Raw genomic sequence first — 56789 nt, 5'->3', positions numbered from 1 at the left:
CGTGAGGAGCACCGCGCCGTCGCCGGCGCGGCCGACGACCGCGTAGAGGTCGCGCTCCCCCACATCGGCGTGGACGACCTGGAGCCCGGACGCGAGCGCCTCGGAGCGGAAGGGTCCGACGGTCGCCGAGGGCACGGTGCCGAGATCCGCGGTGAGCCTCTCCTGCAGCACCGTCCGCGCGTCGCCGTCTGCTGCATCGATGCGCACCGAGAGTCCGCCGTCGGGGGTGCGCACGACCAGCCCGTCGCCGCCGCCCGTCACCACCCATCCCTGCGGCACGACGATCTCCACCCCTCCGATCGCGTGCGCCCGCACGCCGTCGGCGACCATCGCATCGCGCTCCGCGAGCGCCGACGGTACGACGGTGACCCCCACGACGACCAGGAAGGCGAACACTCCGGCGGCCGCGACCCACGCGATCACCCGGTCCCACGGGGGACGCGGAAAGGGCGCGCGCCGCTGTTCCGTCATGAGCCCCGCCTCTCGGTGACCGGACGATTCTACGTCGCGGGAGAGGCGGCGCCCGGTGCGGCGCGAGGGTGTGGACGGATGCCGGTCACCGGCATCCGTCGCCGGTCAGTCCGTGAGCGGCTCGAGCACGAACACCGCGATCTGACGGTCGGTCTTCTTCTGGTATTCGGCGTAGTCGGGCCAGACCGCGAGCGCGCGCTCCCACCAGGTCGTGCGCTCGTCTCCGGCGAGTTCGCGGGCGGTGAAATCGCCCCGGAAGCCGACGTCGGCGAGCTCGACGTGCGGGTGACGACGCATGTTCTCGGCCCACCGGGGCTCGTCGGGCGCGCCGCCCTTCGACGCGACGACGAGGTAGCTGCCGTCGTGCTCGACGCGCATGAGCGCCGTCTTGCGCAGGCCGCCGCTCTTCGCGCCGACGGTCGTCAGCACGATGACGGGCTTGCCCCGCAGCGTGTTCGCTTCGGCGCCGTTGGTCTCCTCGAAGCGCTCGGCCTGCGTGCGGGCCCACTCGGACGTGCTCGGCTTGTACTCACCATTCAGCGGCATCTGTCCAGCGTAGCGTCGCGGGTCTAGCATGTGGCTCGGGGGGAGCCGCGCTACCGGGGGTCGGGCGATGGCCATCACGTTGAAGGTGCAGGTCGGCGAGAAGGAGTACCCGAAGGGCCGTGTGACCAAGCCCTCCGGCGTGCTCGAACTGCGCGTGCACGGCGTCGACAACACGACCGCCGCGTCGCTGCTGGATCTGCGGCCGGAAGACGTCGAGCGCGTCGCCGGCGACAAGCTCGGGAGCTTCTGGAGGCCGACCCCGGCAGCACTCTCGGCGCTGCGGCAAGGTCAGCGCGGCTACGTTCCGCCCGGAATCGTCCGCGAGGCCTATTCGTGGGGCGGGATGGTGCGCACGACGCCCGATCTCGGCAGGGCGGGCGCCGCCGGCGTGGTCGCCGCCACGGTGGCCCGCGTGCTGTACGCGCTCATCCTGCCGTTCAGCATCGGCAATGCGGTGCAGTGGTCACGGCGGCTGAGCTCTCCGTCCGACGCGCTCCGCACCCGCGTCTGGGCCGCGATCACCGCCGGCGCGGGACGACTGTTCGGCATGCTCCTCACGCTGCTGTTCACCGCCACGGCGATCACCGTGGCTCTCGATGTGCTCGCCGCGCAGTGCGGCGCTGAAGCGACCCTCTGCACCCCCGTCGCGGGCATCCTGGAGCCGCTGGGCGCGTGGACCACGGGACAGCGGTTCGCGCTGTTCGCGCTCGCGCCCGTCCTGGCCGTCGTGGGGCTGTGGCTGCTGTCGGCGATCGCCGGGGTGCGGTACGACGTGCTGCCCGGCATGGAGTGGCACTCGGAGGAGGCATCCGGCGCCGGAGCGGACGATGCTCCGAGCGGGCGCGGCCTCTGGCGGCGGGGTGCCCGCATCGGCGGGGAGCTCCCGCCCCCGGATGCCCCGACCGCCGTCCTCGCGCACCCCGGCTTCTGGGCGAACCGGATCGTCGGCGACCTCGCGCGCGTTCATCTGGCGGCCGCCATCCTGCTCACCACGGCGGTGACGGCGCTCAACGGCGCGATGCGCTGGTACACCGAGTGCACGGGGATCGGCGGCTGGGAGACCTGCGTCGGCGACGGCGCGGCGGACGCCGGCTACCAGCGGCTCGTCGCGGTGGCGATCATCGCGGGATGTCTCCTGGCGGCGAGCGTGGTGCTCGCGTGCGTCATCCCGACCATGGCGATCGAGCCGCACGAGCGCGACCGCGCGAACTGGCACGCCATCGCGACCGCCGCACTCCTCGTGGCCGCCGTCCTCACGTTCGCCGTGCTGCTGTGGCTGCTGGTGTTCCTCGGCGACGTCGGTGCGCGTCCTCCCGAGCGTCTCTACGGCGGCGGGATGATGGTGCTCGTCGTCGTGACCGCCGCCGCCGCGATCGCGTTCTCCGGGATGTTCTGGCGCCCGTTCCGCGGACGCCGGCACGTCGGCTGGAACGGCTGCGGACCTGCCCTGTTCATGACCCTGTCCCTCGTGGTGGCCGTCGCCACGAGCGCCATCGTCGTGGTGACCGCGGGAGACTGGCTCAACGGCTCCCGGGGCGCGGCGGCGCTCGTGCGGGGTGACACGACGACGACGGATGCCGCGGCCGAGACCGCCTGGGCGACGGAGGTCACGTGCACGCTCGACGCCCCCGCCGACGGGCTCTCGCCGGGCGAGGCAGTCGCTGTCGACTGCACCGCGGCCGAGCCTGCGGCCGGCACGCTGCACGCGCTCACCGTGCCAAGCGCCTACGTCGCGCTGGGCAGCCTGTTCGTCGTCGGGCTCCTCGTGGGCGTCGTGCTCGCCCTCGCGGCCGCGGCGCGCCGGCGCGATGTGACGGCACGCGCCCTCACGTGGCACGCGCCGGCCTCACCCGAGGCGCGCATCGTCGACGTCGACGACGGGGTGCTTCCCGTCTCTCGCACCGGGCTCTACCGGCGCATCGCAGCGGGGCGTGCCACGGCCGCACGTCTGCACATCGTGGAGCCGCTCACCGGGATGATCTCGATCATGGTCGGGATCGCCGGCGTCACGGGGCTCGTATGGGTCTGGCGGGCCTACGCCGCGCAGCAGCCGCTGTGGGACGTGGTTCCCAGCGGACTCGATCCCGCAGTGGTCACCGTCTTCCTCGCCGTCGCGATGCCGGTGCTCGCCTGGATCGGCATCCTCATCACGGGTGTGCTCGCCGCGGGCGCCGTCGGCGGCGGTCAGAGGCCGCTCGGCACGGCGTGGGACATCGCGTGCTACCTGCCGCGGACGGGGCATCCGTTCGGCCCTCCCACGTACGCCGAGCGCGCGGTCCCGGAGATCGCCGGCCGGGTGTTCGCGTGGCTCCGCGAAGACGAGAGCCGCCGCATCGTCGTCTCGGCGCACAGCATGGGGGGCGTGCTGGCCGTGTCGGCGATGGGCCTCCTCGCCAGCAGTCCGCAGACCCGCGGACTGCTGCCCCGGGTGCGCCTCCTGACGTTCGGCGTGCAGCTGCGGGCGTTCTTCGGACGCATGCTGCCCGAGCTGCTCGGTCCCGCGGTGCTCGGAACGGAGCCGTGCCTGGCCCCGCGCGCACTCGCCTCCGATCCGTGGGCGGCGGATCTCGCCGCGCAGACGCCGAGGCATTCCTCCGACGCGCCGGCGCCGCGCACGGGGCGGCTGCGCGGCACGCTCCTCACCGGCGGCGGCGTGAAGTGGCTGAGCCTGTGGCGGCTCACCGACTACCTCGGATTCCCCGCCGCGAGCACGAGCACACATCTCTCCGATGGGCGGGCGAACACCGTCGACCGCTTCGCCGAAGAGCTCGATCTCAGCGGCTACATGGTCGAGGTCGGCACGCACGGCGCGTACTACCGCACCCCTGCCTACGAGACCGCCGTGGAGGACCTGCTCGCGCCGTGACACCGGGCTCCCCCGGGCGTGCACGGCGTCCGCGGGCGGGAACGACGAAGGGGGCGGATGCCGCAGCATCCGCCCCCTTCTCGAGCCTCGGTCAGAGACCGGCGATGATCTCGCGCATCAGGTCGGCCGTCTCGGACGGCGTCTTGCCGACCTTGACGCCGGCGGCCTCGAGGGCCTCCTTCTTGGCCTGCGCTGTTCCCGCCGAGCCAGAGACGATGGCGCCGGCGTGGCCCATGGTCTTGCCCTCGGGAGCGGTGAAGCCGGCCACGTAGCCCACGACGGGCTTGGTGACGTTGGCCTTGATGTAGTCGGCCGCGCGCTCTTCGGCGTCGCCGCCGATCTCGCCGATCATGACGATCGCCTTGGTCTCGGGGTCGGCTTCGAACGCGGCCAGCGCGTCGATGTGCGTCGTGCCGATGACGGGGTCGCCGCCGATGCCGATCGCGGTCGAGAAGCCGATCTCGCGGAGCTCGTACATCATCTGGTAGGTCAGGGTGCCCGACTTCGACACGAGGCCGATCGGTCCCTTGCCGGCGATGTTCGCCGGCGTGATGCCGACGAGCGCCTCGCCGGGCGTGATGATGCCGGGGCAGTTCGGTCCGATGATGCGGGTCGTGTTGCCCTTGGACTGCGCGTAGGCCCACGCCTCGGCGGTGTCGCCGACGGGCACGCCCTCGGTGATCACGACGAGCAGCGGGATCTCGGCGTCGATGGCCTCGACCATCGCGTCCTTGGTGAAGGCCGGGGGCACGAACGCGATCGACACGTCGGCGCCCGTCTTCTCGATGGCCTCGGCGACCGAGGCGAAGACGGGGAGCTCGACGGGGTTGCCGGCTGCGTCGGTGTGCAGCACGGTGGTGCCGGCCTTGCGCGCGTTGACGCCGCCGACGACCTGCGTGCCCGCCTTGAGCATCAGCGCGGTGTGCTTCGTGCCCTCGCCGCCCGTGATGCCCTGGACGATGACCTTGGAGTCCTTGTCAAGAAAGATCGACATGTTCTGAGTCCTTATGCGTTCGCGAGCTCGGCGGCCTTGTCGGCGCCCTCATCCATGGAGACGGCCAGGGTGACGAGGGGGTGGTTCGCGTCGCGGAGGATCGCGCGCCCCTCTTCGACCTTGTTGCCGTCGAGGCGCACGACGAGCGGCTTGGTCGCCGTGGCGCCCAGCTCGGCGAGTGCGCCGACGATCCCCTTGGCGACGGCGTCGCACGCCGTGATCCCGCCGAAGACGTTGACGAAGACCGACTTGACCTGCGGGTCGCCGAGGATGACGTCCAGGCCTGCGGCCATGACCTCGGCGGAGGCGCCGCCTCCGATGTCGAGGAAGTTGGCGGGCTTGACGCCGCCGTGGTTCTCGCCCGCGTAGGCGACGACGTCGAGCGTCGACATCACGAGGCCCGCGCCGTTTCCGATGACGCCCACCTCTCCGTCGAGCTTGACGTAGTTGAGGTCGTTGGCCTTGGCCTTGGCCTCGAGCGGGTCTGCGGCGTCCTTGTCTTCCAGGAGCGCGTGACCCGGGTGGCGGAAGTCGGCGTTCTCGTCGAGCGAGACCTTGCCGTCGAGGGCGATGATGTCGCCCTCCTCCGAGAGGATCAGGGGGTTGACCTCGACGAGCGTGGCGTCCTCGCCCGTGTAGACGTTGTAGAGCTTGACGAACACGTCGCTCACCTTGTCGACGAGGTCGGCATCGAAGCCGGCCGCCTGGGCGATCTCGACGGCCTTCGCCTTGTCGATGCCCGTGCCGGGGTTCACCTCGACGCGCGCGAGGGCCTCGGGGCGCTCGACGGCGAGCTCTTCGATCTCCATGCCGCCCTCGACGCTCGCGAGCGACAGGTAGGAGCGGTTGGCGCGGTCGAGCAGCACCGAGAAGTAGTACTCCTTGTCGATGCGGGCGCCCTGCGCGACCATGACGCGCTTGACGACGTGGCCCTTGATGTCGAGGCCGAAGATCGCCTTCGAGAGCTCGTACGCCTCATCGGGGGTCTTGGCGACCTTGACGCCGCCGGCCTTGCCGCGGCCTCCGGCCTTGACCTGGGCCTTGACCACGACGACGCCGCCGATCTTCTCGGCAGCCGCGCGCACCTCCTCCGGCGTGTCTGCGACGATGCCGGCAAGAACCGGGACGTCGTACTTCTCGAACAGATCGCGTGCCTGGTACTCGTACAGATCCACGTTGCATTCCTTCGCTGGTGCGACGGGTGGGCGGGGACGACTCGGGATACCCGATGTCTTGACGTCGAGAGAATTTCGACCGTCGTCCAGCCTACTACCGGTACCTGAGCGGTCATGACCGGGTCCGTGCGACCGCTCACGGAAGCCGTGGACGAGCACGCGCGCGCGACTAGGCTCTCGGCCATGAGCGATGCACCCTCCGCCTCGGCCGCGCGCAGCGCCGTCGTGGCCGCCGCGATCGATCTCTTCGCGGAGCACGGCTTCGACCAGACCTCGGTCGAGCAGATCGCCCAGGCCGCCGGCGTCTCGCGCTCCACGTTCTTCCGCCAGTTCGGCGGCAAGGAGGATGTCGTCTTCGCCGATCACGAGCTGCTGCTCGACCAGCTGCGCTCGTATCTCGGCAAGACGCACGCGAACCCGTGGGTGGCGGTGTGCGAGGCATCCGTCCGGGTCTTCACGCACTTCACGAAGGATGCCGAGCTCGCCCGCCGCCGCTATCTCGTCGTTCGCGATGTCCCGGCGCTGCGCGATCGCGAGATCGTCACGGTCTTCCGCTACGAGCGCCTCTTCGACGAATACCTGCGCCAAGCGCTCCCGGGGCTCGATCCGCTCGACGCCGTGGGGTTCTCCGCGCTCGTGACCGCGGTGCACAACCACGTGCTGCGCCGTCTGCTGCGGGGGCCGCGCAAGGTGCCCGTCTCGGAGCTGCGCACCGCACTCGACGGCGCCATGCGCCGGTTCGGCGTGCATCCCGACGGGTCCGACGCCGCTCCCGATGACCTGGCGGTCGCGGTGTTCCCGCGACGGATGCCGATCGCCGAGGTCGCACGCCGCCTGGAGGCCGAGCTCGGCTGAGTGATCGCTCTGAAACTGAGTACCTCCATTGGTGAAACTCAGTGTCGCGGCGTAGCGTGTATCCATGCCCGAGACATCCGTGCCCGCACCCCTGCCCGGCGAGACCGTGGCCTCCTACGACGTGAAGGCGCGCCTCGGCACCGACTACTACGAGGTCTTCTCCGACATCCCCGCCGCCGACCGGGCGCACTGGGAGCGGGCGCAGGCCTTCGTCGACGAAGTGCAGGACCGGATGATCGACGCCTGGGACGCCGGCGAGTACCCGCTCGACATCGCCCGACTCCTGGGTGAGCGCGACCTCGTCTCCGACGGCATCGTGCACCCCGACCTCACGCGTCTCTCGCCGCTGGCGGCGGGACTGGTGAACATGGAGATCTCGCGCGGCGACGGCTCGCTCGGCACCGTGCTGGCCGTGCAGGGCGGCCTGGCCCTGCGCACGCTGGCGCTGTTCGGCAGCCCCGAGCAGCAGGCGCGGTGGCTCGTGCCGATCGCCCGCGGGCAGGTCTTCGGCTCGTTCGCGCTCACCGAGCCCGACCACGGCTCGGACTCCGTGTCGCTCGAGACGAGCGCCCGCCGCGACCCGTCGACCCTCTCGGGGTCGGAGGGTGGCGAGTGGGTCATCCGCGGCACGAAGAAGTGGATCGGCAACGGGGCCTCCGGCGGCGTCACGTTCGTGTGGGCGCGCGTCGACGACGAGGGCAGCCCGGAGCACGGCGACGTGCGCTGCTTCCTCGTCGAGCAGGACCGCCCCGGGTACACCGGCACGCCCATCCGCGGCAAGGGGTCGCTCCGCGGCATCCACCAGGCGCACATCGCGCTCGACGACGTGCGGGTGCCTCTGGACGCCGTGCTGCCCGGCACCCACACCTTCCGGGATGCCTCGACCGTGCTCTACGCGACCCGTTCGGGCGTCGCGTGGTCGGCGCTCGGGCACGCGACCGCCTGCTACGAGGCCGCCCTGTCGTACGCGCAGCAGCGCGTGCAGTTCGGACGCCCGCTCGCGAAGTTCCAGATGGTGCAGGAGCGGCTGGCGAACATGCTCGAAGACCTCACCGCGATGCAGCTCTACTGCCGCTGGATGGCCGACCTCGAGACGGCGGAGCAGCTGCGTCCCACCCAGGCATCGCTCGCGAAGTACCACAACACCCGCGCCGCACGCCGGATCGCGTCGACCGCCCGAGACATGCTCGGCGGCAACGGCATCCTGCTCGAGAACGGGGTCATGCAGCACATGGCCGACATCGAGGCGATCCACACGTACGAGGGCACCGAGAGCGTGCAGGCCCTCCTCATCGGCCGCGACATCACCGGGATGAGCGCGTTCGTCTGACCCCGGCGGCGCCCGACGTATCTCCGGGCGTCCTCCCTCCTCTCTGACGGAGGACGGGAGGCCCGCATGGACGCAGGCACCACACGCAGGCTCGGCCGCTCGGCGTGGTTCTGGATCCGGCGCTACGCGCCCGCGGAGATCGCCTGCCTCGTCACGATGCTCCTCGCGAGCATCGCCGCGGCATCCGCCACCGACTCCCCTCCGCTTCTCGCGGCGGCCGCCATCGGAGGCGCGACCGTGGGTTTCTACGGCGTGCTCGTCACGCAGGTCATGCACGAGCAGCTGCGGCTGTTGTCGGGCGAGCCGAACTGGTGGCGGCGCGCGGCCGTGCGGACGCTGCCGCTCCTGGTGGCGGAGTTCGGCGTCGCCGAGATCCTCGACACGTTCTTCCTGCGCCCCGCGCTCATGATGGCCGGCGTCGTGCTGATCGGCGACGCAGTGTGGGGACTGCTGGCCGGCAAGGTCGTCGCCGACGTGCTCTTCTACGTGATCTCGGCCGTGTGCTTCCGCGTGACCGAGCGCACGGGCGTGCGGATTCCCCGACTCCGGCTCACCCTCCGAGCGACGCCCGCGCCGACCCTGCGCGAGTCCGCGCCGGCTCAGTCGCTCGCGTAGGCGGCGAGGAACTCCGCCGACGGCTCGATCGGCTGGATGACGTCGAGCAGCACGCCGCCGGGGGCGGCCGCGATGAAGTGGCGCTGCCCGAACTCCTCGTCGCGCAGCGCCTGCACGATGCGGACGCGCTCGTCCGCCGCGAGTCGCTCGTGCACCGCGTCGACGTCGTCGACCTCGAGGTTGAGCAGCATGCCGCCCTGGATCGGGCGCCGGTAGCCGTCGGGGATCGTCTCGTGGTCGGAGGCGAGGATCGCCAGTTCGAATGCGCCCAGGCGCAGGCTGACGTACCAGTCGCTCTCGAACACGGGCTCGAAGCCGACCACTTCTCGGTAGAAGAACGCCGCCGCCGCGACGTCGTCCGACATGAGCACGGGGTAGAAGCTCGTCACGGTCATGTCCCCTGCCTACCAGGAGGCGTCGGCATCCGGCAGATCCGGTCGAAGGTGGAGGACGACACGCGGGGAGAAGGTCGCCATCGTCCTCGACACCACCGCTTCTCCTCCGGTTCTCGACCGGCGGGCCGAGAGACCACGCCCTCCCGTATGTCGATGGTGCGCGGCAGGATGGACGCATGTACGAGATCCCCGCGCCGATGCTGGCGAAGTCCGTCCCGTCCGTGCCGGCGCAGGACGCCGCGGCCGGGCCGTTCTCGTACGAGCCGAAGTGGGATGGCTTCCGCGCGCTGGTCTCCTGGGACGGCGAGACCGTCGAGATCGGCAGTCGCGGCGCCAAGCCGCTGACGCGGTACTTCCCCGAGCTCGTCGAGGCCTTCGCGCGACTCCTGCCAGAGCCGTGCCTCGTCGACGGGGAGATCGTCGTGCCCACCGAGCGTCCCGGCGGCCAGCGCCTCGACTGGGAGGCCCTGACGCAGCGCATCCATCCCGCGGCATCCCGCGTGGCGAAGCTGTCGGCGGAGACGCCGGCGATGTTCATCGCCTTCGACCTCCTCGCCCGCGGCGAGCGCGACCTGCAGGCCGAGCCGTTCTCGGCTCGCCGCGCCCAGCTCGTCGAGCTGTTCGGCCCGCTCCCCCATCCGCTGCACGTCACGCGCACGACCGACGAGCAGGCCGTGGCCGAGCGCTGGCTGGAGGAGTTCGAGGGCGCAGGCCTCGACGGCGTGATCGCGAAGCCGCTCGCCCAGCCGTACGCGCCGAACAAGCGCACGATGTTCAAGATCAAGCACGCGCGCACCGCCGACGTCGTCGCGCTCGGCTACCGGGTGCACAAGTCGGGCCAGGGCGTCGGCTCGCTCCTGGTGGGCCTGTACTCCGACGACGGGCAGCTCATGAACGTCGGCGGCGTGGCGGCATGGAGCAACGCCCGTCGCCTCGAGCTCGTCGACGAGCTCGCACCCCTCGTCGAGCGCGACGACGACGGCGAGGCCCTCACTCAGCAGGGCGAGAAGTCCCGGTTCACCCCGACCCGGTCCGACTCGTCGTTCGTGCGGCTCCGCCCGGAGAAGGTGCTCGAGGTGCGCTACGACCAGCTCGAGGGGTGGCGCTTCCGTCACACCGTGCAGTTCGAGCGGTGGCGGCCCGACCGCGATCCCCGCTCGTGCACGTACGACCAGCTCGAGACCGTGTCGGCCTACGACCTCGGCGACGTGCTCGACTGAAAAGGTCAAGCCCCCGCGCAAGACCTGCCGGGTCGTCTACCGTCGGGGGATGAGCATCTTCCGTTCCGGCCCCAAAGAGGTGCGCATCGACCCGGCGAACGCCGTGTCGACGCGGATCGACACGTCGAGGCCCCCGTGGAGCCTGTGGTCCGACGGCCTCGGCAAGGTCAGCATCCGTTCGCTGCAGATCATGATCGTCGTCGCCATCACGGCCGGGGTGATCTGGGGCAACCAGCAGATCACCGTCGTGACGATCCCGCTCCTGCTCGCCCTCATCTTCGCGAGCGCCTTCGCGCCGGTCATGACGTGGATGCGCCGGCGCGGCGTCCCCTCGATCGTCGCGACGCTCGCGACGCTGCTGTCGATCGTCGTCCTGCTCGGCGGCGCCGGCTGGCTCATCGTCTGGGCCGTGCGCGACCAGTGGGATGAGCTGTACGCGCAGGCCGAGAGCGGCTTCCAGGAGCTCCTGGCCTGGGTGCAGACCCTGCCGATCGCGCCCGATCAGGCCCAGCTCGACGAGTGGACCGAGACCGTCATCGGGTTCGTCACGAGCGCGCAGTTCGGCTCCGGTGCGCTCGCCGGCGTCGGCGCCGTGGCGAACTTCGTGACCGGCTTCGTGCTGCTGGTCGTCATCCTCTTCTTCTTCCTCAAGGACGGCCCGCAGCTGTGGGAGTTCCTCCTGCGCCCCTTCCGAGGTGAGAACTACGCGCGGGCGCGCCGTGTGGGCGACAAGACCGTCACGACGCTCGGATCGTACGTGCGCGGAACGGCGGGCGTCGCCCTCGTGGACGCCGTCGGCATCATGATCGGTCTGCTGATCCTGCAGGTGCCGCTCTGGTTCCCGCTCGGGGTGCTCGTGTTCCTGCTCGCGTTCATCCCGATCGTCGGCGCGACCGTCGCAGGGTTCGTCGCCGCGCTCGTCGCGCTCGTCGCGAACGGCTGGGTGAACGCGCTGTTCGTGGTCGGCGTCGTCGTGCTCGTCAATCAGCTCGAGGGCAACTTCCTCCAGCCGTTCCTGATGGGGCGCTCGATGAAGCTGCACTCGTTCGTCATCCTGATCGCCCTGACGATCGGCACCGTGCTCGGCGGGATCGTCGGCGCCGTGCTGGCCGTGCCGCTCACGGCCGTGGTGTGGGGCGCCATCCAGGTGTGGGACGGACCGGACCGCCCCGCGCGCTGGGCGCGTCGCAAGCGCGTCGAGGCGACCTGACCGCGGGCGCGGAACGAACCCGCACCGGCACCGGTCTCCGGTGGCCCGACGTGCGGGTTTCGCCCTGCTCGACGGTGCCGGGGAGTCCATTCTCCGGATCCGGATCCCGTCGTCGTGGACTCGACGCTACGCCCGGGAGGGGCGGGAGCGGAAGCGGCTTCGCCGTGAATAACAGGATGCCTCGATCTCGGCATCCTGTGGTCTGAAAACACGGACGGATTCCTCGCGCCGGCGGGGCCGCAGTGCCAGGATCAAGGCATGGCCGCTCACGACGACACCCCCGACGCGGGGGCCGGCGAGCCGACCGAGACCGCGGAGCTGCGACTCGAACCGATCCGGTTCATGGCACGGGTCGACGCGGTGCTGCGGTTCGGCGAGCTCATGCTCGGCGCCGGCGCCTCGTCGGCGCGCGTGCGCGACTCGATGGAGCGCATCGCCCATGCTCTCGGGCTCGATCACCTGGAGTGCCGCGTGGGCATGACCGACATCGTCATGTCGGCCCACCGCGGTGCGATCTACCGCACGCGCGTCGCCGAGGTCGGCCACATCGCCGTCGACGCAGGACGCATCACCGAGCTCCGCCGTCTCGTGCACGACGTCGCCGACGGTGTCTCGGTGCTGGTGCTGCAGCGCGAGCTCGACCGGATCGAGGGGATGCCCCCGCGCTACCCGATCGCGCTCCGCGTCGCGGCTGCGGCGCTCGCGTGCGCCGCGTTCGCCCTGCTCAACAACGGCGGGTGGGCCGAGGCCGTCGCGGTCGCCCTCGCCGTCGCGGTCGGGCAGTGGGTGCGCATCCTCCTGGTGCGGGCGCGGGTCAACGAGTTCCTGCTCGTGTTCGTGGCCGCCGTCGTCGCACTGCTGGGCTACCTCGCCGTGATGGCGGCGCTGGATGCCGCGGGGCTCGAGACCGGCGACCACGATGCCGCGATCACGAGCGCCGTGCTCTTCCTCGTGCCCGGCTTCCCGCTCGTCACCGGCGCCATGGACCTGGCGCGCCGCGACCTGCACGCCGGGATCGCCCGCATCGTCTATGCGTCGCTCGTGCTGCTCGCCACGGGAACGGCCGTGTGGGCGGTCGCGGCGGCCTTCCGCTTCAGCCCGATCGCCACCGCCCCCGTGCTGGTCGACGAACCCCTCCTGTCGGCCCTCCGCCTCGTCGCCGGGTTCGTGGGCGTGCTCGGCTTCGCGATCCTGTTCTCCACCCCCTGGCGCATCGCGCTCACGGCATCCGTCATCGGCGCGATCGCCAACGTCGCTCGGCTCGCCCTCATCGACCACGACGTCTCCCCCGCGGTCGCCGCCGCCGCGGCGGGGCTCGCCGTCGGCATCGCCGCGTTCGTCGTCTCGCGGTGGGTGCGGTCGCCGCGCGTCGCGCTCACCGTGCCCGGCGTGATCATCATGGTGCCGGGGGCCGCCGCCTATCGCAGCATCGTCGCGACGATCGACGGCGACACCGTCGCCGCCGTGCAGAACGGGGTGCAGGCGGTCTTCGTCGTCGTCGCCCTCACGATCGGGCTGACCGTCGCCCGCATCCTCACCGAGCGCGAATGGCAGCAGTCCGAGCGCTGACGCGGGCTACTCGTCGTCGGCGGGCTTCTTCGCGCGGCTCGGCTGCACGCGCGGCGGCTCGCCCGGCATCTTGGGGAATTCGGGCGGGAACGGCAGCTCGCCGAGCCCGTCGTCGAGGTCGCGCTGCCACCATTCGAGCAGCGTGTCGATGCGGCCGGGCCGGTCGAGGAATCCCGCCCACGGATCGCCGATGTCGGCCAGACGCTGCGGGACGGTGCGCACGGTGAACGACGACGGATCGACCTCGGCGAGCTCGTCCCAGCCGATCGGCGTCGACACCGTCGCGCCCGCGAGCGCCCGCGGACTGTAGGCGCCCGCCATCGTGCGGTCGCGGTTGGCCTGGTTGAAGTCGATGAAGATGCGCTCTCCGCGCTCCTCCTTCCACCAGTTCATGGTCACCCTGTCGGGCATCCGCCGCTCGAGTTCGCGGCCCGCGGCGATGACGGCGTGACGCACATCGAGGAACTCCCACTCCGGTTCGATGGGGCAGAAGACGTGGATACCTCGGCTGCCGCTCGTCTTGATCCACGCCTCGAGGCCCGCCTCGGCGAGCACGTCGCGCAGGGCCGGGGCGATGGCGGCCGCCTCGGCGAATCCCGTCCCCGGCACCGGGTCGAGGTCGACGCGCAGCTCGACGGGGTTGTCGGTGTTCGAGGTGAGTGAGGCCCAGGGGTGGAAGACGACCGTGTTCATCTGCGCCGCCCACACCGCCGACGCGATCTCGGTGAGCACGAGCTGGGGGTGCCGGCGTCCGCTGTTGTAGCGGACGGTCACGGATTCGACGAAGTCGGGCGTGCCCTTGGGCGGGTTCTTCGAGTAGAAGCGCTCGCCGTCGACCCCGTCGGGGAAGCGCTCGAGCGACACCGGTCGATCTCCGTTCGCGGCCAGGAACGGCCCCGACACGGCGATGAGGTACTCGGCGAGCTCCCGCTTCGTGATGCCGACCTCGGGCCAGATCACCCGGTCGGGGCTCGAGAGCGCGACCTCCCGGTCGCCGTCGGGGCCGGGAACGGTGAGGGTGATGCGAGGCGACGCCATACGCCGACGCTATCGGGATGCCGCGACATCCGGCACCCCGTGACGGGGCCCCCGCCGCCGATCAGTCCGCCAGCAGGGGGGCGAGGTCGTCGCGCGTGAGCTTGATCCAGGGGCCGGCGGCATCGACGATGACCCCCGTGATGCCCTCGTCGGCGCGCAGCGCATTGGCGAGCTGGCCGGGGGTCATCGGCGCGGGCTGGTCGCCGCGGCCCATGGCGATGACCTCCAGCGGGTGCGAGTACACCTCGAGCAGCCGGTCGCCCTGCGGCGAGCGCGCCTCGGCGACGCCGTACCGGCCTTCGGTCGCCGTGTTGACGGCGAGCCAGAACTTGGCGCGCGTGAGCGCCGCGGCGATCTCGCCCGCCGTCGCGTCGGTGCGCTCCCCGGCGAGCAGCGACTTGATCTCGAGCTCGGGCTCGGCCTCTGCGAGCATGCGCTCCAGCAGCGCGCGCGGATACACGGCCCGCGCCGTTCCCGATGCGCCGTCGATGATGATGCCGGCGTACGGGCTCGCGAGCACGTAGCGCAGCACGGTGAGGACGGGCTGCCCCATCGCCGAGGTGTCGGTGTCCTTGTCTGCCGAGACGGCGGCCTGGAGCGCCGCACCGCCGGAATAGACCAGGACGAACTGCTGGTCGCCGCGCGTCGCGATGGCCAGCGGAAGCTCCTTGCCCTCCGACAGGAGCGCGCGGGCGTCGCCCTTGATGCGCAGGAACAGGTGCCCCTGCAGCAGGTGCCGGGCGACGCCGGCGAGCTCCTCGTTCGAGGGGGTCTCGGGCAGCTGCGCGAGGGCATCGCGCAGCAGCACGTTGTCGCGGAGGCCGGGGATCGTCTCTGTCGGCGGCGGAGCGAGCTCGGGGCCGCGCACGGCCGGCTGTCGCTGAGACGTCGGCGTCGGCGTCGGCTCCGGGGCCGCCGCCGGCTCCGCCTGCGCCTTCGCCGCCGCGCCGAATCCCCCGTACGACGACATCGAGATGCCCACGGCGGGCGCGGCATCCGGTTCGGAGGCGGGAGCGGATGCCGCAACATCCGGCGCGTGCTCGGCCACGCTCTCGACGGACTTCTCAGGACGCGCGTCGTCGCGCTTGCGCTTGAAGAGGGCCATCCTGCGAGCCTAACCCGGTCGCCCGGGGAGAATCCCGGGGAGTCGCCGTGCTACAGCTTCTCGATCGGCGCGATCTTGATCAGCAGCTTCTTCGGTCCGGCCGACTCGAACCGCACGTGGGCGACGCGCTTCGCGCCCTCGCCCGTGACCGCGTCGACGCGCCCTTCGCCGAAGTCGTCGTGCCGGATGCGGTCACCCGGCGCCAGCTCCATGTCGCCGTTGTCGCGCACCCGGGAGGGGATGCGGTTCGCGAACTTCTCGATGCCGCCGGCGGGCCGCTCGCGCGGGGGCAGGGGGACCAGGTCGTCGCCGTAGCGGCTGCCGCCTCCGCCGCCGCCCCAGCCGGAGCCGCGTCGCGCGTTGAGCGCGCGGGACTGCGAGCCCCCGCGCGAGTTGACGTCGCCCGGCGACTGCCGCCAGTGCACGAGCTCGGCCGGGATCTCCTGCAGGAATCGGCTCGGCATCGCGACGGTGACCTCGCCGAACTGTGCGCGGGTCATGGCCAGCGACAGGTACAGACGCTTGCGCGCCCGCGTGATGCCGACGTAGAACAGTCGCCGTTCCTCCTGCGGGCCGCCGGGCTCGCCCGCGGAGATGCGGTGCGGGATGAGGTCCTCCTCGACGCCCGTCACGAAGACGGCGTCGTACTCGAGGCCCTTCGCCGTGTGCAGGGTCATGAGCGACACCGAGCCCGACGCGTCTTCGAGGTCATCGGCGTCGGAGACGAGCGCGACCTCCGTCAGGAAGTCGAGCAGCGTGCCCTCGGGGTTGTTGCGCGCGAACTCGCGGGCCACCGCGACCATCTCGTCGAGGTTCTCGACGCGGGCCTCGTCCTGCGGGTCTTTGCTGATGCGCAGCGCGTCGAGGTAGCCGCTCTTGCCCAGCAGGAGCTGCAGCCCCTCGGCGACGGCGGTGGGTGGGGCGATCTCGCCCGACGACGGGAGCATGATCTCAGCGGCCTCGGCCAGCACGGCATCGAGGTGCGAGATCGCCGCCTGGATCTTGGGGCCGACGCCGAGCGCCGACGCATTGGCGAGCGCATCGCGGAACGTGATGCCCTCGTCGGCGGCGTAGCGCGCGATCGCGGTCTCGGTGACGTCGCCGATGCCCCGTCGCGGCTTGTTCAGGATGCGCCGCAGCGCCATCTCGTCGGCGGGGTTGGCCACCGCGACCAGGTACGCGAGGGCGTCCTTGATCTCGGCGCGGTCGTAGAACTTCGTGCCGCCCATGATCTTGTAGGGCACGGCCGAGCGGATGAGGATCTCCTCCAGCGCCCGGGACTGCGAGTTCGTGCGGTAGAACACCGCCATCTGCGAGTAGTCGACCCCCGCTTTGCGCAGCACTTCGACCTCGTCGGCGACGAACTGCGCTTCGTCGTGCTGCGAGTAGCCGGTGAAGCCGACGATCTTCTCGCCGGCGCCGACGTCGGTCCACAGCTTCTTGTCCTTGCGGTCGAAGTTGTTGCCGATGACGGCGTTCGCGGCGCTGAGGATGTTCTGCGTCGACCGGTAGTTCTGCTCGAGCAGCACGACCTTGGCGCCCGGGTAGTCGCGCTCGAACTCGGTGATGTTGCGGATGTCGGCGCCGCGGAACGCGTAGATCGACTGGTCGGAGTCGCCGACGACGGTGAGCGACGCGCCGCCGGGCGCATCCACGGCTCCCGGCGATGGGGCGTCGAAGATCATCATGCCGGTATCGGCATACGGCTGACCTGAGGCCGACGAGGTGTCGGAGCCCGGTGCTTTGGTGAGCTCGTGGATCAGGGCGTACTGGGCGTGGTTGGTGTCCTGGTACTCGTCGACGAGGATGTGCCGGAATCGGCGTCGGTACACATCGGCCACGTGCGGGAAGGCGCGAAACAGGTACACCGTCTGCCCGATGAGGTCGTCGAAGTCGAACGCGTTCGCCTTCTGCAGGGCCCGCTGATAATCGGCGAACACGTCGACGAAGATGCGCTCGGCGGGATCGTTCATGTTGGCCTGGCGGGCGTAGGACTCGGCATCCGCCAGTTCGTTCTTGAGCTTGGAGATGCGGCTCTGCACGCCGGCCGGAGTCAGACCGAAGGCATCCGCCTCGTGCTCCTTGACCAGACGCTTCAGGAGCGCCCGCGAGTCGCCCGAGTCGTAGATCGTGAACGAGCTCGTGAACCCGAACTGCTGCGCTTCGCGCCGCAGGATGCGCACGCACGCCGAGTGGAACGTCGAGATCCACATGCTGCGGGCGGAATCGCCCACGATCTGCACGACGCGCTCGCGCATCTCGCCGGCGGCCTTGTTCGTGAACGTGATCGCGAGGATCTGGCTCGGCCACGCCTCGCGGCCTCGCAGCAGCGAGGCGATGCGCCGCGTGAGGACGCTCGTCTTGCCGGAGCCGGCACCGGCGACGATCAGCAGCGACTGCCCGCGATAGGTGACGGCCTCGCGCTGCGGGCCGTTCAGCCCTTCGAGGAGGTCTTCGTCGGGTCGCGTGCCACCCGCGCGCGGACCACTGCCGCCGGGGACGATGAGGGGGACGGATGCCGCGCGGGGCGCGGCCGGAGAAGCGTCTGTCATGACCGGTCCAGTCTAGGTCGGGGCTCCGACGCCGCGGAGCGCGCGGAGACTCAGAGCAGGCGCCGCTCCGACGCCCACGCCGTGAGCTCGTAGCGCGACGAGAGCTGCAGCTTGCGCAGCACGGCCGACACGTGCGTCTCCACGGTCTTGGACGAGATGAACAGCTCGGCGGCGACCTCCTTGTAGGCGTAGCCGCGCGCGATCAGGCGCATGACCTCCTGCTCGCGCGCCGAGAGCCGGTCGAGCTCGTCGTCGGCCTTCGCGGTCTCGCCTGCCACCGCGCCGAAGGCATCCAGCACGAAGCCCGCCAGCCGGGGCGAGAACACCGCGTCGCCGCCGGCCACCGCGTGCACGGCCTGCGCGACCTCGCCCCCCGACGACCCCTTCGTGATGTAGCCCCGCGCGCCGGCGCGGATGACCCGCACGACGTCTTCCGCGGCATCCGACACGCTCAGCGCGAGGAAGCGGGCCGACGTCGGGGCCGACCGCCGGATCACGGCTTCGCCTCCCGTCGCGTCGGCGACGCCGGCATCCGACGCCCCGGGCAGGTGCACGTCGAGCAGCACGACATCCGGCTGCGTCTCCGCGATGACGGCGAGGGCCGACGCGACATCCGCCGCCTCGCCCACCACGACGATCGACGGATCGAGATCGGTGCGCAGGCCCGAGCGGAAGATCGAGTGGTCGTCGACGATCACGACCCGGATGCCGTCAGCCACGACGCACCTCGGCATCCAGGCGCAGATGCACCTCCGTGCCGGTGGCCGTCGGGCGCACGGTCGCCGATCCCCCGGCGCGGCGCATCCGGCCGATGATGGATTCGCGCACGCCCAGGCGGTCGCCGGGGACCACCGTCAGATCGAACCCCGCACCGCGATCGCGCACGAACACGTCGACGCCGGCCGGTGAGCCCTCGATGTACACCGACACCTCTCCGCCGGCGTGCCGTGCGGCGTTCAGCATCGCCTCCCGCGCCGCCGCGGCGACGTCTCCGCTCGCCCGCTCGGTGGACGATCCTGCCGAGACGACATCGATGCGCACCGGGTAGTCGAGCTCGAGGGCGCCGGCGAAGTCGCGCAGGTCGGTCGGCAGGTCGCTGTCGGCCGGTGCATCTCCGTCGTACAGCCACGACCGCAGCTCGCGCTCCTGAGCGCGGGCGATCCGCGCCACTTCGCTCGAGGCGCCCGCCCGGTTCTGGATGAGTGCGAGCGTCTGCAGCACCGAGTCGTGCAGGTGGGCGGCCATCTCGCTGCGCTGCTCCTCGCGGATCCGCCGCACCCTCTCCCCCGACAGTTCGCGCCACTTCGCGAGGAGCGTCGTGGCGTGCACGAGGGCGATCGAGATCAGCACGCCGAGCGACATGACGAGGCCGAACAGACCCGCCGACGACGACCCCGCGACGGCGAGGAGCACGACGAGCACGACCACGAGGATCCCGGTCACCGTCAGCCGCACGGCGAGCGCGTGCCGGGGCCCGCGCGCCGGGTCGCGCGTGTCGACGAGGGTGGCCCAGCTGCCGGCCACGATCCCGAGGACGGAGGTCGCGCTGCACGCCACGACCCACGCAGACGGACCGCTGTACGGGCCGCCCCACGCGGACACCCACAGCACGGTCGTGAAGCCGGCGACGGACGCCGCGGCCGTCAGCACCCAGGCGACGGGGACGCGCCGGGACGGAGCGTCGGGGCCGGGCCGCCACGGCGTGAGCGCCCACAGCCAGAGGTAGAGGAGGACCCCGGCGCCCCAGAGCAGGCAGAGGACGGCGAGGGCCACGCGGACGGTGAGCGGACGCCACCCGAGGTGATCCGCGAGTCCTTCGGCCGTTCCCGACACGGCGCATTCGCGCGGCCTCAGAAGCGGAGGACGAGACGCGGCGCGCGCGGCATCCGCCGTCGCGACGGAGGGGGCGGCGGTGGTCATGTCACCCATCACACCATCCGACGGCGCCGATCGATGCGCTCGAGCGGCAGAATCAGGGTCCGCTCAGGGGTTCACCCCATGGCGGGCGGATGCCGCGCGCGGCGAGGATCGGAGCATGACCTCACCGACGCCGCCCTCCGAGGCTCCCCCGATCGCCGATCCGGGTCCGCCGCCGCCCGCGCCCGCGGGCATGCCCACCGCTTCGGACCGCTTCTTCGCGTGGGTGCGCGGGTTCGGCGTCGTGCGGATCGACGGCTGGCTCGGCGGAGTGTGCGCCGGGATCGCGGCACGGCTGCGCATCGACCCCGTCATCGTGCGGGGAATCGTCGTCGTGGCCACCGTCCTCGGCGCGCCGATGTTCCTCCTGTACGCGATCGCCTGGGCGCTGCTGCCCGACGTGCGCGGTCGCATCCACCTGCAGGAGCTCTTCCGCGGGCGCTGGGACTCCGCCCTGACCGGCATCGTGATCCTCGCGCTGCTCACGCTCGTGCCGGTGCTGCCGTGGCTCTCGAGCCTGCTGCTCTGGCCGCTGTGGGGATTCGCCACGGGCGGCTACCCGGCCGACGGATGGGGCTGGAACCTCCTCCCCTCCGGCCTCACGATCTTCATCGGCTGGACCGTCACGCTCGCCGCGATCGGCGGACTCGTCTTCCTCGTCGTGCGTCTGGCACGGCGAGGCCGCAGCCCCCGGGAAGACTCGGATCCGCGAACGGCTTCCGCGGATCTCGCAGTCCCGGGCTCCGTCGAGGCGCCCTCGTCGGGCGACGGCGCCCCGACGACTCCCCTCGACGCCGAGGGCGGGGTGCCGGATGCCGCGCCCGCGCCGCCGATCGAGCCTCCCGCGCCGACGGGACCGACAACGGACGCCGAGGTGGCCGCATGGCGCACGCAGCACGACGAGTGGCGCACCCAGAACGACGCCTGGCGCCGGGCGCAGCAGGATGCCGGACGCGCCGCGCGCGAGCAGGCGCGCCGCGAACGCGAAGCCGCCGGCGCGGTCTTCGCCGCCGAGGCCGCGGAGCGCCGCCGCATCCGCAAGCTCACCGCTCCCCGCACGAGCGCGCCGTTCGTGTTCTTCGTGCTCGGCGCCGCGCTCGTGGTCGGCGCGGCCACGGCGCTCTGGGGAGCATCGGGAGCCCGCGACGATGCCTTCGCCCCGCCCCTGGGCGTCTTCGCCGCGGCGGCCGTGGTCGGCGTCTCGATGATCATCGCCGGCGCACTGCGACGCCGATCCGGATTCCTCGCCTTCGTCGCGATCGTGCTGCTGGTGCTCGGTGGCCTCAGCACCGCGACGGCTGCGATGCGCGGCGTCGTCGTGGGCGACGTAGGAATCACCAATCTCGTCCCGCGCGACGCGCCGGTCATCCAGCCGTGGGGCTCGCTCGACATCACGCTCTTCGAGCGCGGCGCCGCATCCGATCCGATCGTCGTGGACAAGCAGGCGGGCTACACGTCGATCTCGGTCGACCCGGGTGTCGAGCTGTCGCTCTCCGTCCGCTCCGGCTCCGGCCTCGTGCAGTTCGTCTCCATCGACCCCGACACCGGCGACTACGTGGAGCAGCCGGTCGACCAGCGACGGACCGCGAGGGACGACGGCTGGCTGGTCGAGACGACGATCGTCAGCGGCGACGGCCCCCCGACCACGCGACAGCGCGTCGAGATCGACCAGCGATCGGGCGGCGTGACCGTCTACTTCACCCTTCCCCGAGACACGGAGACCACCCCATGACCTTCGACGCCACCGCCGATGCGGCTCCCCGCGCGACCGACTCCCCCGCCCTGACCGCGCGCGTCCGCTGGGCCGGGATCGTCTGGGGCCTGTTCTTCTCCGCCCTGTCGGTCGCCGCGCTCTGGATCGTCGGCTCCGCCGATCGGCGCGACGACGTCGCGCAGTGGTCTTCCCAGCTGACGGGCCCGACGGTCGCCGGCGTCGCGGTGCTCGCCCTCGGTGTCGTGCTGCTCGTCGCCGGGCTCGTCGGACTCCTCCGCCGCGCCCAGAGATCCCTGACGCCCTCCCCGGAGCAACGCGCCTGATCGTCTGCAGTCGCGGCCGGTGCCACGGAGATCGGCAGTCGTTCAGGCATCCCTTGGGAGAATGAGTCCATGCGCACCCTGCTGAACATCATCTGGCTCATCTTCGCCGGATTCTGGCTCTTCCTCGGCTATGTCCTCGCGGGTGTGCTCCTGTGCATCCCGATCATCACGATCCCGTGGGCGATCGCGTCGTTCCGCACCGCCGGCTACGTCATCTGGCCGTTCGGACGCACGATCGTGCCGAAGCCGACCGCGGGCGTCGGCTCGTTCCTCGGCAACGTCATCTGGGTGATCCTCGCGGGCTGGTGGCTGGCGCTCGGCCATATCGTGTCGGGCATCGCGCTGTGCCTCACGATCATCGGCATCCCGATGGCCATCGCCGACTTCAAGATGGTGCCGATCTCGCTCATGCCGCTCGGAAAGGACATCGTCTCCACGCGACAGGGCGCTTTCGACCAGACCCTCGGTCGCTGACGCTCGACGCGAAGACCCCCCGGCGACGTGCGCCGGGGGGTCTTCGCGTGAGTGAGGTCGATCAGCCCGCGACGAGCGCGCTGCAGGCGCTGTCGTCGGCGTCGGTCGTGCACAGCACGAGCGCGCCGGCGTCGACGAGGTTCTCGGGCACCTGGAAGCTCCACGCGAACGTGTAGGACTTCTCCGGCGTCATCGGCACCTCGATCGAGCGGGGCGAGACGGCCGTGCCGACGAACGACTCGTCGACGGTCGAACGCAGCACGGGTGCGGCGTCGACGTCCTTCAGGCCTTCGGTCGAGACCCACTGGGCGACGTTGACGGTGACCCACTGCGTGCCCGCCTCGGGCGCGTCGAGAGCGGCCTCGGCGGCACCGTCCGGCGCCGCGCTGCTCCACACCTCGAGGGCCACGCCGTCGGCGCCGACGCGCTCGCTCATGGCGGCGGGCGACTCGAACGACGAATCCACGACCTGGTCGGTCGCCGACGTGCTGGCGGGACTCGGAGTCGACGAGCAGCCGGCGAGCAGGACGGCGGCGGCGGCGATGGACAGGATGGCTGTGCTTCGTGAGCGCATGGCGAACACCTCTTCGAATCGATTCGGGGAAGCTTCCAGGATACCCCCGCCGATCGCGTGAGCCCGCCTCGGGAAGCCGCGGAAGCTCAGGCCTCGACGCGGGTGCGTCGCCACGGCAGGGCCAGCAGCACCCCGACCGCGCACACGGCCAGGCCGAACACGCCCGCGACGAGGGCCGAGGCATCCGGGATCTCGAGGTACGTCGTGATCCCGAGGATGCGGGCGAGGCCCCAGGGCAGGAGCCCCACCTGGTCGTTCCAGATCGTGAGGGCCGGCTCGAGGCCGACCGCCGCCACCGCGAGCGCGGGGACGGCGAGACCCGCGCCGACGCCGGCGAGCACGGCACCCCACGAGCGGCGGGCTCCGAACTGGGCCGACAGCGCCCATCCGGCGGCGACGAACAGCCACGCGAAGAGGGCGAACGCGACGGCGATGTAGACGACGCGGAGTGCGGGCTCGGTCCAGAACGCGAACCAGTACCCCCCTGGTCCGGTGAGCGACAGGGCGGCGAGGGCGACGAGGCAGCGCAGCACGACGACTCCGCCCACCGCGGCCATGACCGGCCAGGGCGAGCGGCGCCCGACGATGAGGCGCACGACGACGGCGAACGCGATCCAGGCGGCGAACACGAGGGCGGGGTGCGTCCACGACAGGAACGAGGTCTGCACGAGCCGGGTCGCGACGAGGAGCCCGCCGGGCACGAGGAGGAGCAGCCACTTGTCGAGCGGCAGGAGGCCGAGCGTCGACTCGCGGGCGCGCCACGGCCGGGTCGACCCGAGCCACGTCGCCCGGGCGGCCGCGGCACCCGGTCGGCGCACGAGCCGCGTGCGGGCCGCGAACATGCCGATCAGCACCCACGCCGCCCCGAGGACCAGCAGCACGCGCGCGGCCCAGGCCATGGGCAGATCGCGGTCGGCGCGGTCGACGCCGAGCTGCGCGGCCGTCAGGTTCCAGGCCGGGTGGTCGAGATCTCCGTCGTACTGCGCGAGGTGCTCGGCCGCGAGCGCCGCGTACGCGTCGCGCGCCTGCTGCCACTGCGCGTGCGCGTCGGGCGACAGCGTGTCGTGCCACTCGGCTTGGCGCAGGAACATCTCGCGATAGGCCGAGAGGAGACGCAGTGTGTCGGCCTCGTAGGAGAGCGTCGTCGTGAAGGCCTCGCGCAGCGACGGGTCGCGCCAGGTCGCGACGTCCGTCGCCTCGACCAGCGTCTTCATGCGGTCGGCGGTCTCGACCGCCTCGCGGCCGAGCGCGATCGTCTCGTCGACGCGGTCGCGCCCGATGATCGTGTACAGCACGTCGAGGGTGGCCGAGTCGCCGGTGAGGATGTCCCACTCGAACAGCCACATCTGCGGCGGCGGCTCGAGCCCGATCGCGAACGCGCGCTCCTCGGCGAACGGCTGCAGGTACAGCCCCTGACGCACGGCGTCGCGCGACAGCGCCATCGCCTCGACGATCGCCGTCAGCGTTGCGGGGTCGTCGGAGAAGTACTCGCGCGCCCAGGCGACGGTGACCTCGCCGACATCCGCGTCCGGATCGCGCGCCAGCGCGGCAGCCGTCAGGGTGTTCAGCTCGGAGAGCTGCCAGAACCCGGACTTGAGATACAGCGACAGGGGTCCGGCTCGCCACGGACCGCCGTCCTGCGTCCACGTCCACACGCCCTCGATGCGCGGATTCTCGGCGAGGAGCGTCTGCAGCGCCCACTGGTACTCGGGACCGAGGTCGTTCGCGAACGACCCGAACGCCTCGAACTCGCGACGGCTCTGGAACTCCACGATGCGCCGCTGGTCGCCGACGGCGAGCGTGTCGTTCAGCGGCAGCCAGCTGTAGAAGTCGCCGAGCGTGTACTTCGTCGACACGATGAGGGCGGGCGAATCGACGCCGTCGAGCACCGCCCGGTAGGAGTCGGCATCCGTGTGCATGTCGCCGACGTCGCCGATGCCCACGCTCCAGGTGCGGAAGATCACCTCGCGGCCGGACGCCTCCGCCTGCGCCGCGTACGTCTCGAGCATCGTCCGCACGGCTTCGGGTGTGCGCACGGCGATCGCGGAGTAGTAGTCCCAGCCCGGCTCCTGGTAGATCGACCCGCCTTCGCCGATGCGGATCAGGACGCCGCTCAGCGCGGGCTGCGCGGCGTACAGCGTGTCGAGCGCATCGGCGTAGACCTGCCACAGCGCCGGATTCTCGGTGTCGAGCGATCCGAAGCGGTCGACGAAGGATGCCTCGAGCTCGGGCGAGAGCGTGGGCATGTCGGTGCGGAGGAAGACCTTGACGCCCAGCGCGGCCGCGTGGTCCCAGAAGGGTCCGAACGCATCGGTGAGTGCGGCGGCGCGTGCCAGGTGCGGGTCACCGTCGGCGTAGACGCCGTCGAAGGTCGCGTACTCGACGAAGCCCGGCCACGCGACGGCGTTGTAGCCGTTCGCGAGAGAGTGCCGCAGGAACTCGTCCCACTCGACGTACGCGTCGGAGAGTGCATCGCCATCGATGTAGGGCTCTTCGGCGAGGTACACGTCGTCGAACGCCCGCGAGACGTGCGAGTAGTCGGTGCCGTCGGCCCATTGCGACGGATCCACCGCGACGCCGACCGCCCCCAGGTCGACCATGCGCAGCGGCAGCGCGGATGCCGCGTGCGCGCCGACCTCTCCGCGCAGATCGCGGCCGGCCCGGACGGCGGCGGCCAGGTCGTAGACGCCGCGCACCGCCCCGGCTTCGGACGGCGCCCGCACCGACAGTCCGCCGTCCACCTCGACGACCTCGTAGGCGTCCTCCGTCGGCGTCGCGTCCGCGGCGACCGAGACGGTGAGAGCGATCTCGCCCGCACGCGCGGGGGCATCGGCGACCGCGTCGAGGAGCTCGTCGAGGGCGGCCTCGAACCGCGGACCCGGGGGCAGGTCGACCGCGGCGATGCGGGGCGGCGGCACGGACGGCGCGATCTCCGGGACGACGGGCGGCGCCGGGGTCATCTGCGCGGACGCCTCCGTGCGGATGCCGAGCGCGTCGCCCACGACGAGGCCGACACCGGCACCGGCCGCCAGCAGACTCGCGGAGACGACGACGGCGAGGATGCCCCTGCCGCGCGCCGTCGCCATGGAGGAAGCCTAATCGCGCGCGGTGCGCGCCCCGACGCGTCAGGGACCCCCGAGGGTGCCCTTCACCACGCCCGCGGCCGCGAGCGCCTCGGCGGCGAGCTTGCGCTTGAGCTCGATCGACTGCCCGATCTCCTCGGCCAGGAGAGGGCGCGAGCGCACGAGCTCGTCGACCGTCTCCAACGGCACGACGAGGACCGTGAGCACATCGGCGGCGACCGCGGTCGTCAGGGTCTTCTCGCGGGTGAGCGCCGTCTGGCCGACGTAGTCGCCGGGCTCGGCCGTCGCGAACTCGATGCGTCCGCCGGCGGCGTTCACGGCGAGCCGCACGCGCCCCTCCACGATGAAGCGGATGTCGTGCGGCAGGACGCCCTCGGGCTGGACGATCTCGCCCAGGCCGTAGCGCTCGAGCTTCGACGTGGACAGCACGAGGGCGCGCTCCGCTTCACCGAGGTGCAGCGTCGGGCCGACGACATCGAGTGCCTTCTCCAGTCGGCCGGGCTCGGCGATGGGGTCGCTGGCGTCGCCGTCGAGGGCGAGCCCGCGACGGCGGGCCGCGTACCAGAGCCAGGCGAGGTAGAGGCTGAGGGCCTGCGGCGCGAACTGCGGGCCGTTGATCGGAAGGCTCACCGAGTACTTGCCCGCCCCGAGATAGTCGGCGCTGGCCCGTTCTCCGTCGGCCCGCATCGGCAGCGAGTCGGCCACCTCCACGAGCAGCGAGATGACCTCGTGCGGAGGGTCGTCGGTCGTGAACGCCACGGTCGAGGAGATGTGCGACGCCCCCACCGGCTGGCTCAGGTTAGTGAACGAGGCGCCCGAGAGCGTCGAGTTCGGGATGATCTGGATGCCGGCACCGGTGTCGATGTGGCATGCGCGCCAGTTGACCTCGATGACCCTGCCCTGCACGCCGGCGGCATCGAGGTAGTCGCCGATCTTGAACGGCTGCTCGAACAGCAGCAGCAGTCCGGAGATGACCCCGCCGACTGCGTTCTGCAGGGCGAGGCCGATGACGATCGAGGTGACTCCCAGGGCGGCGATGAGTCCGCCGACATCCGCGTTCCACACCCACTGGAACAGGAGCGCCAAGCCCACGACCACGAGGATGAGGCGCGCGAGCTCGACGAAGATCGTCGGGATGCGCTCCTGCCAGCTGCCCTCCTTCGCGCGGGAGAACAGCGCCACGTTGAACGCCGACAGCACGAGGAGGATGAGCAGGAACCCGAGGACGGTCGCGACGACGCGCGGCCAGGCGTTGTCGGTGTCGGTGCGGAACGCGAAGTAGAGCAGGGCCAGAAGTGCGGCGACGGGGACGACCCAGTTGCGCAGCAGCCGGACGGGCTTCGCCGCCGCGCTGCCGCGCCGCACGAGGGCACCGAGCACCTCCGTCAGGACCACCAGGATGATCGGCACGCCGACCGCGATGGCGACCGCCCACCAGATCCAGCCTTCCTGGAGGAGATCCATGACTACTCGATCCTCCAGACGTTCTGCGACTTCCCGCGCAGCTCCACCGACCCGGCCGGCGTGAAGGCGACGCTGTCCTGCATCCTGTCGCGCACCGCCTGGGTGACGTAGATGCCCGGCTGCCCTGTCACGCTGCGCACCCGGTACGCCAGCGAGACCGCGTCGCCCCACAGGTCGTACGCGAGGCTCGTGCGGGCGACGAGCCCGCTGGTGACGGTGCCGGTGTCGACACCGGCCCGCAGATCGATCTGCGTGCCGTTCTGGGAGTTGAACCGCTGCACGACGACGCGCATCTCGCGGGCGAAGTCGACGGCGCGGCGCACGTTGTCGACGCGTGGGACGATCAGCCCCGAGCTGGCGAGGTAGCCGCCGCGGAGTGTGCGCACCTTCTCGACACCCGCCTTGCTCGCCGCTTCGTCGAAGCCCCGCATCAGCGAATTGAGCAACGAGGTCTCGCGGTCGCCGCTGAGGTCGGCCGCGAACTCCTCGAACCCGACGAGCTCCGCGAAGACGACCGAGACGTTGTCGTGCTCCTCGGAGATCGTCTCCTCTCCCTGTCGGTAGCGCTGGGCGACCTTCTCGGGCATGAGCGTGTGCATCAGGCGCTGGTTCTCGGCCTGCTGCTCGTCGATCAGCTCCTGCTTGATCCGCAGACTCGACGCCATGTCGTTGAACGCCGTGCCGAGGTCGCCGATCTCATCGCGTGTGCCGACCGGCACGGCGACCGCCAGGTCACCTCCGGCGACGCGGCGCACGGCGTCGACGAGCTTCTTGATCGGTCGGGTGAACACCTGGGCGAGCAGCAGCGACAGCAGACTCACGGCGAGGATGATGCCCAGCAGCGACAGGAGGAGAGTGCGGGTGAACTCCGTCACCGGCGCGAATGCCTCGGAGGTGTCGATGCGGGCGACCGCCACCCAGTTCAACCCGTCGACCTCGACAGGGCTGTAGGCGGTGATGCCGTCGGTGCCGAGGTAGCCGACGGACTCCGAGTTGCCGCTCTCCCCCTTGAGGGCGTTGTCGACGGAGACCGTGTTCACGGGCTGCAGGAGCACCGTGCCGTTCACCTCGACGATGCGCTGCGCGACTGCGGGAGGAGTCCCCGCGCTGATCGCGCGCTCGGCGTAGTCGTCAGGATCTTCGACGAGCACGCGCGACACGCTCCTCATGAGCCTGTCCGCACCCACGAGGAACACTTCGCCGGTGTCACCGAGGCCCTGTTCCTTCCAGCGCTCGCCTCCGGTCATGACGTCGTTGACGCGGGAGATCGGAATCTGCGCGGCGAGCACGCCGGTGATCGTGGAGTCGTTGCCGACCGGAGAGACCACCCACAGCGTCGGCGCGTTCAGCGACGGGATCCACCGCTCGAAGTCGGTCGTCTCGACGGCGTTGACGCTGTTCGTCGCCACCACGTCGCGGTAGGCCTCCGCCAGCAGCGACTCGCGGAACGGGCCGGTCAGCACATTGGTGCCGAGGTCCACGCCCTTGTAGGCGCTGTAGACGACATCGCCCTCGAGGTTGAACAGCAGCAGGTCCTCGTAGCCGACCTGGTTCACCAGACGCGTCAGATAGTCGCCGTACTGCTCCGTGGCGGCGGAGTACGGTGTGCCGTCGCCGCTGTCGTTGACCGCGAGCGCCTCGTCGAAGTCGGCGAACTGCGAGGTGAGGTGGTACTGCACCCACTTGCCGGCGTTCGAGTCGGGGATGAAGGCCGTCTCGCTGTACTGATCCCCCGTCCGCGCTTCGAGATCGGCGTTGAAGGTGTCGGCGTAGTACGCCTCGAGCTCGGCCAGCTGCTCGGGGGTGAGCTCGCGATTCTGGAGGTCGTCCCACCCGGCGTTGATCGCCTGGGATGCCGTCTGAGCGCTGAGGTTGCGCGAGTCCAGCGCCACACCCTTCTGCGTGCTCCTCATCGTGGCTTCGAGCTCGCCGACCCGCAGTTCGCGGATCGTCGTGAGCTGGTCGACCGCCGCCGCCCGCAGGGAGTCTCGCCCGTTGAGGAATCCGATGACGCCGACGATGACCGAGGAGATCAGGCTGACCGCCAGCAGCATGATGAGCAGCTTCGATTGGATGCTCAGCCCTCCGCGCCGCCGCGGCGTGCTCACCGATGCGGCGGCCCCTTCACGGGCGCCCTCGTCGCGCAGTCGTTCGCTCTCGGTAACCGGTGAATGCGATGGCGTGGTCACTCAGCCCCCCGTCGATGTCTCGTCAGGCTATCGAAACGATGCGGACGCGCGTCAAGGGATTGCCTCGATTCGATGCCGGACGCCCGGCCGGAGCGCTTCCGGGGTGAAGCGCTCCGGCCGGGCATCGCCCTCAGCTGCTCCTGCGGATCGCGCGCACGCCGGCCCACAGGCCGACCGCCGCGAGCGCGAGGCCGGCGACCCAGCCCCACAGCACGACGATGTCGTTCAGGTCGCCGGCGAGCAGCGCCCGCTCGGCCCGCACGACCCAGTTGAGCGGATTCACCGTCGCGACGACGCGCATCCACGCCGGGCCGTCGTCGAGCGGCAGCAGCATCCCCGACAGGATCATCAGCGGGAGGATGAGCGTCTGCTGCACCCCCCAGAACAGCCACTCGCGGTCTTTCGTCCCCAGCGCGAGCGTGTACGACAGCGAGCCCAGGCCGACGCCGAACACCGCCAGCAGCGCGAGGCCGATGACCAGGCCGAGCGGGTCGGCGCGGAAGCCGAAGGGCAGGGCGATCGCCACGATGAGCAGCGACTGCACGATGATCGGAGCGATCTCCTTGAGCGCGCGCCCGACGAGCAGCGACGACCGCGAGAGCGGAGCGACCAGCGTGCGCTCGTGCGAGCCCGTCATCATCTCGTACTGGAGGTTCGAGCCCACGGCGCCCGTGCCGAACAGCACGATCATCACGAGCACGCCGGGGACGAACCACTGCAGCGTCGCGGCAGGGTCGCCCGACTGACCGATGAGGAGCGGGGCGAAGAGCCCGAGGAACACCAGCGGCTGCACGAGGCTGAAGATGAGGGTGAACGGGTCGCGCACGATCGGCTTGAGCTCGCGCGTCAGCACGTTCCACGTGTCGCGGGCGGGCGTCGCCCGCACGGTGGTGTCGGGGGTGGTCGTGGTGGTCATCGCTTCGCCTCTTCCGTGATGCCGGATGCTTCGGTCTCTCTGTCATCGGTCTCCGAGCCGGGCGACGGGTCGCCCTCTCCCGCCTCGCGGAGCGTCCGCCCGGTGAGGGCCAGGAACACGTCGTCGAGTGTGGGCGGCACACCGGTGGCCGACCGCACCACGATGCCCGCGGCATCCAGTTCCCGTACGGCGGCCGGCAGGAGCGCGTCGCCGTCGGGAGCGGTGACGACGACGGATGCCTCGCCCTCGCGTCGCACCTCGCGATCGGTCAGCGCCTGCACGACCGCCCGCGCCCGCGCCGCGTCGTCGGGTGAGGCGAAGCCCAACGTGACGACGTCGCCCGCGAGCTCCGCCTTCAGCCGCGCGGCCGTGTCGTCGGCGATGACGCGGCCCTTGTCCATGACCATGACGCGCTCGGCGTAGCGGTCGGCCTCTTCGAGGTAGTGCGTCGTCAGGAACACGGTCGTGCCGTGCTGGCGGCGCAGATCGATGATGTGCTGCCACAGGTTGGCGCGGCTCTGCGGATCCAGTCCCGTCGAGGGCTCGTCGAGGAAGATCAGCGGCGGAGCGTGCATCAGTCCGAGCGCCACGTCGAGTCGGCGCTTCTGCCCGCCGGAGAGCTGCTGCACCGAGCGCGACGCGAACGAGGCCAGGTCGAGCGACTCGATGAGCTCGTCGGCGCGGCGGCGCGCGGCATCCTTCCCCATCCCGTAGAACGCGCCCTGGCTGAGCAGCTCGTCGCGCACCCGCTGGGAGAAGCTGCCGCTGGTGAGCTGACCCACGTAGCCGATGCGGGCGCGCACGTCGGCCGGGCGGTGCAGGATGTCGGAGCCGACCACCCGGGCCGTGCCCGACGTCGGCGGAATGAGGGTCGTCAGCATGCGCAGGCTCGTCGACTTGCCGGCGCCGTTGGGTCCCAGGAACGCGACGAGTTCGCCGCGCGCGACCTGGAAGGTCAGATCGGTGACGGCCTCGACGGTCGCCTTCTTCACGGTGAAGCGCTTGGTGAGTCCCCGCGCTTCGATGATCGGTTCGTTCATGACCACAGCATCCCGAACCACCCGGACAGATCCTGTCCGCAAAGACTGGCATTCTGGAGGCATGTCCGACACGACGAGCCGCGCGCTCTCCCTGCTGAACATGCTCCAGACGCATCGGCACTGGCCGGGGTCGGAGCTCGCCGAGCGGCTCGGAGTCACCGAGCGCACCGTCCGCCGCGACGTCGAGCGACTGCGCGAGCTGGGCTACCGCATCGAGTCGAGCCCCGGCACCGCGGGCGGGTACCGCCTGGAGGCCGGAAGCGCGGTGCCTCCGCTGCTGCTCACCGACGAGGAGGCCGTCGCGATGGCGATCGGGCTGCGGCTCGCCGCCTCGCAGCGACTGGTCAGCGGGCCCGAGACGACCCTCACGGCGCTCGCGAAGCTCGAGCAGGTGCTCCCCGCTCCCCTGCGGCGCCGCGTCAACGCCCTCGCCGAGACCGTGCAGCCCGCGGGCATGCGTGCGGGCGCCCCGATCTCCAGCGACGTCCTCGGGGAGCTCGCCCTGGCCTGCCGCGATCACGAACGCGTGCGGTTCACGTACACCTCGGCATCCGGCGCGGTCACCGAGCGCCGCGTCGAACCGCACGCCGTGGCGCCCGCCGACCGGCACTGGTACCTCCTGTGCTGGGACATCGACCGCGATGACTGGCGCACGTTCCGGGTGGACCGACTCGAGAACGTGCAGCACACGCGGGTGCTGTTCCCGCCGCGCGAGCTCACCCCGGAGGAGGTGGAGGAGTTCATCCTCGTCGCGCGCTCGTGGGTGCGACAGCCCGTCGAGGCCCAGATCGTGATGGAGCTCCCCCTCGAGGAGATGCGCGCCTGGTTCGGCCCGTGGGGGCAGGGGGCGGAGATGTACGACGACGCGCGCACGATCTGGCCCGTCGGCGGGGCCGACTTCCGCGAGACGATGTACGGCACGTCGTGGGTGCCGCCCGGGGTCGAGTACGCGATCGACCTCCCCGAACCGGCGCGCGGCGAGCTGCGCGAAGTGCTGGAGCGGATGCTGCGGGCCCTCGACCGTCCGACTCCGGACATCGCGCCCCTCGCCCCGCGAGACTCCATGCCCACTCGCAGGAGCGCGACCTAGGCTGGGGCCGAAATCAGGGAGGCACATCGTGAACCGACGCCCCATCCTCGTCGTCGCCGGGATCGCCCTCGCCCTCTCCCTCAGCGCCTGTGCAGGAGCACCCATGACAGAGTCGTCGACCTCGCGACCCCCGTTCCAGACCTCGACACCCGGGCCCCTCGCCTCCGCCGGCTCGCCGACGGGCACGCCCACCGACGTGCCCGAGGCCCGCTGGGACGCGATCGTCGCCGACCTCGCGCTGCGCGGCGCGACGGGCGAGCCGGCGCTCGTGTCGGCCGAGTCCGTGACGTGGCCCAACGGCGCCCTCGGCTGCGCCTCACCGGGTCAGACGTACACGCAGGCCCTGATCGACGGGATGCGGGTGGTCGTCGAGGTCGGAGGCACGTCGTACGACTACCGCTTCGGTTCCGGCGACGAACCGACGCTCTGCGAGGGCTTCACCCCCGGAGCCCTGCGCGGCGGCTCTGTCACCCACCGCTCCGCCTGACCCCGCCGGCGGGGCCGTGCTGCCCCGATGTGTCAGGAATCGTCGCCTCGTAGCCCGCGAGGCGACCGCACCTGCCATCTTCGCGCGCTGCCTCCTCGGGAGGTGACAGCAGACGCCGCCTCCGCCGCGGCGAGGCGACCGCACCTGCCCACCTTCGCGCGCGAAACGCCGTGGGGCGACGAGCCTTTCGGCCCGCCGCCCCACGTGGATCGGTCGATCAGCTCACGAGCTCATCGCTTGGCCGTGACGAGGATCGCCTCGTCGGCTCCCGACTTGTTGTCGTACACGACGACCATCGAGCCGAGCGGCTTCTGGTCGGCGAACGCCGCAGCGTCGATGCCCACCTTGATCGTCGCGCTCTTGCGCTTCGGCACCGCCTGGTACTGACCGTTCGTGATCGCCGGAGCGGCCGGGTTGAAGCTGGCCCATCCGTCGAACGCGTCGGTTCCACTGTGCGTGATCGCGAACGACTGCACCGTGTAGTCGAATGCGCCCGTGATGCCCAGCGTGCTGGCATCGATCGGCAGCAGGATCGTGCTGCTGTCGGTCGGCGCCTGGGCGTAGTAGCCGGTCGCGAACGTGCCGCCGTTGACCAAGTCGGCCAGGAACACCTCGGACTCGCCGTCCGGGTCGCCCGCGCGCACCAGACCGGAGTCCACGGCGAACAGGGCGTACTCGGGGTTGCCGTCACGGTCGACGTCGATCAGCACGTCGAACTCGACGCTCGCCGCGTTCGACCACCGCGTGTGGGTGTTGACCGCGAAGACGAGCAGCGAGTCGTCACCGTTCGGCAGCGACTGGACGCCGGCGGCGCGCAGGTCGTAGCCGGTGTCGGCGAGCGTCGCCGTGGCATCCTTCGTGTCGCTGAGACCCCACTGGTAGAAGTCCGCGTCCGCGTCGAGCGCACCGAGCTTGTTGGTGAGCTTGACCGCCTTCGTGGTGTTGCGCACCTTCTCGCCCTTCGAGAACATCGGAGCGTTCGAGTCGGCCTTCACCGTGCTGTTCGAGCGCGGCACGAGCAGGTACGGGACCCGCAGCGTCGAATCCGCCGCCGTCAGCACGACATCGCCCGAGATCTCGTAGAACGAGAACTGGTCGTTGCCGGCGATGGAGGTGGGGGCGACGCTCGCCGGCGCGATCGCCGTCACGAGGACGCGTGCCTTTCCGCCGGGGCGGACCGTCACGGACTTCGTGCTGACGGAGATCTTCGCACCGCTGAGCGACTGCGCCGACGGCGCCGTGCTCACCTTGTACGTGACCGACTTGTCGCCCTTGTTCTCGATCGTGATGGTCTTGATCCCGCCGAAGCCGAGCCACGACTCCTGCACACCGAAGCTGAGTGCGGCTTCCCGCGCCCAACCGCTCTCGGTGCGGAAGGCGTCGCCCGTCGCGGTGACCTTCGTCGCGACGGCCTGAGCCGTGTCGACGAGACCGACACCGCCGAGGGTGAGGGACTGGCCCGCCACCTTCTCCGGATCCGCCGTGCCGACGACCGCCGCCGAGATCTGCTGCGCCGTCCACGCCGGGTGCGACTGCACCGTCAGCGCTGCGACGCCCGCGACGTGCGGGGCCGCCATCGAGGTGCCGGAGAGGATGGATGCCGCGTTGCCGGTGCCCACTCCCGCCGACGCGATCGAAACGCCCGGTGCGGCGACGTCGGGGCTGATCGCCCCGTCACCGCTGCGCGGACCCGACGACGTGAAGCTGGCGTAGTTGCGGAAGCCGGGGTTCGCGATCGCTCCGGCCTCGAGGGTCGCCGTGGCGCCCGTCACGAACGGCGCACCGTTGGGCTGGCTGACGCCGAGGAACGGGATCGTGACGTCGAAGGGCTCCCCGGTGTCGGGGTTCGACGTGATCTGGCCCTCGTACGGCGGGAGCGCGTCGGCGTTGTTGACCATGAGCGCCGCAGCCGCGCCGGCCTGCTGCGCGTAGATCGGACGAGCCGCGCGAGCGCACGTGCCGCGGACGGAGACCGCGAGCTGGTTGGCACCCTCGACGATCCCGTTGGCGGTGTAGGCGGCGACGGAGCATCCGAGTGCTTCGTTCTCCGCCGTGCCCGCGATGTCGGCGAGACGCACGACCGTGAGCTCGCCGAGCCCCGCGACCTGGGCGCCGTTCGCGTTGATCGCTTCGACCGGCGTGCCGTTCACGGTGATCGTCGCGCCCGGGAAGCTCTCGCTGCTGTCGACCGCCGAGACGGAGATGACACCGTCACCCGAGCCGGGCGAGCCCGTCATGTACGGGTTGTGGCCGGAGTTGCCGGAGGAGGCGACGACGACGACACCCGCGCCGACGGCGTTGGATGCCGCGACCGCGTCGGGGTCGTCACCACGGCCCCACGTGGAGCCGAGCGACATGTTGATGACGTCCATGCCGTTCTCGACGGCCCAGTCGATCGCCGCGACGACGACATCCGTCGACCCGTCGCAGCCGAAGACGCGGACGCCGTAGAGGTCGACCTGCGGCGCGACGCCGGGGCCGACACGGAACGTGTTCGACGACGTGGTCTCGTCGTAGGGGCCGGTGAACGTGGAGCCGTCTGCGTTGACGCCGCTGCCGCCGGTCGTTCCGGCGACGTGCGTGCCGTGACCGTTGCAGTCCAGCGGGTTGTCGTCGGGCTTGGGGATCGGCTGGTACGACGGGGAGCCGGGGTCGGCGTTGTAGTCGTCGCCGACCATGTCGATGCCGCCCTTGATGCGCGGCGCGTCGGGTCCGTAGTAGGCCGGGTCGGCCGGCTGGTCCGAGACGGCGAACGCCGCTTCGTACGCCTCGACCGTGCCCTCGCCGCCGAAGTCGGAGTGGGTCCAGTCGATGCCGGTGTCGATGATCGCGACCTTGACGCCCTGGCCGGTGTATCCCGTGCTCTGCCACACCTGCGGAACCCCGAGGAACGGCACCGAGACAGCATTGTCGATCGTGTGCCGGCCCGCGGAGTGCACCGCGACGACGCCCGGAAGCTCGGCGACGGACTCGATCTGGTTCGCCGGGATCGAGACCTGGATGCCGTTGTAGGCCGACTGCATCTGCGCAGTCACCTCGGCGCCCTTGGCCTCCAGGGTGCCGGTGATGGCATCCTGCTTCTGCTCCAGCGTGTCGATGACGTTCGACTTCTCTGCCGACGTCAGTTCGCTGCCCTTCTCCGCCTGGACGACGGCGACGGGGTCGCCCTCCATCTCGATGACGACACTGACCTTCTCGTCGGACTGGAGCGCCGACGGGGAGAAGGAGGTGTCGATCTGTCCGCTCGTGTCGGACTTCTGGAATCTGGCCGACGGGTCGTCAGCCGGTGGAGCGGCCATAGCCGCAGTAGCGGGGATCGTCAGTGCGATTGCACCGACCACCGCCAGAATTCTCCTGTGCACGGGGTCATGCCTTTCTCTGATGGGAGGGAGACTTCTCGACGCTACGTCGCACCTGGGAATCGGTCAATGGGTTGCTGTGAAGACGCTGAGTGGCTACGTCCACGGTTTCGTCGGCACGGAGCGCTCCTCGTCACCGCGGAGAAATGCGTGATGAAGAGGAGAAACGGGACGACCCACAGCGAAATCTCCCGTCATCCTGGGGGCGTTCGTCGGATGCCGCGGCTAGCGTGATGTCATCGCGGCGATCCGGACGGTTTCCGGGCACCGGTTCATAACCGGGAGCGCAGCGGGTTCGACTCCCGCCGTCGCGTCCACCTCCGAACGACGCTGCCGCACCCGCGCTACAGTGTGCCGGTGAGGATCCGGCGTCGGTTGCGGGCCGTGCAGGCGCACTCGCGTCGATTCCGCTTCCGGCTTCACCCCGCCCAGGCGGTGGCGGGCGGATTCGGCCTCGCCATCGTCGTGGGCACGGCGCTGCTGATGCTGCCGATCTCGAAGGTGGGGCCGGGCGGCGCCACGTTCGTGCAGGCCCTGTTCACCGCCACGAGCGCCGTGTGCGTGACGGGACTGACGGTCGTCGACACGCCCACCTTCTGGACGCCGTTCGGGCAGGTCGTGATCCTCGCCCTGATCAAGGTCGGCGGGCTGGGGATCATGATCTTCGCGGCGCTGATCGGGCTGGTGCTGGCGCGGAAGTTCACCGTCCGATCTCGACTGAACACCGCTGCGGAGGCGAAGTCGGTCGACCTGGACGACGTCCGCGGCGCCGCACGGGGCATCGTCGTGACCTCGCTCGTCATCGAGGCCGTCACGTTCGCGCTGCTGTTCCTGCGGTTCCTCACGGGCTACGGCTACTCCCTCGGCGACGCGGCATGGTCGGCGCTGTTCCATGCTGTCTCCGCGTTCAACAACGCCGGGTTCGCGCTGTACAGCGACAATCTCATGGGATTCGTCGCCGATCCGTTCATCTGCCTGCCGATCGCCGCTGCGATCATCCTCGGAGGGCTCGGATTCCCCGTGCTCTTCCAGCTCCGCAAGGAGTTCCGGCGTCCCCTGCACTGGTCGATGAACACCAAGATCGTGCTGTGGGCGTCGGGCGTGCTCCTGATCGCGGGGACGGCGTACATCACGCTGATCGAGTGGAACAACCCTGAGACCCTCGGCGCACTGGACCCGTGGTCGCGGATCCTGGCGGGCTTCTTCCAGTCCGTCCAGACCCGCACCGCCGGATTCAATTCCGTCGACATCGGCGCCATGTACGACGAGACCTGGCTCGGTATGGACGTGCTGATGTTCATCGGCGCAGGCCCCGCGGGCACAGCCGGCGGCATCAAGGTCACGACGTTCGCGGTGCTGTTCTTCATCATGATGACCGAGCTCCGCGGCGAGGGCGCGGTGAACATCTTCGGCAAGCGACTGTCCCGCGCGGTGCACCGTCAGGCGATCACCGTCGTCCTGCTCGCGGTGGCGGCCGTGGTCACCGGCGCCGGCCTGCTGATGCTCCTCACCGGCGAGGAGCTCGACCGCGCCCTCTTCGAGTCCGTCTCGGCCTTCGCGACGGTCGGCCTCTCGACGGGCATCACGGCGAGCTTGTCCGAGCCCGCGCAGATCGTCCTCGTCGCGCTCATGTTCCTCGGACGGCTGGGACCGCTGACGCTCGGGTCCGCCATCGCCCTGCGCGAGCGCCGCATCCTCTACGAATTCCCGAAAGAGAGGCCCGCCATTGGCTAAGTTCTCCATCTTCTCCACCGATACGTCCCGACGGATCGCCGAAGCCGACTCCGTCGCCGTCATCGGACTCGGCCGGTTCGGCAGCGCGCTGGCTCTGGAGCTCATGCAGGCCGGGACCGAGGTGCTGGGGATCGACCTGGACGAGGAGCTCGTGCAGTCGCTCAACGGCGAGCTGACCCAGGTCGTCCGCGCGGACTCGACGAGGGTCGAGGTGCTGAATCAGCTCGCGATCGACGAGTTCGATCGCGTGGTCGTGGCGATCGGCGGCGACATCTCGGCGTCGATCCTCACGTGCTCGGTGCTGCTGAGCATGCGCATCCCCGTGATCTGGGCGAAGGCCGTCGACGACCGGCACGGGCAGATCCTCGAGCAGCTCGGGGTGCACCACGTCATCTACCCCGAGAAGGACATGGGCCGCCGGGTGGCGCATCTCGTGCGCGGTGCGGCGCTGGACTACATCGAGGTGGCGCCGGGGTACGCCCTCGTGAAGGCCCCGGCGCCGACGCAGATCCAGGGTGTGGCGCTCGGCGAGACGAGCATCCGCAAGAGCCACGGCGTCACGATCGCGGCGTTCCAGCACGGGGATGACGCATGGACGAACGCGGACAACGCCACCGTCCTCGGACCGGGCGACACGGTGCTCATCGTGGGGCGCACGAAGGATGCCGAGGCGTTCGCGCAGCTGCGGTGAGGGCGCGGGAACGAACCGAGAGGACGTGGTGATGCGCGGATTCGCCGTCGAGCAGGGCGTGCACCTCACCGACCGGCTCCGGACCGAGCTGAGCGGCATCGCGGAAGTGCGGCCCGAGTTCCTCACCTGACGCGAACGGTCACCTCGTCGCCCGGCTGGAGCGAGCATCCGTAGACTCTGCTCGATGACGGAGACCCGCGCGCGCCCCGCCCTCACGAGCATCGAGCTCCTCCTCGACGCGGAGACCGAGGCGCTGGTGCGCGCCGACTGGGATCGGCTGGCCGCCGCGGGGATGTCGAGCCTCGCCGCCCATCGCGCGGAGTCGAACCGCCCGCACATCACTCTCCTGGCGCGGCCGTTCCTGGCACCGCAGTCGTTCGCCGCCGTGGTCGCGCAGCTCCCGGTGCCCGTCACGCTCGGCGAGCCGATGCTGTTCCCTCACGGCGACCGGGGTGTGCTGGCACGACGGGTGGTGCCGGATGCCGGCATCCGACGTCTCCACGCTGCGATCCACGCCGCGGCCCCTCCCGGCGACGACGCTCCGTACACGGCTCCCGGCGACTGGACGCCCCACGTCACTCTCGCGCGACGGCTGCGCGTGGACCAGTTCGACGACGCGCTCCGCCTGCTCGGACCCGTGCGCGTCGGCACCGCGGTCGCCCTTCGGCGCTGGGACGCCGCGGCTGCCGAGGTCACCGCGCTCGCGTGATCCTCGACGACCCGGGATGTCAGGTGGCGGCGCGCACCCGGAACCACAGGCTGAGCTCGCGGGTCGCGCGGAGCACACGGTCGTCGTCGTCCGCCTGCTCGAGATCGTCGAACGTGTCGCGGAAGCCGGCGGGCGCCGGCCCGTCGGGCTCGCTCATCGGCTCGTAGCCCATCGTCCACTCGGCGAACTGCCGTACCCGCGGGTGGGAGTCGATCATCACCCGGAGGTCCGTGTGCCGGGGGTCGGCGGCGATCCGCTCGAGCAGGCCGCGCACGTTCTGCTCCGGTCCTTCCAGGAACTGCACGAAGCGACCGCCGCGGTACAGCAGCATCCCTGTGATGCCGTTGCGGCTGTTCTCCGCTCGGCACTGCGTCAGCAGCGCGGCCAGCTGATCATCGTCGAAGGGCGCGGCCGCGGCGCTCGAGTACACCAGCGAGTACAGCCGCGACTCCTCGTGCTCCGGATGCCGCGTCACGTGCTGGCCTGTTCGTTCGTCGCGTTCCAGACCGCCGTCATCGCCTGGGCCAGGTTCGCGTACGCGCCGATCGGGCGCGCATGCACATCGAGTGCGAGGAAGTCGCCCTCTTCCTGCCGATCGATGCAGCCGAGGAACCGCCCGGGCAGGCTGCCGACGTAGAAGCCGTCGTCCACCCGAGCCCACATGACCTCGGACTCGTCGTTCTCACTCACCTGTGCACCCTCTCCGAAGGGAGCTCAGTCGCGACCGGGCATGTTCAGATCGGCCGGGTCGACCTCGATGTCGCCGACGTCGTCGGGCCCGCCCGTGCCGGGGGCGACGTTCACACTGCTCTGGTCGATGTCGTCGGGCAGAGTCTCGGACAGTTCCGAATCCTGCTTCTGCTGCGTCTCGGTCTCGCTTCCGGGAGAGTACGCGGTGTCCTTGCGCACGGCATCGCTCTCCGAGAGCTCCGTCTGCCGGGGTGCAGGGGGAAGTTCGTCCGTCTCGCCCGCGGCCAGGCGCATCTCGTCATCGCGATTCATGCCTTCAGCCTCTCGTGTCGCTGCGCCCCCGGGGAGAGGGTTGACAACGCGCGAGTCTCCACGCAGTGCACCCGTGCGGGCTCCGGATGCCGTCGTCGAAGCGCCTCCTCAGCGGTACGGGTTCGGTGTCACGCCGCCGCCGGCATCCGACGCCCCCGACGCGTGCCCGTGATCCCAGGCGTCCCCGAGCGCTTCCAGATCGCGGCCGAGGCCGTCGCGGCGAGAGGGCGGGTCGACGAGTCCGAGCACCACGGGGCGGTCCGGGTCGTCGTCTTCGAACGCGACCCACACGGCCGCGCCCACGGCGACGTCCTGTGCGGTGAAGGCCGCGATCGGAAAGACGCGGGGTGCCCAGAGCACGGATCCCGTCGAGGGGATCGTCACCTGGAGGCGTCCCAGATCCATCGGATCGCTCGTCGATGCGACCGTCGCGCGGTGCACGCCCATGCGATCACCTGCTCCGAGTCTCGCGCACGCCGAGGGCCACGAGGTGGTCGCTGACGAACCGGCCGTCGGGGTCGCGACGCTCGAAGACCGCCCGGGCGTCGGCCAGGCGCGGGTGCACCTCGGCGAGACGCTCGGCGTCGAACGCGTGCACCTTGCCCCAGTGCGGCCGCGCGCCGAACGGGCGCAGCGCCTCTTCGATGAGCGGGATCACCGCGGCCACCTCGTCGGGGCGGTCGAACCAAGTGAAGTGGATCGCCATGCTGTCGCGGCCGTAGGCGGGGCTGAGCCAGAGGTCGTCCGCGGCGATCGTGCGCAGCTCGGTCCAGACCAGGTGCGGCCGGATCAGCGGAGCGAGCGCGCGGACGGCCCGGAGGGCCTGCGGAGCATCCTGCCGGTCGATGAAGTACTCGGTCTGGATCTCCGCACCGAACGACGGCTCGCGGTCGAGGCGGAAGTGCGGCAGACGCAGGAGCCAGGGCCCGGGGACCCCGCCCAGCTCGGTGACGTTGTCGTCGCTGCCCAGCGGCGTGCTGCCGGGATCGCGCGCACCGTCGAGGAGCACGTCGACCACGGCATCCGTGTCGTCGCCGAGCCGCGTCTTCACCCACACGAATCCGAGGTCCTCGCCCTCCCAGCGGGTGAAGATCGACACGCTGTGCCCGGCCGTGGTGATCGCATCCAGGTCGGCGAGCGCCGCCTCCCACGTCAGGCCGCTGTAGATGTCCTGCCGCACGCGGTACGTCGGCTGGATGTCGAGCTCGACGTGCGTGACGATCGCGAACGCCCCCACATGCACGACGAGCGCGTCGAAGTCGTCGTCTCCGCGACGGATCGTCTGCGGGTCGCCGTTCGCGTCGATGAAGGTGAGGGCCCGCACGGCCGTTGCCAGCGAGCCGTTGCGGTCGCCCGAGCCGTGCGTGCTCGTGGCCGTCGCACCCCCGACCGCGATGTGCGGCAGCGACCCCATGTTGTGCAGGGCGAACCCGGCCTCTTCCAGGGCCTGCGCGGCCGCGCCGTAGCGCGTCCACGCCGTCACGCGTGCGGTGCCGGCGACCCCGTCCACCGCCACGTCGTCGGGGAGCCCGGTCAGATCCACGAGCGTGCCGGACGTGTCGGCGAGGGCGTTGAACGAGTGGCGTGTGCCGAGCGCGTGCACACGCGGGGCCGAGCGGATGATGCCGGGGAGCTCCGCGGCATCTGTGGGGGCGATGATCCGCTCCGCCGCGTACCGATAGGTGCCCGACCAGTTCTGCTGCGCGGACGCGTCGTTCTCCTGCTCGATGGACACGATCACCTTTCGTCGCCGTTGATCCGTTGTAGACGACCGTATCCGCCCACGGGCCGCCGAGGCCCTAGCGTGGTCGACATGGCACAGCCGCACGTCCGCCCCCGCGAAGTCCGCGCGTGAGCTCGCTGCTCCGCCGGGTCGGGTGGTGGGCCCGCGACTACGTCTACGCCGGCATCTGGCAGGCGCGCGCGTTCTTCAACCGCACGGATGCCGCGCGGTTCCGCACGGGCGCGGGCACGCCGATCGTGGTCATCCCCGGGGTCTACGAGTCGTGGAAGTTCGTGCAGCCGCTCGTGGAGCAGCTCCACGCGCACGGACATCCGGTGCACGTCGTCGAGCAGCTGCGGCACAATCGGCGTCCGGTCGCCGAGATGGCGGAGCGCGTCGAGGCGCACCTCGAAGCCCACGCCCTGTCCGACGTCGTGATCGTCGCGCACAGCAAGGGCGGACTCGTCGGCAAGCAGGTCATGATCGGAGCATCCGGCGCCCGCGTCCGCGGCATGGTGGCCATCGCGACCCCGTTCGGCGGATCGCGCTACGCGCAGCTCATGTGGCTGCCCACGCTGCGCATCTTCGCGCCGCGCAATGCGACCATCGTCGCCCTCGGCCTGGAGAGTGCCGCCAACAGTGCGATCGTGTCGATCTACAGCGAGTTCGACCCGCACATCCCCGAGCGCAGCGAGCTCGTCGGCGCGACCAACATCATGCTCGACACGGGAGGACACTTCCGTATCCTCGCCGACCCGCGGGTGCTCGCCGAGGTGCTCTCGCTCGCTCGATGAGCCCGTTCTCATCCGAATCGCGAACGTGCCGCGGACGCTCCCGGGGTCGACGCCCCTGCCGGGATAGCCTCGCTCGGTGACCCTCACGCCCCGCGAGGCGGCAGCACGCCGCCGCATGTTCCGCCGCCGTCGTGCGACGGTGCTGCTGGCGATCGTGCTGATCGTCGCCGCGGTGATCGTGATCCCGCGCATCGCGGCATCCGCCGCCGCCGCGGAGACGCGCTCCGACCTCTCCCGGCTGCTCGACGTGTCGCAGGCGGCGCTCGACGCGTCGTCGTCGTTCGCGTCGACGGATGCCGTCACCGCCCTCTCGGACGCGCGCTCGTCCGCACTCGATCCGGGCGAGTCCGACGAGGATGTCGCCGCCGCGGCAACCGCCATGGGTGCCGCCGTCGAGGCCTACCGCGACGCCGTCGTCGAGGCCGGCAAGGCGGTGCTCGGGCAGTGGTCGGATGCCGAGAGGTCGACCGAGAACGCCCTGTTCGCCCAGATCACGGCCGTACGCGAAGCCGAGGTCACCGCCCTCCCCGCCGTGCTCGCCAAGGCCTCCGACGCCGTGGGCACGGTGAAGGCATCCGCCCAGGCGTATCGGGACTCCCTCACGACCGCTGCCGAAGCCGCGAGCTCTCAGCCGACCGGGGGCGACCTCGACGCCCAGATCGCCTACCTGCTCGCGTACGCCGACGACTACAACGTCGAGGAGTGGGGCGACTACAACTCCGCCGGCGGCGACTGCGTCAACTTCACCAGCCAGGGCCTCCTCGCCCGCGGATGGCAGATGGACGACGAGTGGAACTCGGGCGGCGCCTGGAAGGCGTCCAAGGTCTGGCGCTCCACGACCGCGATGGACGAGTACCTCTCGGCCCAGGGGTTCGCCGTCTCGACGATCGACGACCTCGACCGCGTGCGGGTGGGCGACGTCGGCGTCTTCGACTGGGGCGACACCGGGCCGGGCCTCGATCACACCATGACGGTGTCGCGTGTGGAGTATTCGCCCGACGGCCCGATCATCTCGTTCGCGAGTCACAACACCGACGGCCAATACCGGCCGATGCCGAAGACCCTGTCGGATGCGGACTCGGGCTCCACGATGAAGATCTACTCGATCCCCTGAGCTGGGTGTGCGCCGGGAATCCTCGCCGACCCACCGAGACCGGCGTAGCCCGGGGCGCAGATGTCCCGGACCCCGACATCGGCGGCCGTCGCGAGCACGGCCCGACGACAGACGGGGGCATCTCATGGACGACTCGATCGACCGCATCCGCACCGGCGTGAGAACGCCGAGCCGAGAGCCGCGACCGCTCAACGCCTACGGCGAGCTGTCGCGGATCATCGTCGCCGGCGGCTGGATGCGGCGCCGCTACGGCTACTACTGGACCCGGCTCATCGGCGCCGTCGTCGTGCTGGGCGCCGCCCTCGTCGCCTTCGTCCTGATCGGCGACACGTGGTGGCAGCTGTTCACCGCCGCCGGACTGGCGATCCTCCTCACTCAGATCGCCATGCTCGGGCACGATGCCGCGCACCGGCAGATCTTCGTGTCGGGGAGATGGAACGACTGGACGTCGCTGGTGATCGCCGACCTGCTCGTCGGAATGAGCTACGGCTGGTGGCAGCCCAAGCACACGCGCCATCATGCGAACCCGAACAAGATCGGATCCGACCCCGACATCGAGCTGCCCGTGATCGCCGTGTCGGCCGAACAGCGCACCCGACGCGCGGGCCGAGGCGGCGTGCTGTCGTGGGTGATGGCGCACCAGGGCATGTTCTTCTTCCCGATCCTGCTGCTCGAAGGCCTGTCGCTGCACGCGTCGAGCGTGCGCAGGGTGTTCTCCCCTGAGCCGCTGCGTCGACGTCCGGTGGAGATCACGTTCCTGACCGTCCGCATCGGCGGCTACATCGCCCTCGTGTTCCTCGTGCTCTCCCCCGGCATCGCCGGCGCGTTCCTCGGTGTGCAGCTCGGTCTGTTCGGCCTCTACATGGGCCTGTCGTTCGCACCGAACCACAAGGGGATGCCGCTCGTCCCCGCCGGCGTCAAGGTCGACTTCCTGCGCCGTCAGGTGCTGATGAGCCGCAACATCCGCGGGAGCCGCCTGCTCGACACCGTGATGGGCGGCCTCAACTACCAGGTCGAGCATCACCTGTTCCCGTCGATGCCGCGGCCGCACCTGCGCAGCGCATCGCGGACGATCCGCACCTTCTGCGCCGAGAACGGCGTGCGCTACACCGAGACGGGCCTGTGGGAGTCGTACGCGATCGTCACCCGGTACATCAACCGGGTCGGCCTCGGCGAGCGCGATCCGTTCGAGTGCCCGCTGCTGCAGCAGCGCGCCACGGTATAGCCGCCGGCGGTCACCAGGTCGAGATGTACGCCGACGGAACGACGCTCGCCGAGCGCTCGACGATCGGCAGAGCACGGGCGACCGTCTGGCTGATGCGCGCCCGGATGTCGGGCGACGTCAGCTCGTACGCGGTGAAGTCCGTGTCGGACGCGTAGATGCCGCCGGGGAGCGCGAGCGCCTGGAAGAACGCGAAGAGCGGCCGCAGCTGGTGCTCGAGGATGAGTGCGTGGCGCTCTCCCCCGCCGGTGGCGGCGAGCAGCACCGGCGTCCCGGTGAGCGCGTACTGCCCGACGAAGTCGAAGAGATGCTTGAACAGGCCGGTGAACGATGCCCGGTACACCGGGCTGGCGACCACGAGCAGGTCGGCCTGCTCGATCTCGACGAGTGCGGCTTCGACGTGCGGCGGCAGCTCCGACCGCTTCAGGGCTCCGGCGAACGCGGGCCCCAGTGTCGCGACTTCGAGCAGCGACACCCGGGCGTCGGTTCCCTGCGCGACCTCGGCGAGGATCTCCCGCACCAGCGCGGTGGTGCGGGAGGGCTCATGCAGTGAGCCCGAGACGCCCACGACCCGGAGGGGCCGTCGCGCGTCGTCGGACGTCGTGTCGCTCACGCCTGATCCGCCGGGGCGACCGGTCTGCCGAGCGACAGCATGAGTCGGTTGGCCCAGTTGAAGAACGCGGCGCCGTGCACGACATCCGAGATCTCCAGATCATCGAGACCCGCCTCCCGAAGCCGCGACACGTGCTCCGGACCGAACGCGATCGGCGTGCGGGTCAGCGCGGCGGACGCCTCCACGATCGCGTTCCACCGCTCACCCAGGTCTGCCGTCGCTCCCTGCTCGAGGAGCAGGTCGACGAGGTCGGCGCGCTTCGAGTAGTGCGCGGCGAAGCGCGCGTGCACCGAGGCGCAGAACACGCAGCCGTTGACGCGCGATGCCGCCGCCGCGGCGAGCTCGCGCTCCGGACGGGGAAGGCCTTCGGCCACGTTGTAGAAGATGTCCTTGTCGACCAGCGTGCGCGCACGGAGGATCTCCGGGTCGCGCGCGAGCAGACGGAGGTAGTCGCTCCCGTCACGGTTGCGGTCGACGAGTCCGTCGTAGTGACGCTCGGTCAGTTCCGAGACGGGCAGCGGCTCGAGCCACGGCAGCCAGCCGACCTCGCCGCGCGTGAAGACGACGGGGTACTCCGCGTCGTGGGTGAGCGTGTGGGTCTGAGCAGTCGTTCCGGTCATGCCGCGACCTCCTTCTCGGACGTGGCGGACAGGACTCGCAGCCCCGCGGCGACGCGCTGCTGGAAGGCGAGGAAGGACACGAGCTGCGACAGCGTCACGATGCCGTCGACGCTCCAGCCGGCGGCCAGGAGCCGGTCGAGCGCTTGGTCATGGGCCTCGCGCGGACGGAAGGTCAGCAGATGCGTGTGGGCGAGGGCGGCTTGGAGGCGGTCGCCGACGGCGTCGCGGACAGCGGCCGACGGCTCGTAGCGGAGACCGTCGAGGTTCTCGTGGTGCAGGCCCGTCTCCACGAAGTCGCCGTAGGGTCCGGTCACGGCGGCCTCCGCCGCCTCGCCGGCCACGATCTCCGCGAGTGCGCTGTCGACCGAGGCCGCGGCATCCGCGTACGCCCGTGCCGTCTCGTCGTCTGCCGTGAGACGCGTCGCGAAGGCGGCGACCAGGGCGCGCTCGGCGCCCGGGAACGCACTGTCGTCGACGGGCGAGAAGAGCGCGTCGTACGACGCCTGGAGCTGGTCGCGGGTCACCGGGCGACGACGGCGCAGCTCGTCGAGCGCGCCTCCCTCGGCGATGTCGGCGAGCGCATCGATCTGATCGGTCATGCGGTGTCCTTCCGGGTGGAGGCGAGTTCGCGATCTCGGGTCGCCCAGCCGAGCGCCGGTGCGACCTCGGCCGCGAACAGTTCGATGGAGCGCAGGATGAAGTCGTGCGGCGCGTCGACCGAATGCACCTGGAAGGCGATCTCGGTCGCGCGCGACAGGGTGGCATCGGCCGCAAGGGAGGCTGCGACCTCCTCGGGAGTGCCGAGATGGGTGTCGAGCCCGACGATCAGGTCGTCGAGGCTGTCGCCGGGGATCGTCTGCCCCTGGCGGCGGAAGCCCTCGGCGGCGCGGCGGAGTCCGATCTCGGCGAAGCGCAGCGCGTCGGCGCGATCGTCGGCGACGAACACCGTGCGGGATGCCGTGACACGGGGCGCCACGCCTTCCGGAAGGGCTTCGAGGTACGCGTCGACGATCGGCTCCTGCAGACGGGAGAGGGGTGCGGACAGGTCGTCGGCGGGGCGGGGCTGCGTGCGGGAGAGGAGGAGGCCGTGGCCGTGCACGCCCGCCCGGGTCCCACCCGGGGCCGAGAACGTCGCCTGCCAGATGCGCTCACCGAGAGTGCCCCCCGACGGGTACAGCACGTTGCCCGCACCGATCTCGTGCCCGCGCAGGGCTGCGAGCAGCAGGCTGAGCTTCTCCTCGTACAGCGCCGCCTTGTCCTTCACGTCCACGCCGAACGGTGTGAACGACGAGGGGGTCCCGCCGGAGCCGAGCCCGAGGTCGATGCGTCCATTCGAGAGCAGATCGGCGACGGTGGCGTCCTCGGCCACGCGCACGGCGTCTTCGAGCGGAAGCGTCACGACGCCCGTCGCGAGGCGGATCTCGGTGGTCGCGGCGGCGGCGTGTGCGAGGAACACGAACGGCGACGGAAGTCCGCCCTCGGCTGCGCGGAAGTGATGCTGCGCCACCCACGCGCGCCCGATCCCGAAGCGCTCCGCATGGCGGATCTGATCGGTCGCGAGGCGATAGCGCTCCGCAGCGGGGGCGTCGTCGAGCAGGCGCGTGAAGAAGGCGAGGGTCGGGGCGGTCATGCGACGGCCTCCTTTCGTCCGGGCACGGCTGCCAGCAGCTCGCGCGTGTACTCGTGGTGGGGATGGCGGAACAGGTCTTCCGTCGTGCCCTCCTCCACGACTCTGCCACGGCGCATCACCGTGACGGTGTGGCTGATGCGACGGACGACGGCGAGATCGTGGGAGATGAAGAGGTAGGTGAGCCCGAGCTCCTGCTGCAGCGATTCGAGGAGTTCGAGGATGCGCGCCTGCACCGTCACGTCCAGTGCCGACACGGCCTCATCGAGTACGACCACCTCGGGGTCGATCGCCAGCGCCCGGGCGATCGCGACGCGCTGGCGCTGCCCGCCGGAGAGCTCGCGGGGCGACCGCTCCAGCACATCCGAGGGCAGCGCCACGCGCTCGACGAGCGCTGCGGCCGTGGCTCTGCGCTCCGTGCGCGACCCCAGACCGAAGTTCGCCAGCGGCTCGCCCACGATCTGGGCGATGCTCTGGCGCGGGTCGAGTGAGGAGAACGGGTTCTGATACACCAGCTGCACCGTCTTGCGCAGTTCGCGGAGCTGGCGTCCGCGGAGGGCCGCGACATCCGTCCCGTCGATGCGGATGTGCCCCGCATCCGGGTCGAGGAAGCGCGTGACGAGGCGTGCCGTGGTGGTCTTGCCCGATCCCGACTCGCCGACCAGGGCGTGGGTCGTGCCGCGTCGGATGCGGAACGACACATCGTCCACCGCGCGGAACGCCTCGCGCCCGGCGATCCGGAACTCCTTGCGCAGTCCTTCGGCGACGACGGCGTAGGGGTCCTCGCTCGCGGCGGCCGAGGCGTCCCGCAGGAAGAGCGCCGGGCGCGGGCGTCGGAAGTCCCCCGTCGCGAGCGCGGGCGCGTCGGCCAGCAGCTGCCGCGTGTACGCGTCGCGCGGGGCGGCGAGGATGTCGTCGGTCGCGCCCTGCTCGACGACCTGGCCGTCCTTGAGCACGACGATGCGCTGAGCACGATCCGCCGCGACACCCAGGTCGTGGGTCACGAGGAGCACGGACGTGCCTTCTTCGCGGCGCAGGTCGTCGATCAGGTCGAGGATGCGACGCTGGACGGTGACGTCGAGGGCGCTCGTAGGCTCGTCGGCGATGATGAGACGCGGTCGCAGCGCGATCGCGATCGCGATGAGCACACGCTGGCGCATGCCGCCGGACAGCTCGTGCGGGTACTGCTTCGCGCGCAGGGAGGGATCGTCCAGTCCCACGCGCTCGAGCAGTTCGAGTACGCGAGCTCGGTTCGCGTCGCGGTCGCGAGAGCCGTGCAGCTTCAGGATCTCCGCGACCTGCACGCCGATCGGCCGCACCGGGTCGAGGGACGTCGTGGGGTCCTGCGGCACGAGACCGACCTGCGCGCCGCGCACCGACTGGAGCCGCTTGCCGGTCCATCCCGAGATGTCGACGTCGCCGAGTCGGATGACACCGGCATCGACCTCGCCGCCCTCGGGGAGCAGCCCGAGCAGAGCGTGCGCCGTCGTCGACTTGCCCGAACCGGACTCGCCCACGAGGGCGACGACTTCGCCGTCGGCGATGTCGAAACCGACGCCGTGGACGACCTCGCGCCTGCCCGCCCGCGTCCTGTACGACACGCGCAGGTCGTCGACCGTGAGTACGCTCATCGGCTGCTCCTTCCGAGCGATTGGCTGATGCGGTTGGCGCTGAGCACCACCACCACGACGACGAGACCGGGCAGAGCCGTCAACCACCACGCCGTCGCGACGTAGTTGCGCCCTTCGGCGATGAGCAGGCCCCACTCGGGCGTCGGGGGCGGCGCACCGTAGCCGAGGAAACCGAGGGTCGAGATCGCGAGGATAGCGGCGCCGAACTGCAGGGCCGCGAGGGCGATCACCGCCGTGAGGGAGTTCGGCAGCACATGACGCCACAGCACGCCGAGGAACGTGCCGCCGCTGCCGAACGCCGCCTCGACGTAGTCGCTGCGGCGCACGCGCACGACCTCCGATCGGCTCAGTCGGGCGAACGAGGCCACGCTGCCGATACCGACGGCGATCGCGGCGTTCACGGTGCCGAAGCCGAGCAGGATGATGATCGAGAGGGAGAGCAGCAGGCCGGGGATCGACAGCAGCACGTCGACGATCCGCATGAGGATGTCGTCGAGCAGTCCGCCGACGGCGCCGGCGATGACGCCGAGCGTCGTGCCGAGCGCGAGACCGACCGTCACGGCGATGAGGGCACCCGACAGGGAGTGGATCGCGCCGTGCACGACGCGCGTGTACAGGTCGCGACCGATCTGGTCTGTGCCGAACCAATGGGCCGCGCTCGGCGGCTGCAGCTTGTCGGCGGGGACGCCGTCGATGGGGTCGTAGCCCGAGAAGAGCCACGGCGCGATCGCCCAGAGCACGGCGATCGCCACGACGGCGATCGCGAGCACGAGGGTCCACGAGGGGCGTCGGCCGCGGGCGAAGAGGCGGGCGATCGAGGTCCGGCGCGGCGGCGGTCCCGATTCGGCGCCCGCGTCGCGGGCGGCGGGGTCGAGGACGGTTCCGGATGCCTCGTCCCGCGCGGCGACCGCGATCTCCGGCAGATCCGTCTCGGTGCTCTCGGCGCCGGGCGATCCGTGAGCTGCGGCTGCTCCCTGAGCCTGTCGAAGGGTCATGCGATCGCCTCCACGGGGGTCTGAGCCGACTGCGGGCGTGCCGCCCTCGAACCCTGCCGGAGGCGGGGATCGAGCACGGGGTACAGCAGATCGACGACGAGGTTGACGACGACGAAGGTCAGGGCGGCGAGCACGACGATGCCCTGGAGGACGGGGATGTCCTGATTCGCGACGGCCTGCTCGGTGAGCCGGCCGATGCCTGCGCGACCGAAGACGGTCTCGGTGACCACCGCACCGCCGATGAGCTCGCCGAACAGGACGCCGGCGATCGTCAGCGTGGGCAGGACCGCGTTCCTGGCGACCGAGCGCCACAGCACCCACGACGGCGAGGCGCCCTTCGCCTCGACGACGGTCACGAACGGCTGCAGCTTCACCTCGTCGATCGAGCGCACGAGGATCTGCGCGAGGGGCGCGGAGATGGGGACGGCGAGCGTGAGGACGGGGAGGATGAGCGCCTGCACCGGGTCGGCCCCGATGACCGGCACCCACCCCAGACCGAAGGAGAAGACCTGGATCAGCAGGATGCCGAGCCAGAACACCGGCACCGAGACGAACAGGCCGGGGAGGGCGCGCAAGCCGCTGCGCAGCCACGCGAACCGGGCCAGCGTGGAAAGGAACGCGATCGACACGGCCAGGATCGCAGCCACCAGGAATCCCAGACCGGCGAGGGCGGCCGTCGCCGGCAGCGCCTCGCCGATCAGCGTCAGCACGGGCGTGCCGTACTGCGACGAGAATCCGAAGTCTCCCTGCAGGTACCCGCCGAGCGTGTGGAAGTACTGCTGCCACCACGGCACGTCGGCACCGTAGGCGGCGCGGATGTCGGCGATCTGCTCCGGCGTGAGTCCCAGCTCAGGGCTCTCGAACTTGATGAGGATCGCGTCGCCCGGCAGCAGCTGCAGCAGGATGAAGGTGGCCGTGAAGGCCGCGATCAGAACGATCGCGGCCTGCCCGGCGCGGCGTAGCGCGTAGCGCATGTCAGTCCTTCTCGAGCCAGACGTCGTAGAAGCTCGGGCGGCCGACCGACTCGAACTCGACGCCGCGGACGTACGGCGCGGCGCCGTAGACCTGGGGCTCTTCGAAGAGCGGGATCACGTACGCCTGCTCGGCGAGGTAGTCCTGCACGGCCTGCGAGTTCGCGACGCGCTTCTCCGGGTCGGCTTCGCTCGCGACGGCTTCGAGGAGCTTGTCGAGTTCGGCGTCATCCGAGAGCAGCGTGTTGCGGTTCTTCGTGTAGTACTGGCTCTTGATGACGTCGAGGTCCGCGCGACCGACCATCGAGTGGTACAGCGGGGTCTTGAGCGGGTCCTTGATGTCTTCGGCGTAGGTGCCGCCGTCGGCCGACTTCACATTGAGCTCGACGCCGATCTTCTTGAGCTGCTGCGCGACGAGCTCGAGCGTCTGCTTCGAGAGGGGCTGCGGCTTGGCCTCGTACACCGTGAGGGACAGTCGCTCGCCGTCCTTCTCGAGGATGCCGTCGGCGCCTGCCTCCCAGCCGGCGTCGGCGAGGAGCTCCTCCGCCTTCTCGGGGTCGTAGGCGTACGCATCCGACTCGTCCTTGTAGCCCAGGGCAGACGAGCTCAGTGCGGACGTCGCGCGCGGGTAGTTCGCGGTGAAGATCGTGTCGACGACCTCCTGCGAGTCCACGCCGGCGACCAGCGCCTGGCGCACACGGATGTCGCTGAGCAGCGGATTGGTGAAGCGCAGCCCGATGGAGTTGTTCACACCGCGGGTCTGCGGGGCGTAGAGGTCGAACCCGCCCGACTCGACGCGCGCCTCGTCGAACGCCTGCACGTAGCGGATGTAGTCGGCCTGCCCCGACAGGAGCGAGCCGATGCGGACGCTGTCCTCGGGGGTGACCAGGAGGTTGATCGCGTCGACGTACGCGCGGCCCTGGTGCTCGAAGCTCGGCGGTGCCTGGTCGTAGTCCTCGCGGGCCTCGAAGGTCAGCTCGGTGCCGATCTTCTCCTCGGTGATGACGAAGGGTCCCGAGCCGACGATGTCGACCGCGTTGCCGGCGCCGAACTCCTCGAGGGAGAGATCGAGCGTCTCGGGAGAGAGCAGGCCCGAGTTGATCGTCGACGTCGCCTGGAGGAATCCGGGCGCCGGCGCCTTGAAGCGGAACGTCACGGTGTCGTCGTCGACGACCTCGCTGGAGTCGTAGTTGTTGATCGCCTCCGAGATCGTGAGGCCCTTCTCGGCGTTGCCGAGACCGTAGGTGTCGAAGTTCTTCGCGACGGCGGCGGCGTCGATGGGCGTGCCGTCGGCGAAGGACGCGTCGGCACGCAGGTTGAACGTGTACTCCGTCGCATCGTCGTTGACCGTCCAGTCCTCGGCGATCCAGGGCTCGATCTCGAGCGAGTCCGGGTTCTGCCACGTGAGGCGCGCCGTGATGTTGTTCACGATGCCGCCGTTGGGGTAGAAGCCGGCCTGCGGCGGGTAGAGGTTGGTGTAGGCCTGGTGCTCGAGATAGGTGAGCGTGCCGCCGGTGACGGGGTCGGCGTCGACGGATGCCTCGGGGGCGGCCGCCGGGTTCGATGCGCAACCGGCCAGCGAGACCGCGAAGACGACGGCGAGGGCGCCGGCGGCGACTCTCGATGCGGGACGGAACATGGGTTTCTCCTGGGTTCGGGATGAGGGAGCTGTGGAGGACGAGTGATTCCACGCTAGGAACGTCTCCGCTCCGGCGGAAACCGGGATGTCACGTGTCTTCACGGCCCGACGCCGGGCGTCACATGCGGTCACGGGGCGTAACAGAGACGACCTGCGGCGTGCCCGCGGCGAAGCCCCGCCGCAGTGCGCGGCGGGGCGTGCCCGCGCGGATCAGGCCGACAGGACGGATGCCGGCGCGTACGCGAGCTGCGGTGCGCCGAGACCGAGTCGCTCCCGCAGGGTGGCGCCCGACCGCCCGATCAGTCCGCGGCGACGCAGTTCGGGAACGGCGAGCTGCGCGAAGGCTTCGAACTGCGACGGCTGGAACGCCGACAGCACGTTGAATCCGTCCGCCGCTTCCTCATCACGCCACCGTTCGAAGTGGTCGGCGACGTCGGCCGGTCCGCCAACGAGGAAGTTCGCGGGCACGGCGTTCGCCGCGATGAGGTGCCGCCAGGTGAGCCCCTCGCCCGGGGTGAGGCCCGCGCGGCGTCCGACGAACGCGGCGACACGCGCCGCCGGCTCGGCGAAGCGATCGACGGCGGCGGCGGCGACCCCGGAATCGACCGAGACGCTTCGCGCAGGGTCGTCGGAAGGGAAGCCCGCGAGGTCGAGGAACGCGTCGAGCGACCGGTTCGCCGGGAAGGCGACGCGCTCGGTGCGCCCCGCCGTGCCGTCGTCGATCGGCACGAGAGCCAGAAGACGCTCGACGATGGCGCGTGCCGCACCCCGGTCGACGGCGACGACCGGGAGCACCGGCACGATCACCTTCAGATCGTCCGGATCGCGGCCGGCAGCGGAGGCCTCGGCACGCAGGCCCGCGCGCAGGGCGGCGGCGCCGGCGACATCCGGAGCGGCGACGAGGGCGAGATCGGCCTCGGTCGCCGCGAGCGCGCGGGAGCGCGGCGACGTCCCGGCGTGCACGATGGGCGGATGCGTCTGCGGCGGGCCGCGCCACGTTGAGCCCACCCGAGACCGAGAGATGGGCCCCCCGGAAGTCCGCATCGCGCAGGCCCGCGGCATCCAGCAGCACACCCGCGTCCTTGTCTGCGCGCCAGGCGCCGTCGTCCCAGGTCTCCCAGAGCCGCCGGAGCACCCGCACGAACTCCTCGGCGCGGTCGTAGCGTGTCTCGTTGTCGGCGTGCGCGTCACGGCCGTGGTTCCCCGCCGCGCGCGGCTCCGCGCCGGTGACGAGGTTCACCCCCGCACGCCCACCCGTCAGGACGTCGAGGGACGCCGTGGCGCGCGCGGTCGCGTAGGGATCGGCGTACGTCGTGTTGACGGTGGCGATCAGTCCGATGCGTTCGGTGATCCCCGCGAGGAAGAGCACGGCGCTGAGGGGATCGATCCGGGCGAGGAGGTACGGATCGCGGAACTCCAGGTCGGGCCCGGTCGCGAGCCAATCGCCGAAGAAGAGGTAATCGAGATCGGCATCCTCGGCCACGCGCGCGATATGGCGGAGGACCCCCGCGTCGCCCAGGGGGTCGGAATGGGCGCCCGCGTGGCGCCAGCCCGACGGATACGCGCCGAGCGTGCGCACCATGGCGCCGACGATGAGCGGGGCGGTCACAGCGGGCTGACCTCTCGCGACGGGGTCGGGCCGGTCGCGACGTCCCGGCCGCGCGTACGTGACCACTGGCTCCACGAACCGGGGAACACGGCGACGTCGATGCCCGCGATGGCGCCCGCGAGCGCGGTGTGCGTCGCGGCGATCCCCGAGCCGCAGTACGCGGCGACGTCGGCACCGGGCGCGGCGCCGACGCTTTCGAACGCGGCCCGGATCTCCTCGGCCGAGCGGAACCTCCCCGCCTCGGTCTGGGCGCTGGTGGGCAGGTTCACCGCGCCCGGGATGTGTCCGGCGACGGGGTCGAGGGGCTCGGACTCGCCGCGGTAGCGCTCGGGCGCCCGCACGTCGATCAGCACCCCGTGCCGCGACCAGTCCGCCGCGTCGTCGATGTCGATCACGCCGTCCGTCGGCTCGGAGAGCTCCACGTCGCCGCGGTCGGGCCGGACGTCGCCGGTCTCGACCGCACCGCCCTCCGCCAGCCATCCGCGCAGACCGCCGTCGAGCACGCGCACGTCGACGCCCGCGCGCGACAGCAGCCACCACGCCCGTGCTGCGGCGACCGATCCGAGGTCGTCGTACGCGACGACGGCATCCCCCGTGTTCACGCCCCAGCGACGGGCAGCCTCCTCCAGCTGCGCGCGGCTCGGAAGCGGATGACGCCCCTTCGCCGGATCGGCGCGGTCGGCCAGCTCTCCGTCGAGATCGACGTAGACGGCTCCGGGCAGGTGCCCTTCGAGGTAGGCGGGTCGACCTTCGGGCTGGTCGAGGCGCCAGCGCACGTCGAGGAGCCGGACAGGACGATGCGCGCGGAGGTCTTCCGCGAGCTCCTGGGGGGAGATGAGATGCGGCATCGTCCTATGCTCGCGCGTCGCGGCACGGAAGCGCCCAGATGACGACGCGCGGCGTGACGGAGCGCAACACGGGGTCACAGTTCGTCATGCGCGCAGCGGCATCGGCATGTCGGAACCATTCGGATGTCGCAACTTCACGGCTGATCTCGGCACGGAACCGCGGTGTGCAGGGCCGCGCCTGCACCGGCTTCCCGAGGTTCGTTCGGCCAGGATGAAGAGGGGTGAGTGCGAGGGGTGAATCGCACGGTGGAAACCTCGACCGCAGGCGACGACACTCGTAGCCTGAGCGGACGGGGAACGGGGCATCGCGGGCGCGATGAGGTTTGGGGGCAGTGTGTCGAACGTACGCTCGCTGCGGGTGACTCGATTCGCGGAGTGCGTCGTCATGTCCGGTCCGGTGCCCGCCATCCTCGGCTCTGCCGCACTGGCGTCCTCCCGCGAACCGCAGGCCGTGCTCATGCACGTCGTGTCGGACTCCGACGTGGACGATGCCCGTGCGCTCCTTCTGACCGGTGCCGGCACCGTCGCGGCAGAGTCCTCGCAGCTGCGGGGCATCGCGCTGGCCGCGCCGCTCGCGAGGGTCACATCGGCCCTCCTCGCCGATGTGACCGAGCTGTCCGGCACGCCCCTCGTGCGCGCTTCGCGCGCCCTGCTGCGGAGCCTGTCCGACGACTTC

51 protein-coding genes, 1 tRNA gene and 1 pseudogene (2 of these 53 running past the window's edge) are annotated in these 56789 nt (G+C 70.9%); 20 read left to right on the top strand and 33 right to left on the bottom strand.

Going from position 1 to position 56789, the window contains the following annotated elements; genetic code table 11:
- Positions 1 to 471, bottom strand: partial view of a hypothetical protein gene (locus tag B0B14_RS16630; RefSeq protein ID WP_179085343.1) — the 5' portion only. The gene continues 78 nt to the left of window position 1, outside the view; 471 of the gene's 549 nt are visible here — the first part of the coding sequence; its start codon is at positions 469 to 471; its stop codon lies off the left edge, out of view.
- A gap of 105 nt (positions 472 to 576) precedes the next feature.
- A complete protein-coding gene (locus B0B14_RS14470) occupies positions 577 to 1017 on the bottom strand; it encodes a nitroreductase family deazaflavin-dependent oxidoreductase (RefSeq protein ID WP_076683130.1) in 441 nt (146 codons plus the stop codon).
- A gap of 67 nt (positions 1018 to 1084) precedes the next feature.
- Here B0B14_RS14470 and B0B14_RS14465 point away from each other — a divergent pair, with 67 nt between their 5' ends.
- A complete protein-coding gene (locus tag B0B14_RS14465) occupies positions 1085 to 3883 on the top strand; it encodes a hypothetical protein (protein WP_076683128.1) in 2799 nt (932 codons plus the stop codon).
- 91 nt (positions 3884 to 3974) lie between these two features.
- Here B0B14_RS14465 and sucD read toward each other — a convergent pair whose 3' ends face one another.
- Entirely contained in the window at positions 3975 to 4877 is a 903-nt protein-coding gene (gene sucD, locus B0B14_RS14460) for a succinate--CoA ligase subunit alpha (protein WP_076683126.1), read from the bottom strand.
- A gap of 11 nt (positions 4878 to 4888) precedes the next feature.
- On the bottom strand, positions 4889 to 6052 hold the full coding sequence (gene sucC / locus B0B14_RS14455) for an ADP-forming succinate--CoA ligase subunit beta (protein ID WP_076683124.1): 1164 nt from the start codon (positions 6050 to 6052) through the stop codon (positions 4889 to 4891).
- A gap of 183 nt (positions 6053 to 6235) precedes the next feature.
- Between sucC and B0B14_RS14450 the strand changes: the two genes are divergently transcribed.
- The 3 genes from B0B14_RS14450 (at position 6236) to B0B14_RS14440 (ending at position 8852) form a co-directional block, all read left to right on the top strand.
- Positions 6236 to 6907, top strand: a complete 672-nt coding sequence (locus B0B14_RS14450; RefSeq protein WP_076683122.1) for a TetR family transcriptional regulator — start codon at positions 6236 to 6238, stop codon at positions 6905 to 6907.
- 64 nt (positions 6908 to 6971) lie between these two features.
- Complete coding sequence (locus B0B14_RS14445) at positions 6972 to 8237, top strand: acyl-CoA dehydrogenase family protein (RefSeq protein ID WP_143733736.1); 1266 nt, start codon at positions 6972 to 6974, stop codon at positions 8235 to 8237.
- Between the two features lie 66 nt (positions 8238 to 8303).
- Positions 8304 to 8852, top strand: a complete 549-nt coding sequence (locus B0B14_RS14440; RefSeq protein ID WP_076683120.1) for a hypothetical protein — start codon at positions 8304 to 8306, stop codon at positions 8850 to 8852.
- Here B0B14_RS14440 and B0B14_RS14435 read toward each other — a convergent pair.
- A complete protein-coding gene (locus B0B14_RS14435; protein ID WP_076683118.1) occupies positions 8837 to 9247 on the bottom strand; it encodes a VOC family protein in 411 nt (136 codons plus the stop codon). The two genes, B0B14_RS14440 and B0B14_RS14435, sit on opposite strands and share 16 nt — an antisense overlap.
- 176 nt (positions 9248 to 9423) lie before the next feature.
- Here B0B14_RS14435 and B0B14_RS14430 point away from each other — a divergent pair, with 176 nt between their 5' ends.
- From B0B14_RS14430 to B0B14_RS14420, 3 genes are all read left to right on the top strand, one after another.
- Positions 9424 to 10467, top strand: a complete 1044-nt coding sequence (locus tag B0B14_RS14430) for an ATP-dependent DNA ligase (RefSeq protein WP_076683116.1) — start codon at positions 9424 to 9426, stop codon at positions 10465 to 10467.
- Between the two features lie 49 nt (positions 10468 to 10516).
- Entirely contained in the window at positions 10517 to 11677 is a 1161-nt protein-coding gene (locus B0B14_RS14425) for an AI-2E family transporter (protein WP_076683114.1), read from the top strand.
- Positions 11678 to 11935: 258 nt separating this feature from the next.
- Positions 11936 to 13246 (top strand): threonine/serine exporter family protein, encoded by a 1311-nt coding sequence (locus B0B14_RS14420; protein ID WP_076683112.1) that lies wholly within the window; start codon positions 11936 to 11938, stop codon positions 13244 to 13246.
- Positions 13247 to 13252: 6 nt separating this feature from the next.
- On the opposite strand, the gene ligD is transcribed toward B0B14_RS14420, so the two are convergent.
- The 5 genes from ligD to B0B14_RS14395 all read right to left on the bottom strand — a co-directional run bounded on the left by ligD (position 13253) and on the right by B0B14_RS14395 (position 19861).
- On the bottom strand, positions 13253 to 14284 hold the full coding sequence (ligD, locus tag B0B14_RS14415) for a non-homologous end-joining DNA ligase (protein WP_076683110.1): 1032 nt from the start codon (positions 14282 to 14284) through the stop codon (positions 13253 to 13255).
- 61 nt (positions 14285 to 14345) lie between these two features.
- The gene (locus B0B14_RS14410) at positions 14346 to 15389 is read right to left on the bottom strand and encodes an SseB family protein (protein ID WP_076683108.1); all 1044 of its coding nucleotides are present in this window, start codon (positions 15387 to 15389) and stop codon (positions 14346 to 14348) included.
- A gap of 50 nt (positions 15390 to 15439) precedes the next feature.
- Positions 15440 to 17941 carry an ATP-dependent helicase gene (locus tag B0B14_RS14405; RefSeq protein ID WP_076683106.1) on the bottom strand — a complete coding sequence of 834 codons (2502 nt, stop codon included), beginning with the start codon at positions 17939 to 17941 and terminating at the stop codon, positions 15440 to 15442.
- 50 nt (positions 17942 to 17991) lie between these two features.
- A complete protein-coding gene (locus B0B14_RS14400; RefSeq protein ID WP_076683104.1) occupies positions 17992 to 18660 on the bottom strand; it encodes a LuxR C-terminal-related transcriptional regulator in 669 nt (222 codons plus the stop codon).
- Entirely contained in the window at positions 18653 to 19861 is a 1209-nt protein-coding gene (locus tag B0B14_RS14395) for an ATP-binding protein (RefSeq protein WP_076683620.1), read from the bottom strand. The genes B0B14_RS14400 and B0B14_RS14395 overlap by 8 nt, the downstream gene beginning before the upstream one ends.
- A 115-nt stretch (positions 19862 to 19976) precedes the next feature.
- Here B0B14_RS14395 and B0B14_RS14390 point away from each other — a divergent pair, with 115 nt between their 5' ends.
- From B0B14_RS14390 to B0B14_RS14380, 3 genes are all read left to right on the top strand, one after another.
- Positions 19977 to 21590 carry a PspC domain-containing protein gene (locus tag B0B14_RS14390; RefSeq protein ID WP_076683102.1) on the top strand — a complete coding sequence of 538 codons (1614 nt, stop codon included), beginning with the start codon at positions 19977 to 19979 and terminating at the stop codon, positions 21588 to 21590.
- Positions 21587 to 21895, top strand: coding sequence for a hypothetical protein (locus tag B0B14_RS14385; RefSeq protein ID WP_076683099.1), 309 nt, complete (start codon positions 21587 to 21589; stop codon positions 21893 to 21895). Before B0B14_RS14390 ends, B0B14_RS14385 begins: the two co-directional genes overlap by 4 nt.
- Positions 21896 to 21964: 69 nt before the next feature.
- Positions 21965 to 22369 carry a YccF domain-containing protein gene (locus tag B0B14_RS14380; RefSeq protein ID WP_076683097.1) on the top strand — a complete coding sequence of 135 codons (405 nt, stop codon included), beginning with the start codon at positions 21965 to 21967 and terminating at the stop codon, positions 22367 to 22369.
- Between the two features lie 61 nt (positions 22370 to 22430).
- On the opposite strand, the gene B0B14_RS14375 is transcribed toward B0B14_RS14380, so the two are convergent.
- The 6 genes from B0B14_RS14375 to B0B14_RS14350 form a co-directional block, all read right to left on the bottom strand.
- The gene (locus B0B14_RS14375; protein ID WP_143733735.1) at positions 22431 to 22943 is read right to left on the bottom strand and encodes a hypothetical protein; all 513 of its coding nucleotides are present in this window, start codon (positions 22941 to 22943) and stop codon (positions 22431 to 22433) included.
- 86 nt (positions 22944 to 23029) lie between these two features.
- Positions 23030 to 26029, bottom strand: coding sequence for a hypothetical protein (locus B0B14_RS16625; RefSeq protein WP_076683093.1), 3000 nt, complete (start codon positions 26027 to 26029; stop codon positions 23030 to 23032).
- 39 nt (positions 26030 to 26068) lie between these two features.
- Positions 26069 to 27490, bottom strand: a complete 1422-nt coding sequence (locus B0B14_RS14365; RefSeq protein WP_076683091.1) for a mechanosensitive ion channel family protein — start codon at positions 27488 to 27490, stop codon at positions 26069 to 26071.
- Positions 27491 to 27492: 2 nt separating this feature from the next.
- Positions 27493 to 29598, bottom strand: coding sequence for an adenylate/guanylate cyclase domain-containing protein (locus B0B14_RS14360; protein ID WP_083710634.1), 2106 nt, complete (start codon positions 29596 to 29598; stop codon positions 27493 to 27495).
- Positions 29599 to 29809: 211 nt separating this feature from the next.
- The gene (locus B0B14_RS14355; RefSeq protein ID WP_076683089.1) at positions 29810 to 30595 is read right to left on the bottom strand and encodes an ABC transporter permease; all 786 of its coding nucleotides are present in this window, start codon (positions 30593 to 30595) and stop codon (positions 29810 to 29812) included.
- On the bottom strand, positions 30592 to 31635 hold the full coding sequence (locus tag B0B14_RS14350) for an ABC transporter ATP-binding protein (protein ID WP_076683616.1): 1044 nt from the start codon (positions 31633 to 31635) through the stop codon (positions 30592 to 30594). The genes B0B14_RS14355 and B0B14_RS14350 overlap by 4 nt, the downstream gene beginning before the upstream one ends.
- A gap of 61 nt (positions 31636 to 31696) precedes the next feature.
- Here B0B14_RS14350 and B0B14_RS14345 point away from each other — a divergent pair, with 61 nt between their 5' ends.
- Together B0B14_RS14345 and B0B14_RS14340 are read left to right on the top strand one after the other, a co-directional pair.
- Complete coding sequence (locus B0B14_RS14345) at positions 31697 to 32725, top strand: helix-turn-helix transcriptional regulator (RefSeq protein WP_076683087.1); 1029 nt, start codon at positions 31697 to 31699, stop codon at positions 32723 to 32725.
- Between the two features lie 28 nt (positions 32726 to 32753).
- Complete coding sequence (locus B0B14_RS14340) at positions 32754 to 33212, top strand: hypothetical protein (RefSeq protein WP_076683085.1); 459 nt, start codon at positions 32754 to 32756, stop codon at positions 33210 to 33212.
- A 230-nt stretch (positions 33213 to 33442) separates the two neighbouring features.
- Here the strand turns inward: B0B14_RS14340 and B0B14_RS14335 are convergent, their stop codons facing one another.
- Positions 33443 to 36511 carry a S8 family peptidase gene (locus B0B14_RS14335; RefSeq protein ID WP_083710633.1) on the bottom strand — a complete coding sequence of 1023 codons (3069 nt, stop codon included), beginning with the start codon at positions 36509 to 36511 and terminating at the stop codon, positions 33443 to 33445.
- A 300-nt stretch (positions 36512 to 36811) separates the two neighbouring features.
- On the opposite strand from B0B14_RS14335, the gene B0B14_RS16620 reads away from it, so the two are divergent.
- The 4 genes from B0B14_RS16620 (at position 36812) to B0B14_RS14320 (ending at position 39705) form a co-directional block, all read left to right on the top strand.
- Positions 36812 to 36888: transfer RNA gene (locus tag B0B14_RS16620), tRNA-Met, on the top strand.
- A gap of 46 nt (positions 36889 to 36934) precedes the next feature.
- Complete coding sequence (locus tag B0B14_RS14330; RefSeq protein WP_256714421.1) at positions 36935 to 38305, top strand: TrkH family potassium uptake protein; 1371 nt, start codon at positions 36935 to 36937, stop codon at positions 38303 to 38305.
- On the top strand, positions 38298 to 38996 hold the full coding sequence (locus B0B14_RS14325) for a potassium channel family protein (RefSeq protein WP_179085341.1): 699 nt from the start codon (positions 38298 to 38300) through the stop codon (positions 38994 to 38996). Before B0B14_RS14330 ends, B0B14_RS14325 begins: the two co-directional genes overlap by 8 nt.
- A 184-nt stretch (positions 38997 to 39180) precedes the next feature.
- Positions 39181 to 39705 (top strand): 2'-5' RNA ligase family protein, encoded by a 525-nt coding sequence (locus tag B0B14_RS14320; RefSeq protein ID WP_076683081.1) that lies wholly within the window; start codon positions 39181 to 39183, stop codon positions 39703 to 39705.
- Between the two features lie 19 nt (positions 39706 to 39724).
- Here B0B14_RS14320 and B0B14_RS14315 read toward each other — a convergent pair whose 3' ends face one another.
- From B0B14_RS14315 to B0B14_RS14295, 5 genes are all read right to left on the bottom strand, one after another.
- A complete protein-coding gene (locus tag B0B14_RS14315; protein WP_076683079.1) occupies positions 39725 to 40180 on the bottom strand; it encodes a BLUF domain-containing protein in 456 nt (151 codons plus the stop codon).
- Complete coding sequence (locus B0B14_RS14310) at positions 40177 to 40395, bottom strand: hypothetical protein (RefSeq protein WP_083710632.1); 219 nt, start codon at positions 40393 to 40395, stop codon at positions 40177 to 40179. Before B0B14_RS14310 ends, B0B14_RS14315 begins: the two co-directional genes overlap by 4 nt.
- A gap of 24 nt (positions 40396 to 40419) precedes the next feature.
- Positions 40420 to 40707, bottom strand: a complete 288-nt coding sequence (locus B0B14_RS14305; RefSeq protein WP_256714399.1) for a hypothetical protein — start codon at positions 40705 to 40707, stop codon at positions 40420 to 40422.
- Positions 40708 to 40815: 108 nt separating this feature from the next.
- Positions 40816 to 41154 carry a phage baseplate assembly protein V gene (locus tag B0B14_RS14300; protein WP_076683076.1) on the bottom strand — a complete coding sequence of 113 codons (339 nt, stop codon included), beginning with the start codon at positions 41152 to 41154 and terminating at the stop codon, positions 40816 to 40818.
- Between the two features lie 4 nt (positions 41155 to 41158).
- Positions 41159 to 42442 carry a D-arabinono-1,4-lactone oxidase gene (locus tag B0B14_RS14295; RefSeq protein ID WP_179085340.1) on the bottom strand — a complete coding sequence of 428 codons (1284 nt, stop codon included), beginning with the start codon at positions 42440 to 42442 and terminating at the stop codon, positions 41159 to 41161.
- Between the two features lie 116 nt (positions 42443 to 42558).
- On the opposite strand from B0B14_RS14295, the gene B0B14_RS14290 reads away from it, so the two are divergent.
- The 3 genes from B0B14_RS14290 to B0B14_RS14280 all read left to right on the top strand — a co-directional run bounded on the left by B0B14_RS14290 (position 42559) and on the right by B0B14_RS14280 (position 45563).
- Positions 42559 to 43224, top strand: coding sequence for an esterase/lipase family protein (locus B0B14_RS14290; protein ID WP_076683074.1), 666 nt, complete (start codon positions 42559 to 42561; stop codon positions 43222 to 43224).
- A gap of 76 nt (positions 43225 to 43300) precedes the next feature.
- On the top strand, positions 43301 to 44338 hold the full coding sequence (locus tag B0B14_RS14285) for an amidase domain-containing protein (RefSeq protein WP_076683072.1): 1038 nt from the start codon (positions 43301 to 43303) through the stop codon (positions 44336 to 44338).
- Positions 44339 to 44462: 124 nt separating this feature from the next.
- Positions 44463 to 45563 (top strand): fatty acid desaturase family protein, encoded by a 1101-nt coding sequence (locus B0B14_RS14280; RefSeq protein ID WP_076683070.1) that lies wholly within the window; start codon positions 44463 to 44465, stop codon positions 45561 to 45563.
- A 10-nt stretch (positions 45564 to 45573) separates the two neighbouring features.
- Here the strand turns inward: B0B14_RS14280 and msuE are convergent, their stop codons facing one another.
- The 11 genes and pseudogenes from msuE to B0B14_RS14230 form a co-directional block, all read right to left on the bottom strand.
- A complete protein-coding gene (msuE, locus tag B0B14_RS14275) occupies positions 45574 to 46173 on the bottom strand; it encodes an FMN reductase (protein ID WP_076683068.1) in 600 nt (199 codons plus the stop codon).
- Entirely contained in the window at positions 46170 to 46793 is a 624-nt protein-coding gene (locus tag B0B14_RS14270; protein ID WP_076683065.1) for an alkylhydroperoxidase domain protein, read from the bottom strand. Before B0B14_RS14270 ends, msuE begins: the two co-directional genes overlap by 4 nt.
- Positions 46790 to 47392, bottom strand: coding sequence for a CMD domain protein (locus tag B0B14_RS14265; protein ID WP_076683063.1), 603 nt, complete (start codon positions 47390 to 47392; stop codon positions 46790 to 46792). The genes B0B14_RS14270 and B0B14_RS14265 overlap by 4 nt, the downstream gene beginning before the upstream one ends.
- Positions 47389 to 48423, bottom strand: a complete 1035-nt coding sequence (locus tag B0B14_RS14260) for a putative FMN-dependent luciferase-like monooxygenase (RefSeq protein WP_076683061.1) — start codon at positions 48421 to 48423, stop codon at positions 47389 to 47391. Before B0B14_RS14260 ends, B0B14_RS14265 begins: the two co-directional genes overlap by 4 nt.
- Positions 48420 to 50051 (bottom strand): dipeptide ABC transporter ATP-binding protein, encoded by a 1632-nt coding sequence (locus B0B14_RS14255; RefSeq protein ID WP_076683058.1) that lies wholly within the window; start codon positions 50049 to 50051, stop codon positions 48420 to 48422. Before B0B14_RS14255 ends, B0B14_RS14260 begins: the two co-directional genes overlap by 4 nt.
- A complete protein-coding gene (locus B0B14_RS14250; protein ID WP_083710630.1) occupies positions 50048 to 51046 on the bottom strand; it encodes an ABC transporter permease in 999 nt (332 codons plus the stop codon). Before B0B14_RS14250 ends, B0B14_RS14255 begins: the two co-directional genes overlap by 4 nt.
- On the bottom strand, positions 51043 to 52020 hold the full coding sequence (locus B0B14_RS14245) for an ABC transporter permease (protein ID WP_076683056.1): 978 nt from the start codon (positions 52018 to 52020) through the stop codon (positions 51043 to 51045). The genes B0B14_RS14250 and B0B14_RS14245 overlap by 4 nt, the downstream gene beginning before the upstream one ends.
- Before the next feature lies 1 nt (position 52021).
- Entirely contained in the window at positions 52022 to 53656 is a 1635-nt protein-coding gene (locus tag B0B14_RS14240; protein WP_076683054.1) for a TIGR04028 family ABC transporter substrate-binding protein, read from the bottom strand.
- Between the two features lie 210 nt (positions 53657 to 53866).
- Positions 53867 to 54619: an LLM class flavin-dependent oxidoreductase gene (locus B0B14_RS16820; protein WP_256714398.1), complete on the bottom strand. Its 753-nt coding sequence runs from the start codon at positions 54617 to 54619 to the stop codon at positions 53867 to 53869.
- Positions 54620 to 54719: 100 nt separating this feature from the next.
- A pseudogene (locus B0B14_RS16815) lies at positions 54720 to 55238 on the bottom strand (LLM class flavin-dependent oxidoreductase); the annotation flags it as partial.
- Between the two features lie 23 nt (positions 55239 to 55261).
- A complete protein-coding gene (locus B0B14_RS14230) occupies positions 55262 to 56113 on the bottom strand; it encodes a sulfurtransferase (protein ID WP_076683052.1) in 852 nt (283 codons plus the stop codon).
- 358 nt (positions 56114 to 56471) lie between these two features.
- Between B0B14_RS14230 and B0B14_RS14225 the strand changes: the two genes are divergently transcribed.
- Positions 56472 to 56789, top strand: the beginning of a protein-coding gene (locus B0B14_RS14225; protein ID WP_179085339.1) for an AraC family transcriptional regulator. 438 nt of this gene lie beyond the right edge of the window; only the first 318 of its 756 coding nucleotides appear in the window; its start codon is at positions 56472 to 56474; its stop codon lies beyond the right edge, outside the window.

Source organism: Microbacterium sp. RU33B (assembly GCF_900155915.1).
GTDB lineage: Bacteria > Actinomycetota > Actinomycetes > Actinomycetales > Microbacteriaceae > Microbacterium.
Note: the sequence above shows the minus strand (reverse complement) of the source record. Positions and strands in the feature narration are given on the sequence as shown.

Bases quoted from the DNA above. Each gene is read 5' to 3' on its own strand.
- B0B14_RS14470 (WP_076683130.1), bottom strand. From the start codon at position 1,017: ATGCCGCTGAATGGTGAGTACAAGCCGAGCACGTCCGAGTGGGCCCGC.
- B0B14_RS14465 (WP_076683128.1), top strand. From the start codon at position 1,085: ATGGCCATCACGTTGAAGGTGCAGGTCGGCGAGAAGGAGTACCCGAAG.
- sucD (WP_076683126.1), bottom strand. From the start codon at position 4,877: ATGTCGATCTTTCTTGACAAGGACTCCAAGGTCATCGTCCAGGGCATC.
- B0B14_RS14450 (WP_076683122.1), top strand. From the start codon at position 6,236: ATGAGCGATGCACCCTCCGCCTCGGCCGCGCGCAGCGCCGTCGTGGCC.
- B0B14_RS14445 (WP_143733736.1), top strand. From the start codon at position 6,972: ATGCCCGAGACATCCGTGCCCGCACCCCTGCCCGGCGAGACCGTGGCC.
- B0B14_RS14440 (WP_076683120.1), top strand. From the start codon at position 8,304: ATGGACGCAGGCACCACACGCAGGCTCGGCCGCTCGGCGTGGTTCTGG.
- B0B14_RS14435 (WP_076683118.1), bottom strand. From the start codon at position 9,247: ATGACCGTGACGAGCTTCTACCCCGTGCTCATGTCGGACGACGTCGCG.
- B0B14_RS14430 (WP_076683116.1), top strand. From the start codon at position 9,424: ATGTACGAGATCCCCGCGCCGATGCTGGCGAAGTCCGTCCCGTCCGTG.
- B0B14_RS14425 (WP_076683114.1), top strand. From the start codon at position 10,517: ATGAGCATCTTCCGTTCCGGCCCCAAAGAGGTGCGCATCGACCCGGCG.
- B0B14_RS14420 (WP_076683112.1), top strand. From the start codon at position 11,936: ATGGCCGCTCACGACGACACCCCCGACGCGGGGGCCGGCGAGCCGACC.
- ligD (WP_076683110.1), bottom strand. From the start codon at position 14,284: ATGGCGTCGCCTCGCATCACCCTCACCGTTCCCGGCCCCGACGGCGAC.
- B0B14_RS14410 (WP_076683108.1), bottom strand. From the start codon at position 15,389: ATGGCCCTCTTCAAGCGCAAGCGCGACGACGCGCGTCCTGAGAAGTCC.
- B0B14_RS14405 (WP_076683106.1), bottom strand. From the start codon at position 17,941: ATGACAGACGCTTCTCCGGCCGCGCCCCGCGCGGCATCCGTCCCCCTC.
- B0B14_RS14395 (WP_076683620.1), bottom strand. From the start codon at position 19,861: ATGACCACCGCCGCCCCCTCCGTCGCGACGGCGGATGCCGCGCGCGCC.
- B0B14_RS14390 (WP_076683102.1), top strand. From the start codon at position 19,977: ATGACCTCACCGACGCCGCCCTCCGAGGCTCCCCCGATCGCCGATCCG.
- B0B14_RS14385 (WP_076683099.1), top strand. From the start codon at position 21,587: ATGACCTTCGACGCCACCGCCGATGCGGCTCCCCGCGCGACCGACTCC.
- B0B14_RS14380 (WP_076683097.1), top strand. From the start codon at position 21,965: ATGCGCACCCTGCTGAACATCATCTGGCTCATCTTCGCCGGATTCTGG.
- B0B14_RS14375 (WP_143733735.1), bottom strand. From the start codon at position 22,943: ATGCGCTCACGAAGCACAGCCATCCTGTCCATCGCCGCCGCCGCCGTC.
- B0B14_RS16625 (WP_076683093.1), bottom strand. From the start codon at position 26,029: ATGGCGACGGCGCGCGGCAGGGGCATCCTCGCCGTCGTCGTCTCCGCG.
- B0B14_RS14365 (WP_076683091.1), bottom strand. From the start codon at position 27,490: ATGGATCTCCTCCAGGAAGGCTGGATCTGGTGGGCGGTCGCCATCGCG.
- B0B14_RS14355 (WP_076683089.1), bottom strand. From the start codon at position 30,595: ATGACCACCACGACCACCCCCGACACCACCGTGCGGGCGACGCCCGCC.
- B0B14_RS14350 (WP_076683616.1), bottom strand. From the start codon at position 31,635: ATGAACGAACCGATCATCGAAGCGCGGGGACTCACCAAGCGCTTCACC.
- B0B14_RS14345 (WP_076683087.1), top strand. From the start codon at position 31,697: ATGTCCGACACGACGAGCCGCGCGCTCTCCCTGCTGAACATGCTCCAG.
- B0B14_RS14335 (WP_083710633.1), bottom strand. From the start codon at position 36,511: ATGGCCGCTCCACCGGCTGACGACCCGTCGGCCAGATTCCAGAAGTCC.
- B0B14_RS14320 (WP_076683081.1), top strand. From the start codon at position 39,181: ATGACGGAGACCCGCGCGCGCCCCGCCCTCACGAGCATCGAGCTCCTC.
- B0B14_RS14305 (WP_256714399.1), bottom strand. From the start codon at position 40,707: ATGAATCGCGATGACGAGATGCGCCTGGCCGCGGGCGAGACGGACGAA.
- B0B14_RS14300 (WP_076683076.1), bottom strand. From the start codon at position 41,154: ATGGGCGTGCACCGCGCGACGGTCGCATCGACGAGCGATCCGATGGAT.
- B0B14_RS14280 (WP_076683070.1), top strand. From the start codon at position 44,463: ATGGACGACTCGATCGACCGCATCCGCACCGGCGTGAGAACGCCGAGC.
- B0B14_RS14270 (WP_076683065.1), bottom strand. From the start codon at position 46,793: ATGACCGGAACGACTGCTCAGACCCACACGCTCACCCACGACGCGGAG.
- B0B14_RS14265 (WP_076683063.1), bottom strand. From the start codon at position 47,392: ATGACCGATCAGATCGATGCGCTCGCCGACATCGCCGAGGGAGGCGCG.
- B0B14_RS14260 (WP_076683061.1), bottom strand. From the start codon at position 48,423: ATGACCGCCCCGACCCTCGCCTTCTTCACGCGCCTGCTCGACGACGCC.
- B0B14_RS14255 (WP_076683058.1), bottom strand. From the start codon at position 50,051: ATGAGCGTACTCACGGTCGACGACCTGCGCGTGTCGTACAGGACGCGG.
- B0B14_RS14250 (WP_083710630.1), bottom strand. From the start codon at position 51,046: ATGACCCTTCGACAGGCTCAGGGAGCAGCCGCAGCTCACGGATCGCCC.
- B0B14_RS14245 (WP_076683056.1), bottom strand. From the start codon at position 52,020: ATGCGCTACGCGCTACGCCGCGCCGGGCAGGCCGCGATCGTTCTGATC.
- B0B14_RS14240 (WP_076683054.1), bottom strand. From the start codon at position 53,656: ATGTTCCGTCCCGCATCGAGAGTCGCCGCCGGCGCCCTCGCCGTCGTC.
- B0B14_RS14230 (WP_076683052.1), bottom strand. From the start codon at position 56,113: ATGCCGCATCTCATCTCCCCCCAGGAGCTCGCGGAAGACCTCCGCGCG.